This is a genomic window from Streptomyces sp. NPDC101152 (assembly GCF_044768275.1).
Lineage (GTDB): Bacteria > Actinomycetota > Actinomycetes > Streptomycetales > Streptomycetaceae > Streptomyces.
The window spans coordinates 1-57,671 of record NZ_JBIWPO010000015.1; the positions used below are offsets into that span (position 1 = coordinate 1).

General features: G+C 68.9%; 50 protein-coding genes, 3 tRNA genes and 2 pseudogenes (1 of these 55 running past the window's edge). 27 read left to right on the forward strand and 28 right to left on the reverse strand.

What is annotated here, in order from left to right:
• Window positions 1–429, reverse strand: a 429-nt coding sequence (locus ACIRVK_RS20795; protein ID WP_404249071.1) for an SDR family NAD(P)-dependent oxidoreductase, incomplete at its 3' end; no start/stop codon positions are given.
• 114 nt (window positions 430–543) lie between these two features.
• Here ACIRVK_RS20795 and ACIRVK_RS20800 point away from each other — a divergent pair.
• From ACIRVK_RS20800 to ACIRVK_RS20810, 3 genes and pseudogenes are all read left to right on the forward strand, one after another.
• Window positions 544–1,137, forward strand: coding sequence for a TetR family transcriptional regulator (locus ACIRVK_RS20800; RefSeq protein WP_404249356.1), 594 nt, complete (start codon window positions 544–546; stop codon window positions 1,135–1,137).
• A gap of 114 nt (window positions 1,138–1,251) precedes the next feature.
• Window positions 1,252–1,368, forward strand: a pseudogene (locus tag ACIRVK_RS20805) (aldo/keto reductase); the annotation flags it as partial.
• Window positions 1,369–1,453: 85 nt separating this feature from the next.
• A complete protein-coding gene (locus ACIRVK_RS20810) occupies window positions 1,454–2,353 on the forward strand; it encodes a hypothetical protein (protein ID WP_404249073.1) in 900 nt (299 codons plus the stop codon).
• A 206-nt stretch (window positions 2,354–2,559) separates the two neighbouring features.
• Here ACIRVK_RS20810 and ACIRVK_RS20815 read toward each other — a convergent pair.
• A tRNA-Leu gene (locus tag ACIRVK_RS20815) sits at window positions 2,560–2,646 on the reverse strand.
• Between the two features lie 499 nt (window positions 2,647–3,145).
• Here ACIRVK_RS20815 and ACIRVK_RS20820 point away from each other — a divergent pair.
• The 7 genes from ACIRVK_RS20820 (at window position 3,146) to ACIRVK_RS20850 (ending at window position 12,499) form a co-directional block, all read left to right on the forward strand.
• Window positions 3,146–3,991: an FhaA domain-containing protein gene (locus ACIRVK_RS20820; protein WP_404249075.1), complete on the forward strand. Its 846-nt coding sequence runs from the start codon at window positions 3,146–3,148 to the stop codon at window positions 3,989–3,991.
• Between the two features lie 10 nt (window positions 3,992–4,001).
• A complete protein-coding gene (locus ACIRVK_RS20825) occupies window positions 4,002–4,517 on the forward strand; it encodes an FHA domain-containing protein (protein ID WP_133048391.1) in 516 nt (171 codons plus the stop codon).
• Between the two features lie 98 nt (window positions 4,518–4,615).
• A complete protein-coding gene (locus ACIRVK_RS20830) occupies window positions 4,616–6,193 on the forward strand; it encodes a Stp1/IreP family PP2C-type Ser/Thr phosphatase (RefSeq protein ID WP_404249358.1) in 1,578 nt (525 codons plus the stop codon).
• A gap of 27 nt (window positions 6,194–6,220) precedes the next feature.
• On the forward strand, window positions 6,221–7,660 hold the full coding sequence (locus tag ACIRVK_RS20835; protein ID WP_404249077.1) for an FtsW/RodA/SpoVE family cell cycle protein: 1,440 nt from the start codon (window positions 6,221–6,223) through the stop codon (window positions 7,658–7,660).
• Window positions 7,657–9,147 carry a peptidoglycan D,D-transpeptidase FtsI family protein gene (locus tag ACIRVK_RS20840; RefSeq protein WP_404249079.1) on the forward strand — a complete coding sequence of 497 codons (1,491 nt, stop codon included), beginning with the start codon at window positions 7,657–7,659 and terminating at the stop codon, window positions 9,145–9,147. The genes ACIRVK_RS20835 and ACIRVK_RS20840 overlap by 4 nt, the downstream gene beginning before the upstream one ends.
• Window positions 9,148–9,316: 169 nt before the next feature.
• Complete coding sequence (gene pknB, locus ACIRVK_RS20845) at window positions 9,317–11,308, forward strand: Stk1 family PASTA domain-containing Ser/Thr kinase (protein ID WP_404249081.1); 1,992 nt, start codon at window positions 9,317–9,319, stop codon at window positions 11,306–11,308.
• A 576-nt stretch (window positions 11,309–11,884) separates the two neighbouring features.
• Window positions 11,885–12,499, forward strand: a complete 615-nt coding sequence (locus ACIRVK_RS20850; protein ID WP_404249083.1) for a restriction endonuclease — start codon at window positions 11,885–11,887, stop codon at window positions 12,497–12,499.
• A gap of 26 nt (window positions 12,500–12,525) precedes the next feature.
• On the opposite strand, the gene ACIRVK_RS20855 is transcribed toward ACIRVK_RS20850, so the two are convergent.
• From ACIRVK_RS20855 to ACIRVK_RS20880, 6 genes and pseudogenes are all read right to left on the reverse strand, one after another.
• Window positions 12,526–13,293 carry a class E sortase gene (locus tag ACIRVK_RS20855; RefSeq protein WP_404249085.1) on the reverse strand — a complete coding sequence of 256 codons (768 nt, stop codon included), beginning with the start codon at window positions 13,291–13,293 and terminating at the stop codon, window positions 12,526–12,528.
• 6 nt (window positions 13,294–13,299) lie between these two features.
• Window positions 13,300–14,355, reverse strand: coding sequence for a class E sortase (locus ACIRVK_RS20860; protein ID WP_404249087.1), 1,056 nt, complete (start codon window positions 14,353–14,355; stop codon window positions 13,300–13,302).
• Window positions 14,352–14,990 (reverse strand): aminodeoxychorismate/anthranilate synthase component II, encoded by a 639-nt coding sequence (locus ACIRVK_RS20865; RefSeq protein ID WP_404249089.1) that lies wholly within the window; start codon window positions 14,988–14,990, stop codon window positions 14,352–14,354. The genes ACIRVK_RS20860 and ACIRVK_RS20865 overlap by 4 nt, the downstream gene beginning before the upstream one ends.
• Window positions 14,987–15,185 (reverse strand): annotated as a pseudogene (locus tag ACIRVK_RS20870) (hypothetical protein). The gene ACIRVK_RS20865 and the pseudogene ACIRVK_RS20870 overlap by 4 nt, the downstream one beginning before the upstream one ends.
• A 17-nt stretch (window positions 15,186–15,202) precedes the next feature.
• Window positions 15,203–15,889, reverse strand: a complete 687-nt coding sequence (locus ACIRVK_RS20875) for a class E sortase (protein WP_404249091.1) — start codon at window positions 15,887–15,889, stop codon at window positions 15,203–15,205.
• A 24-nt stretch (window positions 15,890–15,913) separates the two neighbouring features.
• Window positions 15,914–16,693 carry a DUF881 domain-containing protein gene (locus tag ACIRVK_RS20880; RefSeq protein WP_404249093.1) on the reverse strand — a complete coding sequence of 260 codons (780 nt, stop codon included), beginning with the start codon at window positions 16,691–16,693 and terminating at the stop codon, window positions 15,914–15,916.
• A gap of 142 nt (window positions 16,694–16,835) precedes the next feature.
• Between ACIRVK_RS20880 and crgA the strand changes: the two genes are divergently transcribed.
• The gene (gene crgA / locus ACIRVK_RS20885) at window positions 16,836–17,090 is read left to right on the forward strand and encodes a cell division protein CrgA (protein WP_404249095.1); all 255 of its coding nucleotides are present in this window, start codon (window positions 16,836–16,838) and stop codon (window positions 17,088–17,090) included.
• 292 nt (window positions 17,091–17,382) lie between these two features.
• On the opposite strand, the gene ACIRVK_RS20890 is transcribed toward crgA, so the two are convergent.
• Window positions 17,383–18,267 (reverse strand): rhomboid family intramembrane serine protease, encoded by an 885-nt coding sequence (locus tag ACIRVK_RS20890; RefSeq protein WP_404249097.1) that lies wholly within the window; start codon window positions 18,265–18,267, stop codon window positions 17,383–17,385.
• A gap of 113 nt (window positions 18,268–18,380) precedes the next feature.
• Window positions 18,381–18,914 (reverse strand): peptidylprolyl isomerase, encoded by a 534-nt coding sequence (locus ACIRVK_RS20895; protein WP_404249098.1) that lies wholly within the window; start codon window positions 18,912–18,914, stop codon window positions 18,381–18,383.
• 305 nt (window positions 18,915–19,219) lie between these two features.
• Here ACIRVK_RS20895 and ACIRVK_RS20900 point away from each other — a divergent pair, with 305 nt between their 5' ends.
• Window positions 19,220–19,921, forward strand: coding sequence for a DUF5324 family protein (locus tag ACIRVK_RS20900; protein ID WP_404249100.1), 702 nt, complete (start codon window positions 19,220–19,222; stop codon window positions 19,919–19,921).
• 570 nt (window positions 19,922–20,491) lie between these two features.
• Here ACIRVK_RS20900 and ACIRVK_RS20905 read toward each other — a convergent pair.
• Window positions 20,492–20,564, reverse strand: a tRNA-Ala gene (locus ACIRVK_RS20905).
• Window positions 20,565–20,746: 182 nt separating this feature from the next.
• On the opposite strand from ACIRVK_RS20905, the gene ACIRVK_RS20910 reads away from it, so the two are divergent.
• Window positions 20,747–21,295 (forward strand): helix-turn-helix domain-containing protein, encoded by a 549-nt coding sequence (locus ACIRVK_RS20910; RefSeq protein WP_404249102.1) that lies wholly within the window; start codon window positions 20,747–20,749, stop codon window positions 21,293–21,295.
• 197 nt (window positions 21,296–21,492) lie between these two features.
• Window positions 21,493–22,971 carry a protein kinase gene (locus ACIRVK_RS20915; protein WP_404249104.1) on the forward strand — a complete coding sequence of 493 codons (1,479 nt, stop codon included), beginning with the start codon at window positions 21,493–21,495 and terminating at the stop codon, window positions 22,969–22,971.
• A 34-nt stretch (window positions 22,972–23,005) separates the two neighbouring features.
• Here the strand turns inward: ACIRVK_RS20915 and ACIRVK_RS20920 are convergent, their stop codons facing one another.
• Window positions 23,006–24,337 carry a hypothetical protein gene (locus ACIRVK_RS20920; protein WP_404249106.1) on the reverse strand — a complete coding sequence of 444 codons (1,332 nt, stop codon included), beginning with the start codon at window positions 24,335–24,337 and terminating at the stop codon, window positions 23,006–23,008.
• Between the two features lie 135 nt (window positions 24,338–24,472).
• The gene (locus ACIRVK_RS20925; protein WP_003999697.1) at window positions 24,473–24,601 is read right to left on the reverse strand and encodes a DLW-39 family protein; all 129 of its coding nucleotides are present in this window, start codon (window positions 24,599–24,601) and stop codon (window positions 24,473–24,475) included.
• Between the two features lie 338 nt (window positions 24,602–24,939).
• Here ACIRVK_RS20925 and ACIRVK_RS20930 point away from each other — a divergent pair, with 338 nt between their 5' ends.
• Entirely contained in the window at window positions 24,940–25,320 is a 381-nt protein-coding gene (locus ACIRVK_RS20930; protein WP_404249108.1) for a DUF6344 domain-containing protein, read from the forward strand.
• A 169-nt stretch (window positions 25,321–25,489) separates the two neighbouring features.
• Complete coding sequence (locus ACIRVK_RS20935; protein WP_404249110.1) at window positions 25,490–26,290, forward strand: glycosyltransferase family 2 protein; 801 nt, start codon at window positions 25,490–25,492, stop codon at window positions 26,288–26,290.
• 521 nt (window positions 26,291–26,811) lie between these two features.
• Here ACIRVK_RS20935 and ACIRVK_RS20940 read toward each other — a convergent pair.
• Window positions 26,812–27,315 (reverse strand): hypothetical protein, encoded by a 504-nt coding sequence (locus tag ACIRVK_RS20940; RefSeq protein WP_404249112.1) that lies wholly within the window; start codon window positions 27,313–27,315, stop codon window positions 26,812–26,814.
• 179 nt (window positions 27,316–27,494) lie between these two features.
• Between ACIRVK_RS20940 and ACIRVK_RS20945 the strand changes: the two genes are divergently transcribed.
• Together ACIRVK_RS20945 and ACIRVK_RS20950 are read left to right on the forward strand one after the other, a co-directional pair.
• Window positions 27,495–27,944, forward strand: coding sequence for a hypothetical protein (locus ACIRVK_RS20945; protein WP_404249114.1), 450 nt, complete (start codon window positions 27,495–27,497; stop codon window positions 27,942–27,944).
• Between the two features lie 382 nt (window positions 27,945–28,326).
• Window positions 28,327–32,328, forward strand: a complete 4,002-nt coding sequence (locus ACIRVK_RS20950; RefSeq protein WP_404249116.1) for a hypothetical protein — start codon at window positions 28,327–28,329, stop codon at window positions 32,326–32,328.
• Window positions 32,329–32,537: 209 nt separating this feature from the next.
• On the opposite strand, the gene ACIRVK_RS20955 is transcribed toward ACIRVK_RS20950, so the two are convergent.
• The 9 genes from ACIRVK_RS20955 to dnaA all read right to left on the reverse strand — a co-directional run bounded on the left by ACIRVK_RS20955 (window position 32,538) and on the right by dnaA (window position 45,373).
• Window positions 32,538–32,614: transfer RNA gene (locus ACIRVK_RS20955), tRNA-Ile, on the reverse strand.
• 89 nt (window positions 32,615–32,703) lie between these two features.
• A complete protein-coding gene (locus ACIRVK_RS20960) occupies window positions 32,704–33,474 on the reverse strand; it encodes a DUF3566 domain-containing protein (protein ID WP_404249118.1) in 771 nt (256 codons plus the stop codon).
• An 18-nt stretch (window positions 33,475–33,492) separates the two neighbouring features.
• Window positions 33,493–36,087: a DNA gyrase subunit A gene (gene gyrA, locus ACIRVK_RS20965; protein WP_404249120.1), complete on the reverse strand. Its 2,595-nt coding sequence runs from the start codon at window positions 36,085–36,087 to the stop codon at window positions 33,493–33,495.
• Window positions 36,088–36,129: 42 nt separating this feature from the next.
• Window positions 36,130–38,214 (reverse strand): DNA topoisomerase (ATP-hydrolyzing) subunit B, encoded by a 2,085-nt coding sequence (gene gyrB / locus ACIRVK_RS20970; RefSeq protein WP_404249122.1) that lies wholly within the window; start codon window positions 38,212–38,214, stop codon window positions 36,130–36,132.
• Window positions 38,215–38,613: 399 nt separating this feature from the next.
• The gene (locus ACIRVK_RS20975; RefSeq protein WP_404249124.1) at window positions 38,614–39,147 is read right to left on the reverse strand and encodes a DUF721 domain-containing protein; all 534 of its coding nucleotides are present in this window, start codon (window positions 39,145–39,147) and stop codon (window positions 38,614–38,616) included.
• On the reverse strand, window positions 39,144–40,301 hold the full coding sequence (gene recF / locus ACIRVK_RS20980; protein WP_404249126.1) for a DNA replication/repair protein RecF: 1,158 nt from the start codon (window positions 40,299–40,301) through the stop codon (window positions 39,144–39,146). The genes ACIRVK_RS20975 and recF overlap by 4 nt, the downstream gene beginning before the upstream one ends.
• 52 nt (window positions 40,302–40,353) lie before the next feature.
• Complete coding sequence (gene gnd, locus ACIRVK_RS20985) at window positions 40,354–41,229, reverse strand: phosphogluconate dehydrogenase (NAD(+)-dependent, decarboxylating) (protein WP_404249128.1); 876 nt, start codon at window positions 41,227–41,229, stop codon at window positions 40,354–40,356.
• A gap of 177 nt (window positions 41,230–41,406) precedes the next feature.
• On the reverse strand, window positions 41,407–42,537 hold the full coding sequence (gene dnaN, locus ACIRVK_RS20990; protein ID WP_404249130.1) for a DNA polymerase III subunit beta: 1,131 nt from the start codon (window positions 42,535–42,537) through the stop codon (window positions 41,407–41,409).
• Between the two features lie 871 nt (window positions 42,538–43,408).
• The gene (gene dnaA / locus ACIRVK_RS20995) at window positions 43,409–45,373 is read right to left on the reverse strand and encodes a chromosomal replication initiator protein DnaA (protein ID WP_404249132.1); all 1,965 of its coding nucleotides are present in this window, start codon (window positions 45,371–45,373) and stop codon (window positions 43,409–43,411) included.
• A 383-nt stretch (window positions 45,374–45,756) separates the two neighbouring features.
• Between dnaA and rpmH the strand changes: the two genes are divergently transcribed.
• The 9 genes from rpmH (at window position 45,757) to ACIRVK_RS21040 (ending at window position 52,689) form a co-directional block, all read left to right on the forward strand.
• The gene (gene rpmH / locus ACIRVK_RS21000) at window positions 45,757–45,894 is read left to right on the forward strand and encodes a 50S ribosomal protein L34 (RefSeq protein WP_003956500.1); all 138 of its coding nucleotides are present in this window, start codon (window positions 45,757–45,759) and stop codon (window positions 45,892–45,894) included.
• Between the two features lie 21 nt (window positions 45,895–45,915).
• The gene (gene rnpA / locus ACIRVK_RS21005; protein WP_404249134.1) at window positions 45,916–46,287 is read left to right on the forward strand and encodes a ribonuclease P protein component; all 372 of its coding nucleotides are present in this window, start codon (window positions 45,916–45,918) and stop codon (window positions 46,285–46,287) included.
• Window positions 46,284–46,637: a membrane protein insertion efficiency factor YidD gene (gene yidD, locus ACIRVK_RS21010; RefSeq protein WP_404249136.1), complete on the forward strand. Its 354-nt coding sequence runs from the start codon at window positions 46,284–46,286 to the stop codon at window positions 46,635–46,637. Before rnpA ends, yidD begins: the two co-directional genes overlap by 4 nt.
• 3 nt (window positions 46,638–46,640) lie before the next feature.
• Window positions 46,641–47,912, forward strand: a complete 1,272-nt coding sequence (gene yidC / locus ACIRVK_RS21015) for a membrane protein insertase YidC (protein WP_404249138.1) — start codon at window positions 46,641–46,643, stop codon at window positions 47,910–47,912.
• 15 nt (window positions 47,913–47,927) lie between these two features.
• A complete protein-coding gene (locus ACIRVK_RS21020) occupies window positions 47,928–48,440 on the forward strand; it encodes a protein jag (RefSeq protein ID WP_404249140.1) in 513 nt (170 codons plus the stop codon).
• Between the two features lie 118 nt (window positions 48,441–48,558).
• Window positions 48,559–49,275, forward strand: coding sequence for a 16S rRNA (guanine(527)-N(7))-methyltransferase RsmG (rsmG, locus tag ACIRVK_RS21025; RefSeq protein WP_404249142.1), 717 nt, complete (start codon window positions 48,559–48,561; stop codon window positions 49,273–49,275).
• 298 nt (window positions 49,276–49,573) lie between these two features.
• Entirely contained in the window at window positions 49,574–50,647 is a 1,074-nt protein-coding gene (locus ACIRVK_RS21030; RefSeq protein WP_404249360.1) for a ParA family protein, read from the forward strand.
• Window positions 50,644–51,747, forward strand: coding sequence for a ParB/RepB/Spo0J family partition protein (locus tag ACIRVK_RS21035; protein ID WP_404249144.1), 1,104 nt, complete (start codon window positions 50,644–50,646; stop codon window positions 51,745–51,747). The genes ACIRVK_RS21030 and ACIRVK_RS21035 overlap by 4 nt, the downstream gene beginning before the upstream one ends.
• 324 nt (window positions 51,748–52,071) lie before the next feature.
• Complete coding sequence (locus ACIRVK_RS21040; protein ID WP_404249146.1) at window positions 52,072–52,689, forward strand: GNAT family N-acetyltransferase; 618 nt, start codon at window positions 52,072–52,074, stop codon at window positions 52,687–52,689.
• Between the two features lie 75 nt (window positions 52,690–52,764).
• Here the strand turns inward: ACIRVK_RS21040 and trxA are convergent, their stop codons facing one another.
• The 5 genes from trxA to ACIRVK_RS21065 all read right to left on the reverse strand — a co-directional run.
• Window positions 52,765–53,094, reverse strand: a complete 330-nt coding sequence (gene trxA, locus ACIRVK_RS21045) for a thioredoxin (RefSeq protein WP_404249148.1) — start codon at window positions 53,092–53,094, stop codon at window positions 52,765–52,767.
• 42 nt (window positions 53,095–53,136) lie between these two features.
• The gene (gene trxB, locus ACIRVK_RS21050; protein ID WP_404249150.1) at window positions 53,137–54,105 is read right to left on the reverse strand and encodes a thioredoxin-disulfide reductase; all 969 of its coding nucleotides are present in this window, start codon (window positions 54,103–54,105) and stop codon (window positions 53,137–53,139) included.
• A 159-nt stretch (window positions 54,106–54,264) separates the two neighbouring features.
• Window positions 54,265–55,200 carry an anti-sigma factor family protein gene (locus ACIRVK_RS21055; protein WP_404249152.1) on the reverse strand — a complete coding sequence of 312 codons (936 nt, stop codon included), beginning with the start codon at window positions 55,198–55,200 and terminating at the stop codon, window positions 54,265–54,267.
• Window positions 55,197–55,922, reverse strand: coding sequence for an RNA polymerase sigma factor SigM (gene sigM, locus ACIRVK_RS21060; protein WP_404249154.1), 726 nt, complete (start codon window positions 55,920–55,922; stop codon window positions 55,197–55,199). Before sigM ends, ACIRVK_RS21055 begins: the two co-directional genes overlap by 4 nt.
• 37 nt (window positions 55,923–55,959) lie before the next feature.
• Window positions 55,960–57,671, reverse strand: the 3' portion of a protein-coding gene (locus ACIRVK_RS21065) for a serine/threonine protein kinase (protein ID WP_404249156.1). It continues 7 nt past the right edge of the window; 1,712 of the gene's 1,719 nt are visible here — the last part of the coding sequence; its start codon lies beyond the right edge, outside the window; the stop codon is at window positions 55,960–55,962.

Here is a 57,671-nt window from a genome sequence, read left to right on the forward strand (position 1 = left end):
ACGCCCCTGCCGCAGCAGGTCCATGAGCAGGCCGGTGAGGGCGAAGTGGCCGAGGTGGTTACCGGCGAACTGTGACTCGTGACCCTGGGGGCTCAGCGTTCGGGGTGGCGTCATGACACCCGCGTTGTTGATCAGGACGTCGACCTGCAGGGCGTCGACGTGCGCGCGGGCGGCGAACGCCTTGACCGAGTCCAGATCGGCGAGGTCGAGATGGCGCGTCTCAAGGCTTGCGTCGGGATCGGCGGCGCGGATGTCGGCGACGGCCCGGCGGCCCTTGGCCTCGTTGCGTACGGCCATGACGACGTGCGCACCGTGCCGCGCCAGGTGGCGGGTGGTGGCCAGGCCGAGGCCGCTGTTGGCTCCGGTGACGACGAAGGTCCGGCCCGTCAGGTCGGGGATGCGGGATGCGGTCCATTTGCTGTCTGGCATGAGACTCAGACTGCCGTTAATGACACAGTGAGTCAAATAGGGCCCGGCGGGACTCATCTGGCTCGGATTAGCATCGACGTCGTGGGAGATACGAAGACGGCCCCGGCGGCCAACATGGCGGAGCGCAAGCGCCAGCTCGTGCGCAGCGAACTGGCGGAGGCCGCGGTCAAGCTGCTGGCCGACCAGGGATTCGAAGAGACGACGGTCGACCAGATCGTGGCCGCCGTGGGAATGTCACGCCGTACGTTCTCGCGCTACTTCGATTCCAAGGAAGACGTGATCGTGCACATGCTGGCGGAAGCCGGCGTGAAGTTGTGCGCGGAGCTGAACGCCCGGCCCGCCGACGAGCCGCCCGCGGTGGCGTTGCGTCGTGCCCTGTCGGTGTTCACCTCGATGAGTGTCGGCAATCCGGCCAAGATGCTGCGCGTGAGCAGGCTGATCCTCGACACCCCGGCCCTTCTGGCCCGCTTCCTGGAGCGGCAGTCCCAGTGGCAGGCCGAGATGACCGGCATCCTCGCCCTGCGTGCCGGACTGGACCCGGACGTCGACCTGCGCCCTGCCGTCGCTGCCGGCGTCGCCCTGACGGCCTTCCAAGCCGCCCTGCGCCGCTGGGTGGACAGCGACGGCAGCGAAAGCCTGGACGAGGTCGTCGATCAGGCTCTCGCCCTGGTCGGACCGGTGATCGAACTCGGAGTCGATGCGGGCTGACCGACTCCCGAACTGCATACCGGCCCGCCACACGGCGCCTGGTCAACCCACAGAAAAAACCCGGCTGTGGGCTGGATCCGCGACCCTCTCGCCCCGGCTGTGCCTGATCACCCAGGCAAGATCCTCTACGTCAGGTCCTCGAACTTCCCCGGCTACAAGATCGCCCAGGCCAACGAGATCGCCGCCCGGCGCGACGGCACCATCGGCCTCGTCAGCGAGCAGTGCGTTTTCTGAGCGCCGTCCCCGCCGAAGAAGCCGCCCGCCTGCTGCGAGGCGGCGGGTGACAGCGCCACGCAGCTCGACCAGCGATCGCCACGTGCGTCTGCTGGCAATGCGTGCCAAGCGCAGATTCATCGACGACGCTGACGTCGAGGAAGCGATCGAGGAAGTCGACGACAGCCAACTTGTCCCCCTGCTGGAGGAGTTCGTCCACCTCCCACGCGGCCGGCACCGCACCCTGCGCCTCAGAAGCCTCCTGGTGGGCCTCCACCTCTGCACCCAGGACACCGGCGGCAAGATCGTCTTGGAACGGGTCACGGACATCCTGTACTTCCGCCTCAGCCCGCAGCTGCGCGCCCGTCTCGACATTCCCGAGTACGAAGACCACCACCAGGGATTCGAGGCGGCCTACGCCGTCGTCCGGCGAATCTTCCACGCCATGAAGGACGCGATGAACCCCTCCCCGCTGCCACCCAACGGGCACCTCTCACGCACGGAGGCGAACGCACTGACGGGCGCAGCCGACGTCGGCGAGCTGGCGGAGCGGGAGCGGCGGCTGGCCCTGTTCACCGAATTCGTCCTGGACGCCTCCGTACGCCCCCTCCACGAGTTGCTGGCAGAACTGGCAGAGGTCTCCCTGGGCATCGACGCCACCCCCGTCCGCACCTTCTCCCGCGGCCGCCGTGCGAACGGGCCGAGCTCGCCACCGACCCGGACGCCGGCTGGTACGTACGCGAAGGCGACCACCGCGACCCCGAGGCTCCGGTGTCCGACTCCAACCCCCTCGCCGAGGGCATCGAGGCCGCAGGCTCACGCCGCATCCGCGGCATCGCAGCGCAAACGATCCTGCTCGCCTTCCAGCTCGCCCACGCGAACCGTCGCAAGATCAAGAAGTGGCTGGACACGCTGCCACTCGGCGGCGAGCGCCCCCGCCGACGCACCCACCACCGCCGTCCGACAAGAGAGCCGAGGAGCTGGACCCCGACCGGTCACCTGACACCAGCGGCATAGATCAATCCGACCCCGGCGCCACAACGCACCAAAGACGGGCCCCACCCGTGAGATAGCTCACGAGCTGGGGCCTTGGCATGTCCTGACAAAGCTGTGCGATGCCTCACAGTCACCAGACGACACCCGGCAACGAGAAACGGGCCCCTGCCGTGACTTCCGTCACTGGCAGAGACCCGTTTCGTCGGTTTCTCCTGGTGCGCGAGGGGGGAGTTGAACCCCCACGCCCTTGCGGGCACTGGAACCTGAATCCAGCGCGTCTGCCTATTCCGCCACCCGCGCATTGGGTGTGTCCTCGGGCTCCTTCCCCCTGCGGGGCGGCGCCTTCCGACACGCAGAACATTAGCACGCTGGCCGGGGTGGGTTCACATCCCTTATCCCGGGGCAGCCGCCGACCAGGGAGGTCTTCCGATCCGTCCGGCGACCGGCCGACGGTCGGAGCGCTTCCCTCCGTATCAAGCAGTGCCGGTTCTCGTATCAACCTCGTACCGGTACGGCCCGTCTCCCCAGGAGCCGGGCCGGGTCCACAGTCAGGTGCGGGACACTTGTCACCGGCCGCCTCTACGATCCATGCCAGAAGGAGTTCGCGAGAGGAGTTCGAAGGGGAGCCTCGGAGGGAACCTCCGCAGGGACCTCGACGGGTGTCGACACCCGTCGACGGGGCCGACAGGGGGAACCAGCCGATTCACCGGCGCGTGGATACGATCAGTAAGCAGTACCAGGCAGGGCAGTACCCGCGACGCGGGGAACAGGACGGCAGCAACACCGGAGGAGGTGCCCCATGGGAGTCCTGAAGAAGTTCGAGCAGCGTCTCGAAGGTCTGGTCAACGGCACCTTCGCCAAAGTGTTCAAGTCCGAGGTCCAGCCCGTGGAGATCGCCGGCGCGCTCCAGCGCGAGTGCGACAACAACGCGCAGATCTGGAACCGCGACCGCACCGTCGTACCCAACGACTTCATCGTGGAACTGAGCACACCGGACTTCGAGCGGCTCAGCCCCTACTCCGGCCAGCTCGGCGACGAGCTCGCCGGCATGGTGCGCGACTACGCCAAGCAGCAGCGCTACACCTTCATGGGCCCCATCAAGGTCCACCTGGAGAAGGCGGACGACCTCGACACCGGTCTGTACCGGGTGCGCAGCCGGACGCTCGCCTCCTCCACCAGCCAGCAGGCTCCCGGCGGCCCCGCTCCGGCGGCCCCGGCCGCGGGCCGCCCCGGCGGTTACGGCTACCCGCCGGCCGCCGCCCCCGCGGGCGCTCCACCGATGCCGGCCGCTCCGCCGCCCGGCGGCCGGGGAGGCAGCGCTCCCTATCTCCAGCGGCCCGCCGCGGCCCCGGCGGCCGGCGGCGGCACCCGCTACTGGATCGAGATCAACGGCACCCGCCATCAGATCTCCCGCCCGACGCTGGTGCTGGGCCGCAGCACCGAAGCCGACGTGCGGATCGACGACCCCGGCGTCTCCCGCCGGCACTGTGAGATCCGGACCGGAACGCCCTCGACGATCCAGGATCTCGGGTCCACCAACGGCATCGTGGTGGACGGGCAGCACACCACCCGCGCTACGCTCCGCGACGGCTCGCGGATCGTCGTGGGCAGCACCACCATCATTTACCGGCAAGCCGAAGGGTGAAGCGGGGGCAATGTCAGAGCTGACCCTCACGGTCATGCGGCTGGGTTTCCTGGCCGTACTGTGGCTGTTCGTGATCGTGGCCGTGCAGGTCATCCGCAGCGACCTGTTCGGTACGCGCGTCACCCAGCGCGGGTCCAGGCGAGAGGCCGGGCGGCAACAGCAGCAAGCCGCCCGCCAGCAGGCGGCCCCTCCGCAGCAGCGCCAGCAGTCCGGCGGCCGCCAGCGCCGCAACGCGCCCACCAAGCTCGTGGTGAGTGAGGGCACCCTCACCGGCACCACGGTCGCCCTCCAGGGCCAGACCATCACCCTGGGCCGGGCACACGACAGCACGATCGTGCTGGACGACGACTACGCCTCCAGCCGTCATGCCAGGATCTACCCCGACCGAGACGGCAACTGGATCGTCGAGGACCTGGGCTCCACCAACGGCACGTACCTCGACCGGAGCCGGCTGACGACCCCCACGCCGATTCCGCTGGGCGCGCCGATCCGCATCGGCAAGACAGTCATCGAGCTGCGGAAGTAGTGCTACATCATGATTAGGCGCGAGCGGAGCGAGCACGCAGCGGCGGCCCCCACCACGGGCCCCGGCGCGCTCCCGACCGGAGGGTGGGCACCGTGCGGATGTATCCGGAGCCGACGGGCGAGGTGCGCATGAGTCTGTCACTGCGCTTCGCCGCCGGATCGCACAAGGGCATGATCCGCGAGGGCAACGAGGACTCCGGATACGCCGGCCCGCGCCTGCTCGCGATCGCCGACGGCATGGGCGGCGCCGCCGCCGGCGAGGTCGCCTCCTCCGAGGCCATCTCCACCATCGTCGCCCTCGACGACGACGTGCCCGGTTCCGACATCCTCACCTCCCTCGGCGCCGCCGTGCAGCGCGCCAACGACCAACTGCGCGCCATGGTCGAGGAGGACCCGCAGCTCGAGGGCATGGGCACGACGCTCACCGCCCTCCTGTGGACCGGCCAGCGCCTCGGCCTCGTCCATGTCGGCGACTCGCGCGCGTACCTGCTGCGCGACGGCGTCCTGACCCAGATCACGCAGGACCACACCTGGGTGCAGCGCCTGGTCGATGAGGGCCGCATCACCGAGGAAGAGGCCACCACCCACCCCCAACGTTCCCTGCTCATGCGGGCGTTGGGCAGCGGCGAACACGTCGAGCCGGACCTGTCGATCCGTGAGGTCCGCGCCGGTGACCGCTACCTGATCTGCTCCGACGGCCTGTCCGGCGTGGTCTCCCACCAGACCCTCGAGGACACCCTCGCCAGCTACCAGGGCCCCCAGGAGACCGTCCAGGAGCTCATCCAGCTCGCCCTGCGCGGCGGCGGCCCCGACAACATCACCGTCATCATCGCCGACGTCCTCGACCTCGACACCGGGGACACCCTCGCCGGACAGCTCTCCGACACCCCCGTCGTGGTCGGCGCGGTCGCCGAGAACCAGAACCACCACCCCCACCACGACCCCGGCCTCATGCAGACGCCCGCGGGGCGCGCCTCCCACCTCGGCCGCCAGGTGCCCGGACAGGGCGGGGGCGGCGAGTTCGGCCCGCCCGGCTCCGGCGACACCACCGGCTACATCCCGGCCGGCAGCTTCGGCGACTACACCGACGACGACTTCGTCAAACCACGCAAGAGCCGCCGTTGGCTCAAGAGATCCTTCTACTCGGTGCTCGCCCTCGCCGTCGTCGGCGGCGGCCTCTACGGCGGCTACCGCTGGACCCAGACCCAGTACTACGTCGGCACCAGCGGCGAGCACGTCGCCCTGTACCGGGGCATCAGCCAGGACCTGGCCTGGGTCTCCCTCTCCAAGGTGGAGAAGGACCACCCCGAGATCGAACTCAAGTACCTGCCGCCGTACCAGCAGAAGCAGGTCAAGAACACGATCGCGGAGAGCGGTCTGACAGACGCCCAGAAGAAGGTCGACGAGCTCGCCGTGCAGGCCTCGGCGTGCAAGAAGCAGGCCGAGCGGCAGGCGGCGCAGAGCAAGCCCGGCTCCAAGACCGGTCAGGGACAGGCCGGTGGCACCACGGGAACCACCAGCACCTCGCACACGTCCAAGGCCACGTCGTCACCGAGCTCGTCCGCGAAGCCGAAGTCCCCGTCCCCGAACCCGTCCGCGACCACCGCCACTCCCAGCCCCGGCCCCAGCCTCTCGGAGGAAGAGCAGAAGGTCGTCTCGATGTGCGGTAAGCAGTAGGCAAGCCGTGAGAGGCCCCGTCACACGATGAGCAGTACTACCAACACCCCGACGCACCATACGTCCACGATCGGCGCCATCGGCGCGCCGAGCAGACGGAACACCGAGCTGGTGATGCTGGTGTTCGCCGTCGTCATCCCCGTGTTCGCCTATGCCAACGTGGGCCTGGCCATCGACGGCAAGGTGCCGGCCGGCCTGCTCGGTTACGGTCTGGGCCTCGGTCTGCTCGCCGGCGTCGCCCATCTCGTCGTGCGGAAGTTCGCCCCGTACGCGGACCCCCTGCTGCTGCCCCTGGCCACGCTGCTCAACGGACTCGGACTCGTCGTGATCTGGCGCCTGGACCAGTCGAAGCTGCTGCAGCAGATCAAGCAGGCCGGCGCCGCGGCCCCCCGTCAGCTGCTGTACACCGCACTGGGCATCGCGCTGTTCATCACGGTGCTGATCTTCCTCAAGGACCACCGCGTCCTGCAGCGCTACACCTACATCTCCATGGTCGGCGCGCTGGTCCTGCTGCTGCTGCCGCTGGTGCCGGGTCTCGGTGCGAACATCTACGGTGCGAAGATCTGGATCTCGGTCGCCGGATTCTCCATCCAGCCCGGTGAGTTCGCGAAGATCGTCCTTGCGATCTTCTTCGCCGGCTACCTCATGGTGAAGCGGGACGCCCTCGCGCTCGCCAGCCGCCGCTTCATGGGCCTCTACCTGCCGCGCGGCCGCGACCTCGGCCCGATCCTCGTCGTCTGGGCGATGTCGATCCTCATCCTCGTCTTCGAGACCGACCTCGGCACCTCGCTGCTGTTCTTCGGGATGTTCGTCATCATGCTGTACGTCGCCACCGAGCGGACCAGCTGGATCGTCTTCGGTCTGCTGATGTCGGCAATCGGCGCGGTGGGCGTGGCCAGCTTCGAACCACACGTCCAGCAGCGCGTCCACGCCTGGCTGAGCCCGCTGAACGAGTACAAGCTCAGCCAGCAGGGCGTGGCAGGCCACTCCGAGCAGTCGATGCAGGCTCTGTGGGCCTTCGGCTCCGGCGGCACCCTCGGCACCGGCCTCGGCCAGGGCCATTCCGACCTCATCCGGTTCGCCGCCAACTCCGACTTCATCTTCGCCACGTTCGGCGAGGAACTCGGCCTCACGGGCGTCATGGCGATCCTGCTGATCTACGGCCTGATCGCGGAACGCGGCGTGCGCACCGCGCTGGCCGCCCGCGACCCGTTCGGCAAGCTGCTCGCCGTGGGCCTGTCCGGCGGCTTCGCCTTCCAGGTCTTCGTCGTCGCCGGCGGCGTCATGGGGCTCATCCCGCTGACCGGTATGACGATGCCGTTCCTGGCGTACGGAGGTTCCTCCGTCATCGCCAACTGGGCCCTCATCGGCATCCTGATCAGAATCAGCGACACGGCGCGCCGCCCGGCGCCCGCGCCCGCCAGCAACCCCGACGCCGAGATGACCCAGGTGGTCCGCCCGTCATGAACAAGCCCCTGCGCCGGATCGCACTCTTCTGCGGCCTTCTCGTCCTGGCCCTGCTCATCCGCGACAACTGGCTCCAGTACGTCAAGGCGGACAGCCTGCGGACGGACACGAACAACCGCCGCGTCACCATCGCCCGTTACTCCACCCCGCGCGGCGACATCATCGTCGACGGCAACCCGATCACCGGGTCCACCACGACGAGCAAGAACGGTCTCAACGACCTGAAGTACAAGCGCACCTACAAGGACGGCCCCATGTGGGCGCCGGTCACCGGCTTCGCCTCGCAGGCCTTCGGCGCCACCCAGCTGGAGTCCATCGAGGACGGCATCCTCACCGGCACCGACGACCGGCTCTTCTTCCGCAACACCCTCGACATGATCACGGGCAAGCAGAGGCAGGGCGGGAACGTCGTCACGACCCTCAACGCGGCCGCGCAGAAGGCCGCTTACGACGGTCTCAAGGCCCAGGGCGGCAAGGGCGCGGTCGCCGCGCTCGACCCGTCCACCGGCAAGATCCTGGCGCTGGCCTCGTACCCCTCGTACGACCCCTCGACCTTCGCCGGCAACTCCACGTCGACGGACACCAAGGCCTGGAACTCGCTGCTGAAGGCGAACAACCCGAACGACCCGATGCTCAACCGGGCGCTGCGCGAGGTCTATCCGCCCGGCTCCACCTTCAAGGTGGTCACGGCCGCGGCCGCGTTGGAGAACGGGCTGTACACGTCCGCCGACCAGAGCACCGACTCGCCGCTGCCGTACGTCATGCCGGGCACCACCACCGAGCTGAAGAACGAGGGCAACATCCCCTGCAAGAACGCGACCATGCGGGTCGCGCTCAAGGTCTCCTGCAACTCCGTCTTCGGCAAGATCGGCGCCGACCTCGGCAACGACAAGATGCTGGCCGAGGCGAAGAAGTTCGGCTTCGACGCCCAGCAGTTCGTGCCCACGCGCTCCGCCGCCTCGGTCTTCTCCAGCGGCATGAACAAGTCGCAGACCGCGCTGTCCTCCATCGGCCAGTTCAACACCGCCGCGACCCCGCTGCAGATGGCGATGGTCGCCTCCGCGGTCGCCAACAACGGCAAGCTGATGAAGCCGTACATGGTCGACAAGCTCCAGTCCTCCAACCTCGACACCATCTCGCAGACCGACCCGCAGGAACTGAGCCAGCCCCTGTCGGCGAAGAACGCGCAGATCCTGCAGTCGATGATGGAGACGGTGGTCAAGGAGGGCACCGGAACCAACGCGCAGATCGGAGGGGGCATCACCGTGGGCGGCAAGACCGGTACCGCCCAGAACGGCGTCGCGAACAGCAGGAACCCGTACGCCTGGTTCCTCTCCTACGCCAAGCTCCCCGACGGCAGCTCGCCGGTGGCCGTGGCCGTGGTGATCCAGGACGACCAGGCCAACCGCGGCGACATCTCCGGCGGTGGCCTGGCCGCCCCGATCGCCAAGAGCGTGATGGAGGCAGTCATCAACTCCAAGAAGTGACCCCGCTCACGTCCCCTTCACATCGGTGCACGTTGCGATACCGGTCCTGTATCGGGTGACGCACTTGGCCAGGTCACACAAAGCTAGCCGGGTACGGTAGGCCCGGAGTGCAGCCTCCGACCGCACACACGTGCCGGTCGGGACCGACGGAGAGGGCTGGTAGGAAGCTATGGAAGAGCCGCGTCGCCTCGGCGGCCGGTACGAGCTGGGCCAGGTGCTCGGCCGTGGTGGCATGGCGGAGGTCTACCTCGCGCACGACACCCGGCTCGGCCGCACCGTGGCGGTGAAGACGCTGCGCGCGGACCTCGCGCGTGACCCGTCCTTCCAGGCCCGGTTCCGCCGGGAGGCCCAGTCGGCCGCCTCGCTCAACCATCCCGCGATCGTCGCGGTCTACGACACGGGCGAGGACTACATCGACGGGGTCTCGATCCCGTACATCGTCATGGAGTACGTCGACGGCTCCACGCTCCGTGAGCTGCTTCACTCCGGCCGCAAGCTCCTGCCCGAGCGCGCGATGGAGATGACCATCGGCATCCTCCAGGGCCTGGAGTACGCCCACCGCAGCGGCATCGTCCACCGCGACATCAAGCCGGCCAACGTCATGCTCACGCGCAACGGCCAGGTCAAGGTGATGGACTTCGGCATCGCCCGCGCCATGGGCGACTCCGGCATGACGATGACGCAGACGGCCGCCGTCATCGGCACGGCGCAGTACCTCTCGCCGGAGCAGGCGAAGGGCGAGCAGGTCGACGCCCGCTCGGACCTGTATTCGACGGGTTGCCTGCTGTACGAGCTGTTGACGGTACGGCCGCCCTTCGTGGGCGACTCCCCGGTCGCCGTCGCCTACCAGCACGTACGGGAAGAGGCGCAGCCCCCGTCCGTCTTCGACCCCGAGATCACGCCCGAGATGGACGCCATCGTCCTGAAGGCGCTGGTCAAGGACCCGAACTACCGCTACCAGTCCGCCGACGAGATGCGGATGGACATCGAGGCCTGTCTCGACGGCCAGCCGGTCGCGGCGACGGCGGCGATGGGCTCCGTCGGCTACGGCGGCTACCCCGACGACCAGCCGACCACGGCCCTGCGCTCCACGGACCCCGGCGCCACGTCGATGCTGCCGCCGATGAGCCCGGACGACGGCGGCTACGGCTACGACGACCGCCCCGACCGGCGCCGCCAGCAGAAAAAGAACCACACCTCGACGATCCTGCTGGTCGTGGCCGGCATCCTGGTCCTGGTGGGCGCCATCCTGATCGGGCAGTGGGCGTTCAGCGGCAAGAACTCCGGCAACGACCAGGTGGCGGTGCCCAGTCTCGTCGGCCAGTCCCAGTCCGACGCCCGCAAGCAGTTGACCAACAGCGACCTCACGGTCGGGACGATCAAGCAGCAGCCCTGCGAGAACCAGGCCAAGGGCAACGTGTGCTCCACGGATCCGGCGGCGGGCACCAAGCTCAAGAAGAACAGCAGCGTCAACCTGGTGGTGTCGACCGGGGCACCGAAGGTGGCGGTGCCGAGCGTCCTCGGCAAGAGCCTCGACGAAGCTCAGCAGATTCTGCAGGGTGACCAGTACAAGTTCGTCGTGAAGACGAAGACGCAGGACTCCGCAGAAAACCCGAACACCGTCCTGGCCCAGGACCCGACGCTGGGTACGGAGGTGGAGAAGGGATCCACCATCACCCTCACCATCGCCAAGGCCCCGGCGACGGTCGCGGTGCCGAACGTAGCCGGGCAGAGCTGTGACGACGCCAAGAACCAGCTCCAGCAGAGCGGCCTGACCGGCACCTGCGTCAACACACCCACGAACGACGACAACCAGAACGGCAAGGTCATCTCGACCAACCCGTCGATCGGCACCCAGGTCAAGAAGAACTCCACGGTGCAGATCAACGTCGGTCAGAAGCAGAACAACCAGGTCCAGGTGCCGAACGGCATCCGGGGGCAGAGGCTCAAGGACGTCAAGAACGCCCTGCAGCAGGTGGGCCTCCAGGTCGGCAACATCAACGGCTCCCAGGACGACAACGCCATCGTCATCAACTCGGACCCGGCCCCGGGCAGCACGGTCAACCAGGGCTCCGCGGTCAACCTGCAGACCATCGGCGGCGGCGGCAACAACGGTGGGAACAACGGCGGCACCAACATCTTCGGCGGCCAAGGCGGCTGACCGGTGCCCTCGGACATGCAAGGGCCCCTGCCCGGGAAACGTCCCGGGCAGGGGCCCTTCGCGGGTCTCGTTGGTGGTCGTCGACTAGGACGATCCCCGGCACTTGATCAGGAGTGCCGGGGACTCCGCGTTGTCCGTGCACCACTGTCGGTCTCGCATGGCCGGGCCTCCCTCGATCGTGTCTTCATATGTGACGAACTCGTTGATCGGCTGAGGCGGGATGTCAGAAATCTGCCCCGGCCGTACGGCCACACCACGAACAAAGGGCAGAACATGATCAACGAATCGGCGCTGCTGGATCGAAGTCCCTGCGCGACGGCGTGCTGGAGCGCACGGACGTACTCGACAGAGTCAAGGCGCTGTCACTACTGCCGGATGGGATGCATGTGACGACGGCGATGGTGGCCGCCTACTTCCAGGTGGCAGGTTCAGAACTGAGCTCCTTTAAGGAGCTCAGTGGGATCCAGTCGCGCACTGCGTCGCTCGCAGTCTTCTCCCGCCGCGCCGTCCTCAACGTTGCCATGTTTGCTCCGGGACAGCGAAGTCGCACGTCAGGTGCGTGTGCATCTTCTGGACATGGAGTACCTGGCGTGTACTCAGCCTGTGGACAACTCCATCCACAGCGATGTCGTATCCCTCGACGACCGCATCGACCAGCGCATCGAGCGGAGTCTCCGAAGGCACAGCGTTCGCTTGCAGAGGCAGGAAGGGCCACGTGACTGGCCCAACACCGAGGTCATGGCCTCCATCGACGCCATGTCCGGCCGCGAGTTCGAGCAACACGTCGCAGAGCTGCTCCGCCTCGACGGCTGCACCGACGTCGTCGTACGAGGCGGCTGTGGAGACCGAGGCGTCGACATCACCGGGCGTACAGCCGACAGGCGGCGCGTCGCCGTCCAGTGCAAGAGATTCGCGCCCTGCTTCTCCATCACCAGCTCTGACGTCCAGAAGTTCGTCGGTGCGGCCAAAGTTCTGCACGTCTCGGAAGTGGCCCTCTTCGTGGCGACATGCCCTTTCACCCGTGAAGCGCTGAAAGTCGCCACCGCCGGCGGAGTGACCGCCGTACACCGCGGCCTGCTGGAGGAGTGGAGCACCGGGAAACCGCTTCAGATTCTCCTATGGCGGCGCCTGAACATGGAAAGGCCCGAAGCCGCAAGCGGAAGTTGCGGCTTCGGGCCTCCGTCATGCTAGCGACAGACCTTCCGCAAGGAGGTCTGTCAGCTCAACTCCTTCGGCGGTGTCCGCTTGCTGTCGACCTTGTCGACGCGGACCAGTTCGCCCCACACCACGTACCGGTACCGCGAGGTGTAGACCGGTGTGCACGTCGTCAGGGTGATGTAGTGGCCGGCCTTCGTCCTGCCGGACTCCTTGGGGATCTGGGAGATGACCTTGACGTCGTACTTCGAGGTCTCGTCGAGGATGTCGTAGACCTTGTAGACGTACCACTTGTCCCGCGTCTCGAAGACGATCGGGTCGCCGACCTTCAGCTTGTCGATGTTGTGGAACTTGGCGCCGTGGCCGTCGCGGTGGGCGGCGAGGGCGAAGTTGCCCTCCTTGCCCGTCATCGGGAGCGTCGCCTTCACCGGGTCGGTGTAGTAGCCGGCCACGCCGTCGTTGAGGACGTCGGTCGACGTGCCCTTCTCCACCAGGACCTGGCCGTTCTGCATGGCGGGGACGTGCAGGAAGCCGATGCCGTTCCCGGTGTCCAGCGCGCCGGGCCCGGTGTCCTCCTGGTGGGCCCAGGTGTCGCGGACCTCCGCGGCCTCCTTGTTCGCCGTGCGGTCGGCGACGACGTTCGTCCACCACAGGGAGTAGACGACGAACAGGCCGAGCACCAGGCCCGCGGTGATGAGGAGTTCACCGAGGACACTGACCGCCATCGCGATAGGGCCGGGGCGCCGTCGGCGGGCCGGCGGTCCCGCGAACGCGTCCGTGTCCTGTTGTCTGCGGTCTCTTCTGTCGCCGGTGGTCGCTGCCACGTTCATCCGCCCCTACTTGACGAGCGCGTCCGGCTTGCCCTTGCTGCGGAGCCGGTCCTCGACCATCTTGCCCCAGACGATCAGCCGGTACTTGCTGGTGAACTCCGGCGTGCAGGTGGTGAGGGTGATGTAGCGGCCGGGCTGGGTGAAGCCGGACCCCTTCGGGATGGGGTCGATCACGCTCGTGTTGCTGGGGGACGTCACCGGCAGCATCGAGGTCACCTTGTAGACGTAGTAGTCGTCCTGCGTCTCGACGACGACCTCGTCGCCGGGCTTGAGCTTGTTGATGTACCGGAACGGCTCGCCGTGCGTGTTGCGGTGGCCGGCCAGGGCGAAGTTGCCGGTCTTCGCGGACGGCATGGCCGTCTTCAGACTGCCCTCGCTGTAGTGGCCGACCATGCCCTTGTCGAGCACCTTCTTGTTGCTGACGCCCTCGGCGATCGGCACCACCACGTCCAGCTTGGGGATGTGGAGGATCGCGAAGCCCTGACCCGGCTCGAACTCGCCGGGCGCGCGCTTACCGTTCGCCCAGTCGTTCTGCAGGGTGCTGGTCTCCTGGTCGGCCTGGGCGTGCGCCCGGACGTTCGTCCACCACAGCTGGTAGGAGACGAACAGCAGCATCAGCACGCCGGTCGTGATGAACAGCTCACCGATCGCGCGGCTGGCGATCACGGCCGCACCGGGCTTGCGGGCCCGGGCCTGACGGCGCGCCTCGACCCGGGACAGCGGCGCCCGGGCCCCTGAGGACCCGTCGGTCTCAGGAGACTCAACAGTCTCAGAGGTCGCGGCGGTCGCCCCATGGCGCCCGTGACGGCCCTTGGCGGCCTTTCTGCGGGCCGCTCGGCCGCCCAGAGTGACAGGGGTGGCCTGCGCGGCCGTTGAGGCGTCAGAGGGCGATATGAAGTCGCCGGGCGGCGGATCCGGTATCCGCAGTGCCACGGTCTCCTCGTCGATCGGAGGTTCGTACGCCTGCCGCCCCACCGTCCAGTCCTCGAACGCACCGGACGCCTCGTGGGGCTCCTGCCCGTACGAGGTGCCGGACTCGCGCTCGGGGCGCAGCGCGGTCACGCCGTGGCCCTGCCCACCACCGGGGCGAGCCCCGCCGACCTCGCGACCGCGCCCTGGTCGCCGCACTCCACCAGCCAGTTCGCCAGCATCCGGTGCCCGTGCTCGGTGAGCACCGACTCCGGGTGGAACTGCACACCCTCGACCGGCAGTTCACGGTGCCTCAGGCCCATGATGATTCCGTCGTGCGTTCGAGCGGTGATTTCCAGCTCGGCCGGGACGGTCGACGGCATCGCCGCCAGCGAGTGGTAGCGCGTCGCGGGGAACGGCGTCGGCAGTCCCGCGAAGACACCCTTGCCCTCGTGCTCGACCAGCGAGGTCTTCCCGTGCAGCAGCTCGGGGGCGCGGTCCACCACACCGCCGTACGCCACCTGCATGGACTGCATGCCGAGGCAGACACCGAAGACCGGGACACCGGTCGTGGCGCAGTGGCGCACCATGTCGACGCAGACGCCGGCCTCCTCGGGCGTGCCCGGGCCGGGGGACAGCAGGACGCCGTCGAAGCCGTCCTGGGCGTGCGCGGTCGACACCTCGTCGTTGCGCAGCACCTCGCACTCGGCGCCCAGCTGGTACAGGTACTGGACCAGGTTGAAGACGAAGCTGTCGTAGTTGTCCACGACCAGAATGCGCGCGCTCACTGGTTGTTCACCGTCACATCGTTGAAGGGAAGCAGCGGTTCGGCCCACGGGAAGACGTACTGGAACAGGACGTAGACCACCAGCAGGACCAGGGCGAGTGAGATCAGCGCCTTCACCCACACGTTGCCCGGCAGATGCCGCCAGATCCAGCCGTACATGCCGTCCCTTCCGTTCCACCCACGGCACCAGTCGCACGCCGTACCGTCACCAGACTAACGGCGCAGCGCCGCCGGCTTGCCTGCGTCCACAGGCTGTGTGGAGTCCAGGTGCCCCCACACGATCAGCCGGTGACTGTGCCCCCACTCCGGATCGCACGTGGTCAGCGTGAGGTAGCGGCCCGCACGCGTGTACCCCGACTTACGTGGCACAGGGTCGATCACCTCAACGTCCGTGGGAACGGTTTTGTAGGGGCCTTTGTCGATCCGATACGTGAACCAGGTGGTCCCGTCGGTCAGCACGACCGCGTCCCCTGGCCGTAGCTCGGGGAAGTCCACGAACGGGTCACCGTACGTGCGCCGGTGACCGGCGACCGCGAAGTTGCCCACCTGCCCGAGCTGCGCGGTGCCCGCGTAGTGCCCCAGGCCCTTCTTCAGGGTGCTCACGGCGGTGTCCTCGAGCACGGGCTTGTTCCACGTGAAACCAAGCCGCGGGATGTACATGATCGCGAAGGGACTGCCCGGTCGGTAGGGCGCCGGTTCCCGCACCGCGGCCGCGGTGCCGGCCGTCGTGGCGGGGTGCGCCGTCCGCCGGGACCACTGGTGGTGCAGCACGTCGATCTGGCGGCTCATCGCCCCGTCCGCCCGCACGCCCGTCCAGAACAGCACATACACGACGAACAGGACGATCAAGGTACCGACGGTGATGCACAGTTCACTGAAGGTCCTGACGACGACGCGCACCGGCCGCTCCTGAAACGGATCGGTTCACTTCACGGGCTGTGCGTAGTGCAGATCCACTGTGCCGGAATAGCCGGGAAGAGTCACCGTCCCGTCCTGGGTGACTTTCCAGCCGAGGCCGTACACGTTGACGTACACCATGTAGTTCTGGATCGCCTTCGAGGCGGACATCGCCTGGTTCAGCTTGTCCGGGTCCCCGACGGCGGTGATCTTGTACGGCGGTGAGTAGACCCGACCCTGGAGGATCAGCGTGTTGCCCACGCAACGCACGGCGCTGGTGGAGATCAGCCGCTGGTCCATGACCTTGATGCCCTTGGCGCCGCCCTGCCACAGGGCGTTCACCACGGCCTGCAGGTCCTGCTGGTGGATGACCAGGTAGTCGGGCTGCGGCTCGGGGTAGCCGGGAAGCTTGGCGGTGGCGTTCGGCGGGGCGTCGTTGAGCGTGACGGTGATCGCCGTGCCCTTGAGCGGCCGGGTGCCCGCGTCCTGCTCCAGACCGGTGAGCTTCCGGCCCTGCGCCGCGCTGCTGCCGTCGTCCTGTTCCGCGAGGGACTCGACGTCACCGCGCAGGGCGGCGTTGGAGGCGTCCAGTTCCTTGTTCTTGCGGCTGCGCTCCTGGATGAGGTCCGAAAGCTTCAGCAAGGACGTGTCCGTACGGATGTTGGTGCCCTTGGCCGTGTTGAAACTGGTGAAGAAAATGAGCCCCGCGAGGGCGAAGACGGCCACGGTGAGCACCCGCACGGGCCGGAAACGAGGCCCTCCGGCAGGACTGGATCCCGCCTGGGGGGAGTCGGCAGAATTGCTCAACGTACCCTTATCTCCTTCGGCACCGCGGAAGCACTACGCTAACGGACGCCCGGGGGAGCGCTAAGAGTCCCCTTGTACGCTGCCCCGGAGCCAGCCCCCGTTCCCTGCGCGGCCACGCAGCGCATCGACAGGAGAGACCCTCGTGCCGAAGTCACGTATCCGCAAGAAGGCCGACTACACGCCGCCCCCGGCGAAGCAGGCGACCGCCATCAAGCTGAACAGCCGTGCCTGGGTGGCGCCCGTGATGCTGGCCATGTTCGTCATCGGCCTCGCCTGGATCGTCGTCTTCTACGTGACGGACGGTTCGCTGCCCATCAACGCGCTGGACAACTGGAACATCGTGGTGGGCTTCGGCTTCATCGCCGCCGGATTCGGCGTCTCCACCCAGTGGAAGTAGCGGTCCGAGGAGATCGACGGGCGGGCTACGGGCCGGTGAACGCAGCTCTGCCCAGGGCTATCCGCTGAGTTATCCACAGGCCTGGAGGAAAATCCACAGAACCCCTGGGGATAAAGAACGACGATCTGTGGATAACCCGTCGGGCGTTGACGCCGGTACGACCATCCCACCACTCTTCGCAAGCCTGTTCGCCCCCTGCCTGACCTGCGCAAACACGGTCAGTGACAGGGGGCACAGCTGTTCCCCGACGTCATGCACAAGTTTCGCCACCCGCTGTGGACAACCGGGCACATCAGGTGAGCTGAGCTGTCCTGAGCAGCGACACCACCACGACGACGACCAGGACGAGCGCGCAGGTGCCGTACTGGACCAGGGCGCGGTGCTCGCGAGGGGCGTGGACCATGCCGTAGCCCGTGAAGACCCCGGCGACCAGGCCGCCGATGTGGGCCTGCCAGGAGATGCCGCCCCAGCCGAAGGTGATGACCAGGTTGATCACCAGCAGCGCGATGATCGGCCGCATGTCGTAGTTGAGTCGGCGCATCAGGACGGCGGTGGCACCGAAGAGACCGAAGATCGCCCCGGAGGCACCGAGCGTGGCGGTGGTCGGGGACGCCAGCAGGTAGGCGAGGGCGCTGCCCGCGAGCCCCGCCGTGAAGTAGACCGCCAGGTAGCGGGCGCGGCCGAGGGCGGCTTCCAGGGGGCCGCCGAGCCACCACAGGCTCAGCATGTTGAAGCCGATGTGCCAGATCTGCTCGTGCGTGAACATCGAGGTCACCATGCGGTACCACTCGCCGCCGGCGACGCCCTGCGTGGGTGTGTAGGGGGCCGGCGGCCAGGCGCCTAGGAGCACCAGGTCGTTCAGCAGCGAGGGCCGCACGTGCACGGCGATGAACACCGCGACGTTGATCCCGAGGAGGAGCTTGGTGACCAGCCGCGGGTCGGCCGTGACGCTGCCGCCCGCGATCGTCCGGGGACGGGCGGCGGCCGGCGGGTGCCCGGTGCCGGAGTCGCCGCGGGCGCATTCGGGGCACTGGAAGCCCACGGAGGCGTTGACCATGCACTCCGGGCAGATGGGCCGCTCGCAGCGGGTGCAGCGGATGCCGGTCTCGCGGTCGGGGTGGCGGTAGCAGCCGGGCAGGCTCCGCGCGTCCTGCGAGCTGCCTGCCGCGTGGTCCATGACATCCCCTAGGTCGTCGTACGGGTGCGGTGCGCACAAGCACCGCCCCGCCCATCTTTACGGATGAGCGGGGCGTTTGGTTCCTGCCGTGCGGGGATCGGACCCTTTCGGGATCAGCCCTCGCGGGTCTCGATGACGACCGACTCGATGACGACGTCGTTGACCGGTCGGTCGGTGCGCGGGTTGGTCTGCGCGGTGGCGATGGCGTCCACGACCTTCTGGCTGGCCGCGTCGGTGACCTCGCCGAAGATGGTGTGCTTGCGGTTCAGCCACGTCGTGGGGGCGACGGTGATGAAGAACTGCGAGCCGTTGGTGCCCGGACCCGCGTTGGCCATGGCCAGCAGGTAGGGCTTGTTGAAGGAGAGATCCGGGTGGAACTCGTCCTCGAACTGGTAGCCGGGACCGCCGGTGCCGTTGCCCAGCGGGTCACCGCCCTGGATCATGAAACCGCTGATCACCCGGTGGAAGACCGTGCCGTCGTAGAGCTTGTCCGTGGACTTGGCGCCGGTGGCGGGGTTGACCCACTCACGCTCGCCCTGGGCGAGCTCGACGAAGTTCCGGACCGTCTTGGGGGCGTGGTTCGGCAGGAGCCGGACTTCGATGTCGCCGTTGTTGGTCTTCAGGGTGGCGTAAAGCTGCTCAGCCACGATCTGCCTTCCGTTGTCTTTCCGTGACTCCCCGATCCTCGCACGGTACGCGCCCCACGTCGCCCGGCGCCCGCTTCTCCGCGCGGATCGTGGGTAACCGGTGCGGAAAACCGGTCGTGTACCCCCGGGTACCGAAGCGCTTGGCGGCGATCCGTGGCATTGTCGACGAGAAGCTCTCGTTGCCCCTTATTCATCCTCACATGACCCGGATGCCCGCCCTCTGATGCCTGGGTGTTCATTGCCAGGCATGATCCGTAAAAGGGTGGAAAGTCGAAATACCGTACGCCACCGAGGAGGAGGAACCCGTGACCCGCATCGACAGCGTGCGCGCCGCGACCGGTTCGGCGAAGGACAGCGTGCTGCACGCCGCGGAAGTGGTGGCGCCCTACGCCGACACGGCCAAGGACAGGGCCGCGCACTACGCACACGAGGCACGCGTACGGCTCGCGCCGAAGGTGTCCCTGGCGGCCGACCAGGCCCGCGTCCAGTACGACGCCCATGTCGCGCCGCGCCTGGAGCAGGCTCTGACGCTGGTGCCGCCGAAGGTCGACCAGGCCGCCCATGAGGCCGCCGTCCGTACCCGTAAGGCGGCCCAGCAGGCCGCCGACTACTCCCGGCCCAGGATCGAGCAGGCGGTCGCCGCGGCCGGGCCCGTCGCGGACGAGGCCGCCGCGCGCGGTGCGGCCGCGCTGGCCGCGCTGCGCGGCCAGGTCTCGGCGAAGGAGATCCAGAAGCTGGTCCGCAGGCAGCAGCGACGGGCCCGGGCCGGCCGGGCCGCGAAGGTGCTGCTGGTGGTCGGTGCCGTCGCGGGCGGCGCCTTCGCCGCCTGGAAGTGGTGGGACAAGCAGGCCAACCCGGACTGGCTGGTCGAGCCGCCCGCCGCGACCGAGGTGCCCGAGTCGGGTCGGCTGACGTCGGTGGACGGCAGCGCCCAGTCGGTGCTCGACCCCGAGGTCCAGGCCAAGGAAGCCGAGGAGGAGGCCGTCCAGCGCGACGAGGGCCGGTGACGTCTGGGCACCCAACTGCGCTGTGGGGCGGGAGACTTGACGGTCTCCCGCCCCATGGTCATGCCGACGGCACATGATGCCTTTTGCAACGGCCAGGACGTGTGGACCGTGCGCGGACTGTCTTTACGGAGCGCGTCCTGCCGGTTACGTGTTCGCTTTCGCGCCAGCTCAGACGTGGGCCGGCGGTCCGTCCGCGCCGATCTGCCGCCGTGCGGACCGTCCCGGGCGGTCTTTCTCGGCCTCGCCCCAGTCTCGTCTTTGCGCAAACTTTTGCAATGTTCTCGGGGCAGGGACGACGCGGTGACCCGCCTCACGGGCGGGTGTGTGACGGGGACCACCGTCGACGGGGCGACCGAAAGGCCTTTGGCGCCGCGGCGGCCCGGGCACCGGGGGATGCGGCCGGACAGTCGACGCGAGTGCCGACAACGCTGTCGGGCGGCCAGGTGGCGGACACCTGCCCACCCGAGGACGGCTCCGAGGCGTCCACCGGTGCTCCCGTGAGTGACGCCGCGGCTGGCGGAACGAGAAACCCCTCCGACCACGTTTGTCCAGGTCAGAGGGGTTCGGATGTGGAGCCTAGGGGAGTCGAACCCCTGACATCTGCCATGCAAAGACAGCGCTCTACCAACTGAGCTAAGGCCCCGGAATTGATGCGTCCGTCCGGAAGAACCGCGTACCGACGGGCGCCGGACACCAGAGTACCGGGTCCTACCGGGGATCTCGCAAAAAGATTGGGGGTCCCCGCAGGCGACCACGCTCCGTAAGATGCTCGGCGTGGTTCGCTACAGCGAACCACCGTACTTGGGGAAGCGATGGGGAGACGCAATGGACGCCGCACAGCAGGAAGCCACCGCAAGAGCGCGGGAACTGCAGCGGAACTGGTACGGGGAGCCACTGGGGGCGCTCTTCCGTAAGCTCATAGAAGATCTCGGCCTCAACCAGGCCCGTCTCGCGGGGGTTCTGGGCCTGTCCGCTCCGATGCTGTCGCAGCTGATGAGCGGTCAGCGGGCGAAGATCGGCAACCCGGCTGTCGTACAGCGGGTGCAGCTGCTGCAGGACCTGGCGGGGCAGGTCGCGGACGGCAGTGTCAGCGCGGCGGAGGCCACCGACCGCATGGAGGAGATCAAGAAGTCGCAGGGGGGCTCCGTGCTCAGCAACACCACGACCACGACCAGCAGTTCGGGCGCGCCGACCGTCAAGCGGGTGGTCCGCGAGATCCAGTCGCTGCTGCGGTCGGTGGCCGCCGCGGGCGACATCATCGAGGCCGCGGACACCCTCGCCCCGAGCCACCCGGAACTGGCAGAGTTCCTCCGGGTCTACGGCGCCGGCCGCACCTCCGACGCGGTCGCGCACTACCAGTCCCACCAGAGCTGAGCCGACGGCCCGGTTCGCCGAAGGGGGTTCGGCGAACCGGGCCACGGCAGAGGCCGAGGTGAGGTGCCGGGGGCACACGGGGTCGTATCGCTCATCACCGACCGAGGAACGGCGCGAGAAGGCGCGAGGGGGAGTCGTATCGCTCGTCGAGGGGGAAGCAAGGGGGGTAGCCGAAGGGGGAGGAGCGACGCACAGCCATGGGTGAGGTCTTCGCCGGCCGGTACGAACTGGTCGACCCGATCGGGCGCGGAGGGGTGGGTGCCGTCTGGCGTGCCTGGGACCACCGCCGCCGCCGGTACGTGGCCGCCAAGGTGCTCCAGCAGCGCGACGCGCACTCGCTGCTGCGCTTCGTGCGCGAACAGGCCCTGCGGATCGATCACCCGCATGTGCTCGCGCCCGCCAGCTGGGCCGCCGACGACGACAAGGTCCTGTTCACCATGGACCTGGTCGCCGGCGGCTCGCTGGCCCATCTGGTCGGCGACTACGGTCCCCTGCCCCCGGCATTCGTCTGCACGCTGCTCGACCAACTGCTGTCGGGGCTGGCCGCGGTGCACGCCGAGGACGTCGTGCACCGGGACATCAAGCCGGCCAACGTGCTGCTCGAGGCCACCGGTACCGGTCTGCCGCGCCTGAGGCTGTCCGACTTCGGCATCGCCATGCGGCTGGGTGAGCCGCGGCTGACGGAGACCAACCTCGTGGTGGGAACGCCCGGTTATCTCGCGCCCGAGCAGATGATGGGCGCGGAACCCGACTTCCCGGCGGACCTGTTCGCGGTGGGCCTGGTCGCGTTGTATCTGCTGGAGGGTGCCAAGCCGGACAGCAAGGCGCTCGTCCAGTACTTCGCCGAGCACGGGACGCCGAGCGCGCCCAAGGGCATTCCCGAGCCGCTGTGGCAGGTCGTGGCGACGCTGCTGCAGCCCGACCCGCTGGCGCGGTTCCGCACCGCCACGGGGGCCCGCAAGGCGCTCGCCGCGGCCCGGGAACTGCTGCCCGAGCCCGGCCCCGACGACGAGCTCATCGAGGTCTTCGACCAACTCGGTCCCTTGCCGCCGGGGTTCGCGGCCGACGGGCCCCTCAAACCGGCTCCGGGAGTCGATCCGGGGGCGGCCGCCTCCCCCGGCGACGGAGCGCCCGACGGCGTGTCCTCGGGCGACGTACCGCCGCCGAGCGGCGCGAGCACAGACGCCGTGTCCTCCGCGAGGGTCACGCCACCGGCCGACCCCCGCCAGGACACCGGCGCCCGATCCGAGCCGTCCGCCGCCCCGGCCCGGCCGACGAGCATGTCGGACACCGGCAGCTTCCACCTGCCGCCGCCCCAGGCCACGGTCTCCTCGCCACACATACAGGCCTCACAGGGCGCCCCGCACCACCCCGCCGAGGTCTCCCCCCACGACCCCACGCAGGTCCTGTCCTCCCCCCGTGCCGTGCCTCCCGCCGGGTACCAGCGCGGCGAAGCCTCTACTGCTTCGTACACCGCTCAGGACCGCCAGGTTCCATCTCCCGCACAGCACATCGCCCCCGAGGCGGCCCACGGCACCGCGCAGGGCACCGCACGGCGAGGCCACCGGGCCGCTCGCCGCCCCGGCGGCGGCCCGCCCGCCAAGGTGGCGCTCCCCCTCCTGTTCCTCGCCCTGGTCTGTTACGCCGTGGGCTTCTGGGCCCTGACCCGTATCTGAACCACCCAGCGCCTGCCGGGGACCTGACTCGTCCTCACCAACCCCGAACCCGCCGCCGCCCCGCCGCCGTCCACACGCCGAGCACCACCAAAACCACCGTGCCCGCGCCGATGCCGCCCGCGGCGACCACCTTCATGGCGGTTCCCCCTCCGGCCCCGCCCTCCGCGGCGGTCTGCCGGTCCTTGGCCGTGACGCCGAAGACGTCGTGCGGGACGGGCTGTCCGGCGTATCCGGGGCCGTCCTGCGCGGCGCCCGCGACCCGTACCCGCAGCGTCAGCCCGAACGGCCCCCGGCCGAAGTCGTCGGCCACCGCGGCGGAGAGATGGACCGCGATGTAGTACCAGCCGGCGAACCGCATGCCGTTGACGCGGTCGGTGGCCGCGTACCGGTTGGCGTAGGCGACGGCCGGCACGGGGGCCAGCTCGGCCGTCTTCTGGCTGCCGTCGTAGCCGATGCTCACGTCCTCGACGTCGGCGCGCACGGGGTTGTAGAGGGCCAGTTCCAGGGCACCGACCGTGTAGCCACCGGCTGTGACCGTGCCGTCGGAGCTGCCCAGTTCGGCCACGGCGGACGGCTGCTGGCCCCAGTCGACCGGGACCTTGTAGAAGAGCGTCTGGCCGGGCGAGATACCGGCACGCCAGACGCCCTGGTCGACGGAGGCCGCCCGGGCGAACCCGGCGCCCCCCTCACGGACCTTGGCCTCCCCGGTGAGCGGGGTGGGTGTGGCGGAGTCCCAGGTGCTGGGCGCGCTCGTCGGACCGCTCTTCGCGAGGCGGGGTTCGGTCATGGTGGTCAGTTCCAGGTCCCAGGCGCCGGAGGCGGAACCGGCCGCGTCGACGCGCTCGACGACCACGTAGTACGGGCCACCGCCCTCGCAGACGGGCGTTGGCGGCGACGTCGTCCGCGCGCCCCAGGCCGTGATGGGGTGCGGGCTGCCGGCGGCGCCGAAGATGGCGCTCTGGAAGGAGCAGGAACTGCCGTCGGCGTTCTGCACCGAGACGTGGATGCCGTCGGTGAGCGAGACCTTGCCGCCCGCGCGCGGCACGGCGGTGACGGAGACGTACGCGTTCGAGGACGCGTCGGGTTCGATGCGGTAGTAGAGCTTCGCGCCCTTGGAAAGGGAGCTGCGGTAGCTCCTGCCGGGCTCGAGGAGTCCGGCGTCGGTGGTTCCCTTCGCTCCCTTGATGGTTTCGGCGCCCGTCGCGAACCCGTAGGAGGTGGGAGCGGCCGGTCCCGCCGCGGCTGCCGGTGCCGCCGCCAACGCCGCCGACACGCTCAGCACCGCTCCGACGGCCGCCGTACGCGCGCGTGCCTCCCGCCGGACGCCCTCTGGTCTCGCGCGCCGCCACCCCGTACGCTGCCCCATCACGCGCCACCCCTCGTCGTTTCCCGGACCGTGGGACCGTCGCCCATCCTGCCCCGCGAGGTGGCGCGTCATCCGCGCAACGCAAAACCCCGACCGTGACACGGCCGGGGTTTGTTCAGAACCGGATGTCGGTGCTCACGAACCCGTGGGCACGGAGTCAGTCGCCTCCGTCCACAGATCCTGCTCGGCGCGATCCGCCTGGATCTGGCGGTACACGAGGAGCCCGCCGATGGCGGCCAGTGCGACCAGGAGAAGCTTCTTCACCGCGCGACCTCGTCTTTCCTTGACGTAGGGGACCTCTGGCGCCCGACTATACACACCGGCCGATACCGATCGGTGACCTGTGCCGGGCCCCCAACTCCCCACTCGGATACCGCAGTAGAACCGGAGTTCACCACTCCAGCCTGAGGGTGATCACATCCCCACGGACGGTGACTTCGACCCTCTTCGGGGATTCTCCTCCACTTTTCAGGCTGTTTGCACCCATCCGAGTGGTGTTCATCTGAACATCGACGGGCCAGGGGCGTCGGTCCACCACTTCGCGAGCCTCATACACATCATGAGGAAAGTACGCAAATCGCCCAACCCGAAAGTGAGGGGCCATGGCCCAGAACAAGGTCATGAAGCTGTGGACCGCCATCGTCACCGCCTTCCTCGCGCTGCTCGCGGCATTCGGACTCGTCGCCACGACCGCCACCCCGGCCGTAGCGCAGACCGAGGCGACCGGCAACCGCGAGAACGCGGGCGCGCACCACGTGACGATGCCGACACCGTCCCGGTACTGGTCCTGGTCCCACGCCCGGGCCCTGCCCCCCACGATGAAGCAGCGCATCCACGCCGAGGCCCACGGCAAGTCCCCCAGCTGCCGCCACCGCCCCCTCGCCGACGCGGACGTCGCCGGCGAGACCGACCTGGCGACGGTCCTGCACGACCCCGCCGCCGCGACCGTCGGGCACGGGGACGCCTCCCCTCTCCAACTCTGAGCCACGGCCCCGTTCCGCACCCCGACGTACCTGACGTAACGGCGAACTTGCGTACACAACCGCCTGCGCGGAAGACCCCCGGCCGCATCCGGCCGAGGGTCTTCACGTCGTGCCGCGGCGTTCGCCGACACCGTCATCGACACCGTTTCGCGCCCCGTAGCCTGGGCGCATGCCCCAGGCGCACGAAGTGAGCGCGGACTCCCCGCACGCCACCGCGAGCCGGCGCATCGTCGTCGTCTCCGCCGTCCACGGCCCCTCGGCCCGGTTCTTAGGTGAGGCGTACAGGTCTCTGTGCGCGCAGGAGCTCCCGGAGGGCTGGGAGTGGCACTGGGTGATCCAGGAGGACGGCAGGACGGACGACGTCCGCCCGCACGTGCCCGACGACACGCGCGTGACCTTCCGACAGGGGCGGCCCGGCGGTCCCGGTGTCGCCCGGACCATCGCCATGGCCGATGCCGACTGCGCGTACGTGAAGGTGCTGGACGCCGACGACCAGCTCACGGCGGGTGCGCTGGCCCGCGACCTTGCGTCGCTCGAGGCCGACCCGTCGCTCGGCTGGGCGACGTCCCGCGCCCTGGACCTGCTCCCGGACGGCTCGACGGTCGGCTTCCCCGGTGATCCCGCCGAGGGGCCCGTCGAACGCGGCGAGTTAATCGACTTCTGGCGGTCCAACGACTTCCGCGCCCCGGTCCACCCCGCAACGCTCTTCGTCCGTCGCGAGCTGCTGCTGGCACTCGGCGGCTGGATGGCCCTGCCCGCGTCCGAGGACACGGGACTGCTGCTGGCGCTGAACAGTGTGAGCCGAGGCTGGTTCTCCCGGGAGGTGGGGCTGCTCTACCGGAAGTGGGGTGGGCAGGTGACCGGGCAGGCGGCGCACGTGGACGCGTCCGAGCGGGCGGCCCGCATGGCGGTCGTGGAAGCGAGGGCGCTCGCGCTCGCCTCTCTGCCCTGGGCTTACCCCGGGGTCTGACTGGCCGACCCGCACCGCCCGGGGACGGGCCCCGAGGCCTGACACGCCAGGAGGACCGGCTCGCTCGACCGGACCTTCCGGTAGGCCCGGACTCGCCGACCAGACCTGCCAGGAGCCTTGCCTCACCTGGCCGGACCTGCACGACGGCCAGCAGGCTCGCCCACCTGCGCGGAGTCCGGCACGCGCGGTAGCGCCCGCAGGGCAGCCCGCCCCGCCCGACCGAACCCGCACGGCGGTCCACTCCGCCCGGCCGCACCCGCAGGGCTGTTGCCCCCCACCGAACTTCCAGGGCGGCTGCCCCGCCCCCTCGGACCGCACGGCGGTCTACTCCGCCCCACCGCGCCCCCAGGACAGCAGCCCCGCCCGACCGAACCCGCACGCCGATCTGCCCCGCTTTGTCGGCACCAGCCCTGCCGCCTGGCGCGCCCGGCGGCACCCACAGGGGTTCTGCCTCGCCGGCCGCACCCGCAGGGTGGCTGCCCTGCCTGCGGAACGATCCGCAGTCCCACCGGCGCCCGCGCCTATCCTCCCGTCGGCCCGGCGTCCTGGGTGCCCTCCGCGCGGCCCGCCGAGCCCAGCCACTGGGCGAGCCTGCGCACGGTCGTCTCGTCGAGCCGTTCGACGAGGGCCTCGACGGCAGCCCAGTCGTCCGGTGCGAGGTCGTACAGGCCCGCCTTGCCCAGGCCGGCCATGAGGACCTGCTGTCGACGGTCGTTCATGCGCTCCGTGAGCCTGCTCGGCTCCTCGGGGCTGCCAGAGGGCGCTCGGGGCGCCGTCGTCATGGTCGCCGCCGCGGTGGAGACGTCGTAGCGCTGCCAGGCGCCGTCCTTCGGCCCCCAGAGGCTGACCGCCAGATCGTCGCCACGCGCGCGTACCGTGTGCGCCATCTCGCCGAGCGCGTACTGCACGGGCGAGCGGTGGGGGGATTCCGCACACACCTGCCAGGAGGCCGAGGAGGGCCGGTAGTACAGCGCGACCCAGCGCAAAGCCCCGGACGGCTGTGGACTCTCGGGACGTGTCGCCACTGGAATCACCCCTTCGGAGACTGCACTGCAGGGCGACCATAACTGACGACCCGTCAGATAACCAGATCGGACTTCTCCGAGCATCACCGTCCTGTTCTCTTCGCGTCCCTGCCCCTTCACATCTGTTCTCTTCACGGTGGACGTGACACCCTGCCCGCGCTCGCGACAAGGAGGCGGAGATGAGCGGACTGGAAGCGCAGACGTTGCGTGACATCCACGGCACACGGGCGAGGAGCGCTTACGAGCGTGCCGTGGCCGCGTGCCGCCATGTCGGGCTTGACGATTCCGACGCCGAACCCGTCCCCAGGAGCCCCGGCGGACGGGCCGCCCACGCCCTCCAACTGTCCGCCCGCTCGATCGACGCACTCGCCGGCGGCGTTCCCGACCCCGCGGCGGACGCCCGCTGTGCGCGTAACGCCGCCGCCACGGCCGCGTTGGCGGCTCAGGTGGCACAGGCGCAGGACGGTGACGACTCGCTCGCCGCACTACAGGCCGCACTCGCCGCGTCCCGTGCCTCCGCGATCGCGGCCGGTGGAGTGGCGGCGGGGCGGGACGCATCCCTCAATGCCGCTGCCGACGAAGCCGAAGAGCTCGCCGTGGCCGCCGCGCGCGAAGCGGGCTGGATGTAGGGCGACTGCCGCCGGTGGCGTTGTTTCACGTGAAACATCGGCCGCATCCACGGATCCCGCGTCGTTCGGCGCCGGTCCCTCCCCTCGTGGGGACCGGCGCCGAACGCACGGATCTCTCGAACTCGGCCGACGAAGACCGCGTCGCTGTCCCGCACCCCCGACGGAAGTCGGCCGAGATCTTATGGCGACACGAACTGTCTCCCCGAACGCCGAGCCGATGGCCTGCGTGGACGAAGCGTGACGGGTTCGCTACTACGTCAGGATCCTGCCATTCCAGATCGGCGCCGAGGAGATTCCCGTCCCGTTCCGGATCCTTAAATCGCAGGTCAGCCGTATAAAGTGAGTTTTCCGGTCCGGATGGTCAAGCGCGCGGGAGGTAGGGGTGGAGGCCTTGAGTTCTGACTCAGGGGCACGCACAGCCTTCGCGGAGCGGCTCGCGCTGCTGTACAAGGAGGCCGGAAACCCTCCCCTCGCACGGGTGGCGGAGGCGGTCGTCCAGCTGCAACGAGTGGACGAACGGGGACGGCCCGTACGGGTCTCCGCGCAGCGGATCAGTGACTGGCGACGGGCCAAGAACGTCCCGGCCCAGTTCCCCGCGCTCGCGGCGGTGCTGCACATCCTGATCCCCCAGGCCCGGCGCGCCCGCCCCACCCCGGTGTCCGCCGGCCTGTACGACATGACTCAATGGCAGCGCCTGTGGGAGCGCGCCGTGGCCGATCCGGCCGGCGAACGGCCCGCCACGGCGGCAGTCATGGAGGAAGGCTCACAAGTCGAGCCGCCCGCCGTCGCCGTGGTGTGTCCGTACCGGGGCCTGGCTTCCTACCGCGAGCAGGACGCCCGCTGGTTCTTCGGCCGGGAACGGAGCACGGACGCTCTGGTCGACCAGCTCCGCTCCGTGGAACGGACGGGCGGTCTGGTCATGCTGGTCGGGGCTTCCGGCGCCGGCAAGTCGTCCCTGTTGAACGCCGGCCTGGTGCCCACCCTGCAGAACGGGGTGCTGAGCGACGAGGGCATCGGCACCAAGGCCGTCGTACAGCTCGTGCCGGGAGCCGATCCGCTGGGGGAGCTGAACGGGCGGATACCCGAGCTGGCGGACGTCCTGTCCGCTGCGGAGCCGGGTACCGAGGAGTTCGCCAGGGCCGTACGGGAGGCCGTCACCGTCTGGGCCCGCCGGGAGACAGGTGCCGACGGCCGCCCGGTCGTCATCGTCGACCAGTTCGAAGAGGCCTTCACCCTCTGCCCGGACGAGGGCGACCGGCACACCTTCATCCAGGCCCTGCACGCGGCGTCGACGCCCGAGAGCCCCGGCGCCCCCGCTCCCGTCCTCACCGTCCTCGGTATCCGCGCCGACTTCTACGAGCAGTGCCTCTCCCACCCCGAGCTGGCCGACGCGCTGCAGCACCGGCACATGGTGCTCGGCCCGCTGACCACCGCCGAGTTGCGTGAGGCGGTGACGGGTCCGGCCAAGGCCGTGGGTCTGGAGCTGGAACCGGGACTCGCGGAGCTGATCATCCGCGAGGTGAGTGCAGACGGGCCACGCGGTGCCCATGACGCCGGGGTGCTGCCCCTGCTGTCGCACGCCCTGCTCGCCACCTGGCAGCGACGCAAGGCGGGACGGCTGACGCTGGCCGGCTACCGGGCGGCGGGCGGCATCCAGGGCGCCGTGGCGGCGACCGCCGAGCGTGCCTGGTCCGGCCTCGACCCGGCGGCACGGGCAGCCGCCCGACTCCTCCTGCTGCGGCTGGTGCGGGTGGGCGAGGACACCCACGCCACCCGCCGACGCGGAACGCGACGCCAGCTGGCGCAGGAGTCGACCGACCCGGGCAAGACGGAGGAGTCGCTGGAGGCACTGGTCCGCGCCCGGCTGGTGACGCTGGACGCCGACACCGTGGAGATCACCCACGAGGCGCTACTGCACGCCTGGCCACGACTGCGCGACTGGATCGACGAGGACCGGGGCGGCAACCTCCTGCGCCAGCAGCTGGAGGAGGACGGCCGGGCCTGGGAGGCCTCCGCCCGGGACTCCTCACTGCTGTACCGGGGCTCCCGCCTTGAGCAGGCCCGCAGCTGGGCCAGGTCGGCGGGCGACACCTTCCTGACCCGGAGCGCGGTGGAGTTCCTCGCCGCCTCGGTGCGGCTGCGCAAGCGCACCCTGCTGATCAGCCGTGCCGCTGTCTCGGCCCTGGTGGTGCTCGCCGTCGTGGCGGTCGGCTCCGCCGTCGTCGCCCGGCAGCAGCGGGACGACGCCGTGTTCCAGCAGGTGCTCGCCGAGGCCGACCGTGTCCAGTCCACGGACCCCTCGCTGTCCGCCCAGCTCGACCTGGTGGCCCACCGGCTCCGCGGGAACGACGAGGGCACGAGCAACCGCCTCATCTCGATCGTCAACGCGCCGTTGGCCACACCGCTGCTCGGCCACACCGGCGCCGTCTACCTCACCACGTTCAGCCCGAACGGACGGCTGCTGGCCACCGCCAGCTACGACCGGACCGTACGGCTGTGGGACGTCAGCGACCGGGCGCGCCCCAAGCAGCTGGGCAAGCCGTTGACCGGACACACGAGCTGGGTGAGCAGCGCGGTCTTCAGCCCGGACGGGCGCACGCTGGCCAGCGCCGGGGACGACGGCACCGTACGGCTGTGGGACGTCACCGACCCGCGTCACGCGCGGTCGCTGGGCGAGCCCCTGACCGGTCACGACGGCACGATCTTCCTGGCCGCCTTCAGCCCCGACGGGCACACGCTGGCCACCGCCGACGAGGATCACACCGTACGGCTGTGGGACCTCAGCGACCCGCACCACCCGGCGCCGCTCACGGCCCTGAGGGGCCACACCGACTCCGTGCGCTCGATCGCGTTCAGCCCCGACGGGCGGACGTTGGCGTCCGGGGGCGACGACGACACGGTGCGGTTGTGGAACGTCGGCAACCCGCGGCAGCCACGCTCTCTCGGCGAGCCGATGACCGGCCACACCAAGACAGTGCACTCCGTCGCGTTCAGCCCCGACGGCAGGACCCTGGCCAGCGGCAGTTCGGACGACACCGTGCGGCTGTGGAACGTCGCCGACCGCGAGCACCCGAGCTCCCTCGGCGAGCCCCTGATCGGCCACACCGGCCCTGTGTGGTCGGTGGCCTTCAGCCCGGACGGGTCCCTGGTCGCGGCCGGCAGCGCGGACAGCACGGCGAGCCTGTGGAACGTCAGCAACCCGGCGTACCCCTCGCAGGTCGGCGAGCCGCTGGCGGGCAGCAGCGGCGAGATGTACGCGGTCGGTTTCAGCCCCGACGGCCGCACCCTGGCCACCGGCAGCGGCGACAGCAAGGTGCGGCTGTGGTCGATACCGACCTCCGACATGACCGGCCGGATCGGGGCGTTCAGCCCGGACGGCAGGGTCCTCGCCACCTCGGCGGACGACGCCATGATCCGGCTGTGGAACGTGACCGACCCGGCGCGGCCCGTGGCACTGGGCAGGCCCTTCACCACCAAGGACCACTCCCCGCGCTCGATGGTGTTCTCTCCCGACGGCCACACCCTCGTCGTCCTGACGGGAACGACGAACTCGGTCCAGCTGTGGAACATCACGGACCCCGCCCACCCCGCCGCCTACGGGCCGCCCATCCCGTTGCTCACCCGGTACGCGGGCGCCGACGCACTGGCCCTCAGCCCCGACGGGCGCACGCTGGCCGTCGACTACGACGACCGCACGATCCAGCTCCTGGACCTCACCGACCCGGCCCGTCCCCACCGCCTCGGGCAGCCGCTCACCGGCCACACCGGCTACGTCAACGCCCTCGCCTACAGCCCGGACGGCAGGACCCTGGCATCCGGCAGCGCCGACGGCACCGTACGCCTGTGGAACGTCACCGACCCCCGGCGGCCACGCCTTCTCGGCGCACCGCTCACCGGACACCTGGGCCCCGTCAACACGCTCGCCTACAGCCCGGAGGGCAAGACCCTGGCGTCCGGCAGCGACGACGACACGGTCCGCCTGTGGAACGTCACCGACCCCTCCGCGGCGAAAGGCCTGGGCTCCCCGCTCACCGGCCACACCGAGGCGGTCGTGTCGCTGACGTTCAGCCGGGACGGCCGCACCCTGGCCAGCGGCGGCAACGACAACACGGTGCGCCTGTGGAACGTGGGCGACCCGTCCCGGGCCACCCCCATCGGCCAGTCGATGAGCCCCAACGCCAAGACGGGCAACTTCCTCTCCTTCAGCCCCAGAAGTCATCTGCTGGGCGTCTCCAGCGGCGCCGACACGGTGCGGTTGTGGAACCTCGACGTCGACGCGGCCGTCCGCCACATCTGCTCCACCACCCAAGGGGTCCTGACACCGGAGAAGTGGCACGAGTACCTGCCCCGGCTCTCCTACGATCCCCCGTGCGCGAGCGACTGATCGCGGAATCCGGTGATCCGGATCACAACTCTCGGTTCGCCCCGAACAGTTGGCTCCCACTCGACAACCGACCTTGTTACCCTTGGCCATAGCCCGACCGCTGGTGCATCCCCCGTCGCCAGCGGTCGGGCCTTTTCGTCCCGCACGCCGGTTGGGGTCAAAAGGCGATGCAAAAGGCCCCCGGACCTGAGGACCGGGGGCCTTTTCGCTGGTGGGGCTAACAGGATTTGAACCTGTGGCCTCATCCTTATCAGGGATGCGCTCTAACCAACTGAGCTATAGCCCCGCCGCGCTCTGCGGTGTGTGTCCCGCGCGCTGACTCCTGAAGATTAGCGCACGACGTGGGCAGTCCCAAAATCGATAGTCGGACGGTGCTTACTCGTCCTCGGCCAGCGTCAGCTCGACGCCTCCGACGAAGCCGGCGGAGAGGTTGTAGATGAACGCGCCGAGGGTCGCGAGCGCCGTCGCGAGGACCACGTCGATGACCGCGATGATCGACGTGAACATCAGGACGTGCGGCAGCGACAGGAAGGACTGCAGGTCGAAGCCGTTCGACTCGTTGGAGCCGGTCGCCTCCGAGATGGTTCCGCCGACCGACGAGAAGACGCCCATCGCGTCCATGACCATCCACAGCACGGCCGACGCGACGATCGTGCAGATGCCGAGCGCGATGGAGAGCAGGAAGCTCACCTTCATCACCGACCACGGATCGGCCTTCGCCACGCGCAGCCGGGCCTTGCGGATGCGTGGGGTGGTGCGCACCCCGGTCCGGGGCCGGCGCACGCCGCCCGGCGAGGCCTGGGGGCCTGTCTGGGCGGGGTTCTGGTAGGCCTGCGGCGGGTGGTAGGGCCCGGCGGGCTGCTGCGGCTGCCGCTCGCCGGGGAGCGGGGAGGCCGACTGCTGCGGTGGCGTCGGCGGGGCCTGCGCCCCGGCCGGCGGCTGTGTCTGCGAGCCCCGGGTGTCCGTCACAGTTCCCCCCTGTGATTCACGCGCCTCGGAGGAAGGCGGGGCGGTCGGCTCCGCCTCCACCTTGCGCAGTTGAGTCGTGTGCGGATCTGTCGCACGCGCGGCGGAGCCACGGCCGCCGCCGTCCGTTTCCGTACCCGTGGGGGTACCGGCCGATCCGGCGCCCGTGGCTCCGCTCACGATGACTCTCTCCTCGTGCTACTCGGCCGAGGGCGCCTCACCCTCGTCCGTGCCGGTGGTCCCGGCACCCTCGGCGGTCTCGTCCACGGCCACGTCGCCGTCGACTTCCTCCGCCTCGCGTCCCGCCTCGGCGTTCCGTGCGATACCGACCACGGCATCGCGCTTGCCCAGGTTGATCAGTTGGACGCCCATGGTGTCACGGCCCGTCTCCCTGACCTCGTTGACTCGCGTACGAATCACACCGCCCGACAGTGTGATGGCGAGGATCTCATCGGTCTCCTCGACCACCAGCGCGCCGACGAGCGAGCCGCGGTCCTCGACGATCTTGGCGGCCTTGATACCAAGGCCGCCGCGACCCTGGACGCGGTACTCGTCGACGGCGGTCCGCTTCGCGTACCCACCGTCTGTGGCAGTGAACACGAACGTACCGGGTCGAACAACATTCATCGAGAGCAGTTGGTCTCCCTCACGGAAACTCATGCCCTTGACACCCGAGGTGGCCCGGCCCATGGGCCGCAGTGCGTCGTCCGTGGCCGTGAACCTGATCGACTGTGCCTTCTTGCTGATCAGAAGCAGATCGTCCTCAGCCGAGACGAGCTCGGCTCCGATCAGTTCGTCGTCGGAACCGTCCTCGGTCTCCCGGAGGTTGATCGCGATGACACCACCGGAACGCGGCGAATCGTAATCCTTCAGAGGCGTCTTCTTGACCAGACCGCCCTTGGTGGCCAGCACCAGGTAGGGCGCCGCCTCGTAGTCGCGGATAGCGAGGATCTCGGCGATCGCCTCGTCCGGCTGGAAGGCGAGCAGGTTCGCGACGTGCTGGCCGCGCGCGTCACGGCCGGCGTCGGGAAGCTCGTACGCCTTCGCCCGGTAGACCCGGCCCTTGTTGGTGAAGAACAGCAGCCAGTGGTGCGTGGTGGAGACGAAGAAGTGGTCGACGATGTCGTCTTCCTTCAGCTTCGTGCCGCGCACGCCCTTGCCGCCGCGCTTCTGGGCCCGGTAGTCGTCCGTCTTGGTCCGCTTGACGTAGCCGCTGCGGGAGACGGTGACGACGATGTCCTCCTCGGCGATGAGGTCCTCGATGGACATGTCACCGTCGTAGGGCACCAGCATGGTCTTGCGGTCGTCGCCGAACTTCTCGACGATCGCGGCGAGTTCCTCGCTGACGATGCCGCGCTGGCGGACCGGCGAGGCCAGGATCTCGTTGTACTCGTTGATCTTCGCCTGGAGTTCGTCGTGCTCCTGGACGATCTTCTGCCGCTCCAGGGCCGCGAGGCGGCGCAGCTGCATCTCGAGGATGGCGTTCGCCTGGATGTCGTCGATCTCCAGGAGGTCCATCAGGCCCGTGCGCGCGATCTCGACGGTCTCACTGCGCCGGATCAGCGCGATGACCTCGTCGATCGCGTCCAGCGCCTTGAGCAGACCGCGCAGGATGTGCGCCCGCTCCTCGGCCTTGCGCAGCCTGAAGCGCGTACGGCGGACGATGACCTCGATCTGGTGCGCCACCCAGTGCCGGATGAACGCGTCCAGCGACAGCGTGCGCGGCACCCCGTCGACCAGCGCCAGCATGTTGGCGCCGAAGTTCGTCTGCAGATCCGTGTGCTTGTACAGGTTGTTCAGGACGACCTTGGCGACCGCGTCCCGCTTGAGCACGATGACCAGCCGCTGACCGGTGCGCGAGGACGTCTCGTCACGGACGTCGGCGATGCCGCCGATCTTGCCGTCCTTCACCAGGTCGGCGATCTTCTGCGCGAGGTTGTCCGGGTTGGTCTGGTACGGCAGCTCCGTGACCACCAGGCACTGGCGGTTCTGGATCTCCTCGACCTCGACGACCGCGCGCATGGTGATCGAGCCGCGGCCGGTGCGGTAGGCCTCCTCGATGCCCTTGCGGCCGACGACGAGCGCCCCGGTCGGGAAGTCGGGGCCCTTGATCCGCTCGATCAGCGCGTCCAGCAGCTCCTCGTGCGAGGCCTCCGGATTCTCCAGATACCACTGGGCGCCGGCCGCGACCTCGCGCAGGTTGTGCGGCGGGATGTTGGTCGCCATGCCGACCGCGATACCCGCGGAGCCGTTGATCAGCAGGTTCGGGAAGCGGGCGGGCAGGACGGTCGGCTCCTGGGAGCGGCCGTCGTAGTTGTCCATGAAGTCGACGGTTTCCTCGTCGATGTCACGGACCATCTCCATCGACAGCGGCGCCATCTTGCACTCGGTGTAGCGCATGGCCGCCGCCGGGTCGTTGCCCGGAGAGCCGAAGTTGCCGTTGGAGTCCACCAGCGGCATCCGCATCGACCACGGCTGCGCGAGGCGGACCAGCGCGTCGTAGATCGAGGAGTCGCCGTGCGGGTGGTAGCTGCCCATGACGTCGCCGACGACACGGGCGCACTTGTAGAAACCGCGCTCGGGGCGGTAGCCGCCGTCGTACATGGCGTACAGCACGCGGCGATGGACGGGCTTGAGACCGTCCCGGACGTCGGGCAGCGCACGGGACACGATGACGGACATCGCGTAGTCCAGGTACGAGCGCTGCATCTCCGTCTCGAGCCCGACGGGCTCGATGCGCATCGCGATGTCGCCGCCCTCTTCAGGGGTGACGGGAGTGTTCTCGTCGGCCATTGCTGGTGAAGATCCTTCCTGGTGCGGTCAGCTGAGACCGACTCAGATGTCGAGGAAGCGGACGTCCTTGGCGTTGCGCTGGATGAACTGCCGGCGCGCCTCGACGTCCTCGCCCATCAGCACCGAGAACAGGTCGTCGGCCTGGGCGGCGTCGTCGAGGGTGACCTGGCCGAGGACGCGGTGCTCCTGGTCCATGGTGGTCACGCGCAGTTCCTCTGCGTTCATCTCACCGAGGCCCTTGAAGCGCTGGATCGTGTCCTCCTTGATGCGCTTGCCGCGCTGCCGGCCCAGCTCCACCAGGGCGTCGCGCTCACGGTCGGAGTAGGCGTACTCGACCTCGTCCCGGCCCCACTTGAGCTTGTAGAGCGGAGGACGGGACAGGAACACGTGCCCGGCCTCGACCAGCGGCCGCATGAAGCGGAACAGGAAGGTCAGCAGCAGGGTGCTGATGTGCTGGCCGTCGACGTCGGCGTCCGCCATCAGGATGATCTTGTGATAGCGCAGCTTCTCGATGTCGAAGTCCTCGTGCACGCCCGTGCCGAAGGCAGAGATCAGCGCCTGGATCTCCTGGTTCTGCAGGATCTTGTCGATCCTGGCCTTCTCGACGTTGAGGATCTTGCCGCGGATCGGGAGGATCGCCTGGTACTGCGGGTTGCGGCCGGACTTGGCCGAGCCGCCGGCGGAGTCACCCTCGACGATGAAGATCTCGCACTTGGTCGGGTCGTTCGACTGGCAGTCGGAGAGCTTGCCGGGCAGCGACGCCGACTCCAGCAGGCCCTTGCGCCGGGTGAGGTCCCGGGCCTTGCGGGCCGCCACGCGCGCGGTGGCCGCCTGGATGCCCTTGCGGATGATGTCCGCGGCCTCGACCGGGTTGCGGTCCAGCCAGTCGTTGAGGTGCTCGTAGACCGCGCGCTGCACGAAGGTCTTCGCCTCCGTGTTGCCCAGCTTGGTCTTCGTCTGGCCCTCGAACTGCGGCTCGCTCAGCTTCACCGAGATGATCGCGGTCAGACCCTCGCGGATGTCGTCACCGGTGAGGTTGTCGTCCTTGTCCCGCAGCAGCTTCTTGTCGCGCGCGTACTTGTTGATCAGCGAGGTCAGGGCCGCGCGGAAGCCCTCCTCGTGGGTGCCGCCCTCGTGCGTGTGGATGATGTTGGCGAAGGAGTACACGCCCTCGCTGTAACCGCTGTTCCACTGCATCGCGACCTCGAGGGACAGGCTCTTGTCCTTGTCCTCGGCCTCGAGGTCGATGACGGTGTTGTGCACCACGTCTCCCTTGCGGGAGTTGAGGTACTTCACGAAGTCGACAATGCCGCCCTCGTAGTGGTACGTGACGGTCTTGACCTCGGCCTTCTCGTCCGCACCGGCCTCGTCCGCACCGGAGGTCGCCTTCGCCGACTCTCGCTCGTCGGTGAGTTTGATCGTCAAACCCTTGTTGAGGAACGCCATCTCCTGGAAGCGCCGCGAGAGCGTCTCGAAGGAGTACTCGGTGGTCTCGAAGATGTCCGGGTCCGCCCAGAAGGTGACCGAGGTACCGGTCTCCTCGATGGCCTCGTGCTTGGCCAGCGGGGCCGTCGGGACGCCCATCTTGTAGTCCTGCGTCCAGCGGTGCCCGTCGGTCCTCACCTCGACGGCGACCTTCGACGACAACGCGTTGACGACGGACACACCCACGCCGTGCAGACCGCCGGAGACCGCGTAGCCGCCACCGCCGAACTTGCCGCCCGCGTGCAGCACGGTCAGCACGACCTCGAGGGCCGGCTTGCCCTCCGAGGCGACGATGCCCACCGGGATGCCACGGCCGTTGTCGACGACGCGCACGCCGCCGTCGGGAAGGATCGTGACGTCGATGGTGTCCGCGTGGCCGGCCAGCGCCTCGTCGACGGAGTTGTCGACGACCTCGTACACGAGGTGGTGCAGTCCTCGCTCACCGGTCGAGCCGATGTACATACCGGGTCGCTTGCGGACCGCGTCCAGACCCTCGAGGACGGTGATGGCGCTGGCGTCGTACGAGGCGGTGACCTCGCCGTTCGAGGAGGCCGCCGCGCCGTTCACGCCGGCGTCGGTGGACGGGATGTTCTCGTTGGGGTTGCCGGAATCGGCCACGAAGCGCCCTTTCTGGCACAGCACGAGCCGGGCTCCTGGGGGTGCCCCCTCGGGAGGAGGGTTGCCGGAGCGGCTGCGGCATGTTGCGTTGGTAAGCCTGGATCAGCGTTGCTCAGCGTTGCTCAGCTTTTCCCGGACGGTCCCCACGAGTGGGGCGGGATTGCCTCCAGTCTACCGGTAGCGCCGACAGTGATGGGGGTTTGCCGGTACCTGAGTCCTCATGTGGCGCCCTCAACCGGTCTCGTCCGACTCCCCATATGCGGAGCGGGGCTCCAAGAGGCTCAAGCAGGCACTCAGCGCTTTCAGCTGTCAACCCCTGGCTACTTGGGAGTCAGGTCGCTGTTCGCAACCGCGTCCGGTGGTACGACGACGGGGCCGCCGGCGGTACGAAGCGACCGCCGACGGCCTGTGATGTGAGGTCTGTCACCCGTACGTGTCCCCGGGGCCCCTGCTGCCCGGAGCGCGCAGCGGACCGTAGCGACGGGCGGGGCCGCCCGGGCCGTTCACCTTGATCATCTTCACCGCGCCGTGCCCCAGATCCTGGTTGAGGCGGGCCACCAGGGTCGGCGCGAGCAGGCGCAGGTTCGTCGCCCAGGCCGTGGAGTCGCAGCGCACGACGAGCACGCGTTCGTCCTCGTCGTACCTCTCCGGCTCGCAGTGCTTGGCCACGTCCTCGCCGACGATCTCCGGCCAGCGGCCCATCACCCCGCCCACCGCGGCCGGCGTCTCCCAGCCGCGCTCGGTGATCAGCCGGTTGATGGCGGAACCCAGCGCCATGGGGTCGCGTCCATCGGCGCGCGCGCCGGAGCGCAGGCCGCCGCGCCGCGCCTGCTTCTTCTGCTGCGCCGCGTCCCCCCGTGCGCGTGCCGCTTCCTTCGCCGCCCTGAGCGCCACGCGCGCGAGGTCGACGCCGGAGGGCTCGGCGGGCGTCTGGGGGGTGGGCTTCTGGACCGTCATACGCGTTCCACCGTCCCGTCCGACACGGAGAACCGCGTCCCCGCCAGTACGTGCGGTACGTCGTCGTCGACCGCCGCCGTCACCAGCACCTGCTCGCCGGGCGCGACCAGTTCCGCCAGACGCTCCCGGCGGCGCGTGTCCAGCTCGGCGAAGACGTCGTCGAGGACCAGCACCGGCTCGTTTCCCTCGGCGCGCAGCAGGTCGTAGGAGGCCAGGCGCAGGGCCAGCGCGTAGGACCAGGACTCACCGTGGGAGGCGTATCCCTTGGCGGGCAACTGGCCGAGCTTGAGCAGCAGATCGTCCCGATGCGGTCCCACAAGGGTGACGCCCCGCTCGATCTCCTGCTTGCGCGCCTCGGCGAGCGCCGCCATCAGCTGCTCGTAGAGGTCCGCACGCGTGTGTGCCTCACCGGGCGCCGACGGCTTGTAGTCGAGGGCGACCGGGCCGCCGCCCGGGGCCAGTTGCTCGTACGCCTTGTCGGCGAGCGGCTGGATCGCGGCGATCAGGTCGAGGCGCTGGGCGAGCAACTCGGCGCCCACGCGCGCGAGATGCTGGTCCCAGACGTCCAGTGTGGACAAATCCGCCCCCAGGCTCGAATCCGCTCGCCCGGGAGGTGCCCCCCCACGGCCGCCGTGCCGCCGCGCGAGGGCGGCCGACTTCAGCAGGGTGTTGCGCTGCTTGAGCACGCGTTCGTAGTCGGAGCGGACGCCGGCCATGCGCGGGGAGCGGGCGGTGATCAGCTCGTCGAGGAAGCGGCGCCGCTCGCCGGGGTCGCCCTTGACCAGGGCGAGGTCCTCGGGCGCGAACAGCACGGTCCGTACGATGCCGAGCACGTCACGGGGCCTGACCTGCGAGGACCTGTTGATGCGGGCGCGGTTCGCCTTGCCGGGGTTCAGCTCCAGCTCGACCAGCTGCTGCCGCTCGCCCTGCCTGACCTGCGCCCGGATCACCGCGCGGTCGGCGCCCATGCGCACCAGGGGGGCGTCGGAGGCGACCCGGTGGCTGCCCAGGGTGGCGAGGTAGCCGACCGCCTCGACGAGGTTGGTCTTGCCCTGGCCGTTGGGGCCGACGAAGGCGGTGACGCCCGGGTCGAGCGGGACGTCGACCCGGACGTACGAGCGGAAGTCGGCCAGCGACAGGTGCGTGACGTGCATGGTCGGTCGCCGACCTCCCCCAGGTTGTGGACCGCTCGTGCGGCCCTGTGGATTACTTCTTCTCGACCGCGTGGCCGCCGAACTGGTTCCGCAGCGCCGCGATCATCTTCATCTGCGGAGAGTCCTCCTGGCGCGACGCGAACCGCGCGAAGAGGGAGGCCGTGATCGCCGGGAGCGGCACGGCGTGGTCGATGGCGGCTTCCACAGTCCAGCGTCCCTCGCCGGAGTCCTGTGCAAAACCCTTCAGCCTGTCCAGGTGCTCGTCCGCGTCGAGGGCGTTGACCGCCAGGTCCAGCAGCCAGGAACGGATGACCGTGCCCTCCTGCCAGGAGCGGAAGACCTCGCGCACGTCCGTGACGGAGTCGACCTTCTCCAGCAGCTCCCAGCCCTCGGCGTAGGCCTGCATCATCGCGTACTCGATGCCGTTGTGGACCATCTTCGCGAAGTGGCCCGCGCCGACCTTGCCGGCGTGCACCGCGCCGAACGTCCCCTCGGGCTTGAGGGCGTCGAAGACCGGCTGCGCCTTGGCGACGTTCTCCGCGTCGCCGCCGTACATCAGCGCATATCCGTTCTCCAGGCCCCAGACGCCGCCAGAGACGCCGCAGTCGACGAAGCCGATGCCCTTGGCCTCGAGCTCCTCGGCGTGCTTCTCGTCGTCCGTCCAGCGGGAGTTGCCGCCGTCCACGACGACGTCGCCCGGCTCGAGGAGTTCGGCCAGCTCGTCGACGGTCGACTGGGTGGGGGCACCGGCCGGGACCATCACCCAGACCACGCGAGGCGCCGCGAGGCTCTCCACAAGCTCTTTCAGGCTGTGGACATCCGCGAGGTCCGGGTTGCGGTCGTATCCGACGACGGTGTGGCCCGCGCGGCGGATCCGCTCGCGCATGTTGCCGCCCATCTTGCCGAGGCCGACGAGACCGAGCTCCATCAGTGGTTCCTTAGATTGCTGTGTGGCGTGTGGGGCACGTTCGTACCCGTGTCCGACCCTAAACCCGGACGCTCACGCACAGCTGTGGGCATACACGCTCATATGTACGCCCCGGCCTGCGGGTTCTCCACCGGCCGCGAGATCTTCTCCACGGCCTGTGGACAACTGACGCTCAGGTCAGCCGCTCAGCCGGACCGGCATGATGAGGTACTTGTAGGCCTCGTCCGCCTCCGCGTCCGCGGCCGGCTTGCCGCTGAGCAGCGCGGGCTTCGTGGACGTCGTGAAGGACAGCTGGGCGACGGGGGAGTCGATGGCGCTCAGGCCGTCCAGCAGGAACGTCGGGTTGAAGGCGATCGAGATGTCGTCGCCCTCGAGTTGGGCGTCGACCCTCTCCACAGCCTGTGCGTCGTCGCTGGAACCGGCCTCCAGGATGAGCACGCCCTGCTCGAAGCTCAGCCGCACGGGGGTGTTGCGCTCGGCGACCAGGGCCACGCGCTTGACCGCCTCGACGAAGGGCGCGGTCTCGATCACGGCGATCGAGTTGAACTCCGTCGGGAACAGCGTGCGGTACTTCGGGAGGTCGCCCTCCAGCAGGCGGGTCGTCGTACGGCGGCCCGCGCCCTCGAAACCGATCAGCCCCTCCCCGGCGCCGGAACCGGACAGCGCCAGGATCACGCTGTCGCCGCTCGTGAGCGCCTTGGCGGTGTCCAGGAGCGTCTTGGCGGGCACCAGCGCGACCGCGGAGGCGTCCGGGTTCTCCGGCTTCCACAGGAACTCACGGACCGCGAAGCGGTAGCGGTCGGTGGAGGCCAGCGTCACCGTGTCGCCCTCGATCTCGATGCGCACACCGGTGAGGACGGGCAATGTGTCGTCACGGCCGGCGGCGATGGCCACCTGGGCGGCGGCGGAGGCGAAGACCTCACCGGGCACCGTGCCCGTGGCGTTCGGCATCTGCGGCAGGGACGGGTACTCCTCCACCGGCAGGGTGTGGAGGGTGAACCGCGAGGAACCGCAGACCACCGTCGCCCGTACACCGTCTGTGGAAATCTCCACCGGGCGGTTGGGGAGAGCCCGGCAGATGTCGGCGAGCAGTCGGCCCGAGACGAGGACCGTGCCCTCCTCCTCGACCTCCGCCTCCACCGACACCCGCGCGGAGACCTCGTAGTCGAAGCTGGACAGGCTCAGCGCCCCGTCCTCGGCCTTCAGCAGGAGGCCGGCGAGGACAGGCGCCGGCGGACGGGCCGGGAGGCTGCGCGCCGCCCAGGCAACTGCCTCCGCGAGTACGTCGCGTTCCACCCGGATCTTCACTGTTGCCGCCTCCTGCTGTTGCCGGCGCTTCTACGGCCTGCCTGGCTTCGTCGTCTGTCTCGGTGTCCTCGGCTCCGGTGAGGGGAAGGACACCGGGGACCAGTCTGACGCACGGCACTGACAGTAGGTGCCTGTCGGGGTCAAGTCGTGACGAGGGGCAGCCGGGACCCGGACAGCGAGTTGTGCACAGGACCCACTTCGAAACGGATTCCCAGCTCTCTCTAGTTGGGAGTAGTAGTAGGGCCTGTGGAAACCGTGGATAACCCTGTTTTCCCAGCTCAGAGGCGATATTTTGTCCACGGACCCTGTGGGCGGAGGCGGTGGACAACTCCGGGGTTCTGTGGAGAACGGAAAGTTCTGCACACCCCGTGCACAGGCTGGGGCGACTTCTCCCCAGCGGCGTCCCCAGGTTTACCCACCTTTCCCACAGCCCAACCCGGCACCTTCGTGTGACGCCTTTCACTCGACGCGGTGAGAACGCACGTCGCGTTGCCGAACAGTGGACAGGCATGTGGAGAAGCTGGGGATCGCTGGGGACAACCGGCCGCGGCCTGTGGGTTGCCGGTGGACAACTCGATGCACAGCCTGTGGATCTCCTGGCTGTCCACAGTCTGTGGAGATCCTTCGTCCACCAATCCACAGCCACCTGACCTGGGCCGATCGTCTGACGGCCGGGAGCCTGTGGACCGTGATCTGGACAACCTCGTCCTCCCCAGGATGTGGACGGAAGAAAGTCGGCGAATCTGTGGAGGGAGGCCGTAACCCGGCAGGTAATCGAACAGCGCGTGCCCGCAGGACGACGCCGGGACGAAGAAAGGCGCCCCCGGGAACTGGTCCCGGGGACGCCCTCGGCCGTCGTACGGCGGCTCGGTCAGCCGTTCTTGATGCGGTTCGTCAGCTCCGTCACCTGGTTGTAGATGGAGCGCCGCTCGGCCATCAGATTGCGGATCTTGCGGTCGGCGTGCATGACGGTCGTGTGGTCGCGGTTGCCGAACTGCGCGCCGATCTTCGGCAGCGAGAGGTCGGTGAGCTCACGGCACAGGTACATGGCGATCTGGCGTGCGGTGACCAGGGCCCGGCCGCGCGAGGTGCCGCACAGGTCGTCCACCGTCAGCCCGAAGTACTGCGCGGTCTCGGCCATGATGGCGCTCGCCGTGATCTCGGGCGCCGAGTCCTCGCCGCCGGGAATCAGGTCCTTGAGGACGATCTCCGTCAGGCCCAGGTCCACCGGCTGCCGGTTGAGCGAGGCGAACGCCGTCACCCGGATCAGCGCGCCCTCCAGCTCGCGGATGTTGCGCGAGATGCGGGAGGCGATGAACTCCAGCACCTCCGGCGGGGCGTTCAGCTGCTCCTGCACGGCCTTCTTGCGCAGGATCGCGATGCGCGTCTCCAGCTCGGGCGGCTGGACGTCGGTGATCAGACCCCACTCGAAACGGTTTCGCAGCCGGTCCTCCAGCGTGACCAGCTGCTTGGGCGGCCGGTCCGAGGACAGCACGATCTGCTTGTTGGCGTTGTGAAGGGTGTTGAAGGTGTGGAAGAACTCCTCCTGCGTCGACTCCTTGTCCGCGAGGAACTGGATGTCGTCGACCAGGAGGATGTCCATCTCGCGGTACCGCTTGCGGAAGCTGTCGCCCTTGCCGTCGCGGATGGAGTTGATGAACTCGTTGGTGAACTCCTCCGAGCTCACGTACCGCACGCGCGTGCCCGGGTAGAGGCTGCGCGCGTAGTGCCCGATCGCGTGCAGCAGGTGCGTCTTTCCGAGCCCCGACTCCCCGTAGATGAACAGGGGGTTGTACGCCTTCGCCGGCGCCTCGGCGACGGCGACCGCGGCCGCGTGGGCGAAGCGGTTGGACGCGCCGATGACGAACGTGTCGAAGAGGTACTTCGGGTTCAGGCGCGCGGTCGGTTCGCCGGGGCCGGTGGCCGGCGCGGGCTTAGCGGCCAGCGGACCGGGGGCGCCGGTGGTGGGCAGGGCGGAGCCGACCGGGCCGCCGCGGTGGACGTGGCCGGAGCCGGCCGGCGGTTCGGGCCGCTCGCGGCGGGCGTCGCGGTCGTAGTCGGGCCGCGGCTGGTCGTAGTCCGAGCGCGGCTGGTCGTACTCGCGCCGCTGGTTGTCGTACGACGGCCGGTCCATCGACTGGGGGCGGTAGTCCTGGGACGGCGGGGCGTACGAGTCCTGCTGGGAGCCGTAGGAGTCCTGGGACGGGGAGGCGTAGGGATCGCGCTCGGGGAAGCCGAGGCGCTGCTGCTGCCAGCCGTACTCGTCCTGCGTGGGACGCGGCCAGGCGCCCGGTTCGGGGCGCTGGTACTCGGAGGGGTAGGCCGGGCGCGGGGTGGGGATCTGGTCCGCGCGCGGCGGCGGCAGCTGGTCGCCCGGGCCGCCGGGGAGCTGTTCGGCGCGGCCGTGGCGGCGCTCGTCGGCGCGGTGGCGGCCGTAGCCCTCGTACTGGCCGTCGTACGGAGCTTCGTACGCGCCGGAGGAGGGGAGCTCGGGCTCCTCGTAGCGCTGCTGGGTGCGGGCCGGCGGTGCCGGCGGCGCGGGGGGGGCGGGGGGGGCGCCCGCGGAGTCGTCGACGGTGATCGCGATACGGATCGGGCGGCCGCACTCGCGGCTCAGCGACTCGCTGACGATCGGGGCGAGGCGGCCTTCGAGCACACCTTTCGCAAACTCGTTCGGCACGGCGAGCAGGGCGGTGTCCGCGACCAGCGCGAGCGGCTGGCAGCGCCGGATCCAGTGCTCGTCCTTGGTCTCCACACCCTGCCCTCGGCCCTCGCCGAGAAGTTGCTCAAGTACTCGTGGCCACACTGCGGCAAGATCGGCAGGTACGTCAGCCACAGGGCACGCTCTCTCACGAGTCCCACGAACGTGTGGTTGTGGGACGGGTCGGGATTCAGATGGGGTGGAGCCAAGAACAAGGGGACAAGGGAACGAATCGGAGTTCAGCCACGGTAGTCAGGGCAACGGCTGCGGTTCAAGTTGTTGTCCCCAGGCTGTGGATAGTGTCTCTCGGTGACCGCTGGTTTGACCGGATGGCGTAGCCCCGCGTACCGTGACCAGGTCGAGTTGTCGATGGCTGCTGCCGCCTGCCTCCGATGGGCACAGATCGCGTCAGGTGATCGGGAAGCGGTGCACTCGGGCGTTACTGCGAGCTACTCGTGGGCGCACGGTGACAGCCAGGACGGCACCCGCCACCACCGATTGATTTCTGGAGCCCCCGAGTGAGCAAGCGCACCTTCCAGCCGAACAACCGTCGTCGCGCGAAGACCCACGGCTTCCGGCTGCGTATGCGCACCCGTGCCGGCCGCGCGATTCTCGCGTCCCGCCGTAGCAAGGGTCGCGCCCGCCTGTCCGCCTGATCCCGGTCAGGTCATGCCGTCGTGCTGCCCACCGAGAACCGGCTGAGGCGGCGCGAGGACTTCGCGACCGCGGTACGTCGAGGGCGCCGGGCCGGCCGCCCGTCCCTCGTCGTCCATCTTCGTAGCGGTGCCACGGACCCGCACGCGCCTGGGGAGAGCGCTCCCTCGACGCGTGCGGGTTTCGTCGTCAGCAAAGCCGTGGGCGGCGCGGTCGTACGCAACAAGGTGAAGCGCAGACTGCGTCACCTGATGCGCGATCGAGTCGCCCTGTTGCCCCCCGGTAGCCTGGTAGTCGTACGAGCGCTGCCCGGTGCGGGTGACGCCGACCATGCACAACTGGCCCAAGACCTGGATGCCGCCATCGAGCGGTTGCTGGGAGGGGGCGCGCGATGAAGTACCCGCTGCTGGCACTGATCAAGCTGTACCAGTGGACGATCAGTCCGCTGCTCGGTCCGGTCTGCAAGTACTACCCGTCGTGTTCCCACTACGGCTACACGGCCATCGACCGGCACGGTGCGATCAAGGGCACGGCGCTCACCGCCTGGCGCATCCTGCGGTGCAATCCGTGGTCGCTGGGCGGCGTGGACCATGTCCCTCCGCGCAAGCGTCCGCGGTGGCACGAAATGCTGCGTGACGCCTGGCGTGCACGCAGGGGCGGATCCTCCGCCGCCGAACCGGCCACCGAGGAGCATCTTCCTTCGAGCCCGGCCGCAGAGACTCCGTCCCATGCCCAAGGAGCATGATTAGTGGACACGATTGCCAGCCTCTTCAGCTTCATCACGACACCCGTCTCATGGGTCATCGTCCAGTTCCACAAGATGTACGGCGCCATCTTCGGCGCCGACACCGGGTGGGCCTGGGGCCTGTCCATCGTGTCCCTGGTGGTCTTGATCCGGATCTGTCTGATCCCGCTGTTCGTCAAGCAGATCAAGTCGACGCGCGCGATGCAGACGCTCCAGCCGGAGATGAAGAAGATCCAGGAGCGCTACAAGAACGACAAGCAGCGCCAGTCCGAAGAGATGATGAAGCTGTACAAGGAGACGGGCACCAACCCGCTCTCCTCGTGCCTTCCCATCCTGGCGCAGTCCCCGTTCTTCTTCGCCCTGTACCACGTACTCAACGGCATCGCCTCGGGCAAGACCATCGGCGTCATCAACGACTCGCTGCTGGCCAGCGCGCGTAAGGCGCACATCTTCGGAGCCCCGCTCGCCGCGAAGTTCAAGGACGGTTCCGCGACCGTCCACGCGCTGGGCGCCACGGTCACCGATGTGCGGGTGGTCACCGCGCTCATGATCGTCCTGATGTCGGCGTCGCAGTTCTACACGCAGCGTCAGCTGATGACGAAGAACGTCGACACGACGGTGAAGACGCCGTTCATGCAGCAGCAGAAGATGCTGATGTACGTCTTCCCCCTGATGTTCGCCGTCTTCGGCATCAACTTCCCCGTCGGTGTCCTCGTCTACTGGCTGACCACCAACGTGTGGACCATGGGTCAGCAGATGTACGTCATCCACAACAACCCGACCCCGGGTTCCAAGGCCCAGGCCGCATATCTGGAGCGACTGTCCAAGCACGTCACCCAGCACGGCAAGATCCGTCGCCGCAGCGAGAAGACCATCGTCAAGGCGATCGTCGCCAAGGGACGCGACCGCAACGAGTTCGAGCGCAAGTTCATCAACGGTCTGAACAAGGCGGGCCTCGCCGCCCAGGCCGACGGCAGCGTGGTGAAGAGCGACAGCGCCGTCGCGACCCAGACCGAGGACGGTACGCCGACGACCGGCACCGCCGCTCCCAAGCGCCAGCAGCCCAAGCGTCAGACCAAGGCTCAGCGGCAGGGCGGTGCGAAGCCGGCCGGTGAGACCACCTCGCTGAGCAAGTCCGACGAGTCCGAGCCCGAGGACGCACGGCCCGCAGCCGCCAAGAAGCCCGCTCCGCAACCCGGCAGCGGTGGCCGCAGTAGGGCCCAGTCCGGGCAGCGCAAGGGCCCGCAGCGCCCCAAGTCCCCGTCCAAGAAGTAAGAAGGAGCCCATCCCGTGACGGAAGGCACCACCTCCGCCGCTGCCGAGGGTGCAGACACCCTGACCCGCCTGGAGCAGGAGGGCGAGATCGCGGCGGACTACCTCGAGGGTCTGCTGGACATCGCCGATCTCGACGGCGACATCGACATGGACGTCGAGGCCGACCGCGCCGCTGTCTCGATCGTCAGCGACACGGGGAGCCGAGACCTGCAGAAGCTCGTCGGCCGGGACGGCGAGGTGCTGGAGGCACTCCAGGAGCTCACGCGTCTGGCGGTCCACCGGGAGACCGGCGACCGCAGCAGGCTGATGCTGGACATCGCGGGCTACCGCGCGAAGAAGCGGGCCGAGCTGTCCGAGCTGGGTGCCAAGGCCGCTGCCGACGTGAAGAACACCGGCGAGCCGGTGAAGCTCAAGCCGATGACGCCGTTCGAGCGCAAGGTCGTCCACGACGCGGTCAAGGCCGCGGGCCTGCGCAGCGAGTCCGAGGGCGAGGAGCCGCAGCGCTTCGTCGTCGTGCTGCCCGCCTGATCGGTCCCCACGTTCCTCCCGGCCCCGTCTGTAGCGCAGACGGGGCCGGACTTTGTCAGCCTGGTAGTTCTGGTGGTCGGCGCCCGGTGCGCCGATGCGGTACGGAAGGACGGTCCCCGTGACGGAGGCAGCGGAGCTCCCCCCTGCGCCTGAGCAGGCACACGAGGTGTTCGGCGATCGCTTCGCGGACGCGGTGCGGTACGCGGAGCTGCTCGCCGAGGCGGGTGTGCAGCGGGGGCTGATCGGCCCACGGGAAGTGCCCCGTCTGTGGGAGCGGCATCTGCTGAACTGTGCGGTGCTCTCGGAGGTCGTTCCCGAGGGCGTCACGGTGTGCGACGTCGGCTCGGGAGCCGGTCTGCCGGGCATTCCCCTGGCCCTCGTCAGGGACGACCTGAAGATCACGCTGCTGGAGCCGCTCCTGCGACGCACGAACTTCCTCACCGAGGTCGTCGAACTCCTGGGCCTGGAGCACGTGACCGTCGTCCGTGGCCGGGCCGAGGAGGTGATGGGCAAGCTACCGCCCGTCCATGTTGTGACGGCGCGAGCGGTGGCCCCGCTGGACCGGCTGGCCACCTGGGGCATTCCGCTACTGCGTCCCTACGGGGAGATGCTCGTCCTCAAGGGCGCCACCGTCGAGGAGGAGCTGAAGAGCGCGGCGACCGCGCTGAGCAAGCTCGGTGCGGTCGAGACCTCGATCCTGCATGTCGGCCAGGATGTCGTGGACCCACTGTCCACCGTCGTGCGAGTCGAGGTCGGGGAGAGTCCCGGTGGTGTCCGCTTCGCGGCGAAGCGAGCCAAGGCTGCCCGGACCGGTCGAGCACGCCGACGTCGCTGATCCGTCCTGAGGACGAGACGTACTCCACACAAGCTGCCAAACCTATGCATGCCGGAGTGTCGCGACAGTTCGATCACGGCCGCTGTGCATCGTGTTTCACGTGAAACGTCGCTCACTGCTGCACGGCATCATCAGCCGGGGCCGCGCCGCGGCCGAACCCCGCGAGCGTAAGCCCCTCGGTTCCCTTGGAGAGGGGCTGTCCGACGGCACCCCACCCCCCTTGCGGGGCACGGAGTTGTCCACAGAGGTGGATTTCTCCACAGAACAACAGGCCTCACTGGTTCACGACCCCGAAGACATGGGAGGCTCTGTTCATTGCGAGCCTGAAGTCGAGGAGAGTGAATCCTTGCGGTCCGACGCCAACATCGCGGGACCGATGACCGATCCGGTCCCCGGTCCCCGAACCGAGTCGATGGGGGAGGATGTTTCACGTGAAACACCACCCCCGATGGACGACACTCCGATCGGTCGTGCTGCCCAACTGGCGGTGGAGGCACTGAGCCGCGCCGGCGAGGGCCTGCCACGGCCCGAGCAGACCCGCGTCATCGTGGTCGCCAACCAGAAGGGCGGCGTGGGCAAAACAACGACGACGGTCAACCTCGCCGCTTCGCTGGCCGTGCACGGCGGTCGTGTCCTCGTGATCGACCTCGACCCCCAGGGCAACGCGTCCACAGCCCTGGGTATCGATCATCATGCCGAAGTGCCGTCCATTTACGACGTGCTGATCGACAGCAGGCCGCTGGCCGAAGTCGTCCAGCCCGTCCCGGATGTCGAGGGGCTCTTTTGCGCTCCCGCCACGATCGATCTCGCCGGTGCGGAGATCGAGCTGGTGTCCCTGGTGGCGCGCGAGAGCCGACTGCAGCGGGCGATCCAGGCCTACGAGCACCCGTTGGACTACATCCTCATCGACTGCCCGCCCTCACTCGGCCTGCTGACGGTCAACGCGTTGGTCGCCGGTGCGGAGGTCCTCATCCCGATCCAGTGCGAGTACTACGCACTGGAGGGCCTGGGCCAATTGCTGCGCAACGTCGATCTGGTGCGGGGGCACCTCAACCCCGCCCTGCATGTTTCGACGATCCTGCTCACCATGTACGACGGGCGAACGCGGCTCGCGTCGCAGGTCGCGGAAGAGGTGCGCACCCACTTCGGTGACGAGGTGCTGCGGACGAGCATTCCCCGCTCGGTCCGTATCTCCGAGGCACCGAGCTATGGACAGACCGTGCTGACCTACGATCCGGGGTCCAGTGGAGCTCTGTCCTATCTTGAGGCGGCACGAGAAATCGCTCTGAAGGGTGTCGGCGTCAGCTATGACCCGACGCAGGCCCATATCGGCGCCCAGAGCAACCCGAGCATGGTGGAGGGGATTCAGTGAGCGAGCGACGGAGGGGTTTGGGACGTGGTCTCGGCGCACTGATCCCCGCTGCCCCGACGGAGAAGACGCCGGCCCCGACCGTGGTGGCAGGCGGAGCCTCCGCCTCCGCGACGGCTGTTCCGGTGCTGACGAGCGACCGCGGAGTGGCCGCGGCCAAGGTGGCCACACTGCCGCCTGTTTCCCATGAGACCGAGGAGCCGTCGCTGTACGGGAGCGCGGAGACGCCCGCACCTCCCCTGGGCGCTCACTTCGCGGAACTCCCTCTCGACTCCATCACGCCGAACCCGCGGCAGCCCCGTGAGGTCTTCGACGAGGACGCACTGCAGGAACTCGTCACCTCCATCCAGGAGGTCGGCCTCCTCCAGCCGGTCGTCGTACGGCAGTTGGGCCCCGCGCGCTACGAGCTCATCATGGGTGAGCGGCGCTGGCGGGCCTGCCGTGAGGCCGGCCTGGAGGCGATCCCGGCGATCGTGCGGGCCACCGAGGACGAGAAGCTCCTCCTGGACGCACTCCTGGAGAACCTGCACCGCGCGCAGCTGAACCCGCTGGAAGAGGCCGCCGCCTACGACCAGCTCCTCAAGGACTTCAACTGCACCCACGACCAGCTGGCGGACCGCATCGGCCGTTCCCGGCCGCAGGTTTCCAATACCCTGCGTCTGCTGAAGCTCTCGCCGGCGGTGCAGCGCCGGGTGGCCGCCGGAGTTCTCTCAGCCGGCCATGCGCGGGCCCTGCTCTCCGTCGAGGACTCCGAGGAGCAGGACCGGCTGGCCCATCGGATCGTGGCCGAGGGGCTGTCGGTCCGAGCCGTCGAGGAGATCGTGACGCTCATGGGCTCGCGGCCTCAGACGGCACAGCGTTCCAAGGGGCCGCGGGCCGGCACCCGGGTCTCCCCGGCCCTGAGCGATCTCGCTACCCGTCTCTCGGACCGTTTCGAGACGCGGGTGAAGGTCGACCTGGGCCAGAAGAAGGGCAAGATCACGGTCGAGTTCGCCTCCATGGAGGACCTCGAGCGGATCCTCGGCTCCCTCGCTCCGGGTGAGGGACCTGTCCTGCAGAAGAGCCTGCTCGACGGCGGCGACTCCGACGAGACGGAAGCCTAGGAAGCCGCGGTCGGCGGGGCGGTACTCGCTCTGCCGATGAGCGGGCCGCGTCCGGTGCGCAGCCGGACACGGCCCGCTCTTTTGCTTTCAGTCGGTATCGATGGAATCGCTTCGTCGATACGATGCGTTCGGGTATGGCGCATCCACCTGGCAGCACCTCTGAGAGGGGGCAGGGGCCATGCGAACGATGAGCCGCACCGGACTGGTGAGGGCCGGCCTCGGACTGGGCGCGGTCGGCGGCTTCGTCGGCAGCCTGCTGAGGGAACGGAGCGCTCTGACAGCCGCTCGCGACGTTGCGGGCGAAGGAAGCGAGGAACAGCCTTCATGGGACGTCGGCTTGTACCGCTCACGTTGGACAACCTTGAGGACCTTCCCAACCGCTGTCGCTCGTGTGTCTTCTGGGAACTGGACCCCGTCAGCGGTGAGGCCGCGGTAAAGGCAGGCACGGCCGCGCTGGAGAAGGAGTCCTGGATCTCAGCCGTTCTCCTGGACTGGGGATCGTGCGGCCGGGTCGTCTACGTCGACGACGTGCCGGTGGGCTTCGTCCTCTACGCCCCTCCCGCCTACGTCCCCCGCTCCACCGCGTTCCCCACGAGCCCGGTGTCGCCGGACGCCGTTCAGCTGATGACCGGTTTCATCATGCCCGGCTATCAGGGGCAAGGGCTCGGCCGTGTGATGGTGCAGACGGTCGCCAAGGATCTTCTCAGGCGGGGCTTCAAGGCGATCGAGGCCTTCGGCGATGCCCGCTGGAAGGAACCGGCCTGTGTGCTTCCGGCCGACCATCTGCTGGCGGTGGGATTCAAGACAGTACGACAGCACCCCGTCCATCCACGGATGAGGCTGGAGCTGCGGACCACGCTCTCCTGGAAGGAAGACGTGGAGATGGCACTGGACCGGCTGCTGGGGGCCGTGCAGAAGGAGCCTGCCCTTCGCCCGCTGTAGTGCGGAGAGGGAACCCGTACTCATACGAAAGGGCCGCCCCTGGCGGGTCGGCCCTTTCGTGTTTCACGTGAAACGTCACTCGGCGATGAAGTCCTCGAGGTCGCGAACGATCGCAGCCTTCGGCTTCGCACCGACGATGGTCTTGGCGACCTCGCCGTTCTGGTAGACGTTCAGCGTCGGGATGGACATGACGCCGTACTTGGCAGCCGTACCCGGGTTCTCATCGATGTTGAGCTTGACGACTTCGATCTTGTCGCCATACTCGTTGGCGATTGCCTCGAGCGAAGGAGCGATCTGGCGGCACGGACCGCACCAGGCAGCCCAGAAGTCCACCAGGACGGGCTTGTCGCTCTTGAGAACGTCCTGCTCGAAAGAGTCGTCGGTCACGTGCTTCAGGTCGGCCACGGCGGAGGCTCCTTTAACTGTTGTGCGGTGGGGTTGGGGGGGTCAGACAGAGGTCTTCTCGGGCTCGGCCTGCTCCTCGTCCGCGAGAGCGGCGAGGTAGCGCTCGGCGTCGAGAGCGGAGGAACAGCCGGTGCCGGCTGCGGTGATCGCCTGGCGGTAGGTGTGGTCGACCACGTCACCCGCGGCGAACACACCGGTGACGTTGGTGCGGGTCGAGGGGGCGGCGACCTCCAGGTAGCCCTCCTCGTCCAGGTCGAGCTGACCCTTGAAGAGTTCGGTGCGCGGGTCGTGGCCGATCGCGATGAACAGGCCGGTCACCGCCAGGTCGCTCAGCTCGCCCGTCTTCAGGTTGCGCAGCTTCAGACCCGTCAGCTTCTGGTCGCCCTGGATCTCAGCGACCTCGCTGTCCCACACGAACTTGATCTTCGGGTCGGCGAAGGCGCGCTCCTGCATCGCCTTGGAGGCCCGCAGGGTGTCCCGGCGGTGGACGATCGTCACGGACTTGGCGAACCGGGACAGGAAGGTGGCCTCCTCCATCGCGGTGTCACCGCCGCCGATCACGGCGATGTCCTGGTCCTTGAAGAAGAAGCCGTCGCAGGTGGCGCACCAGGAGACACCACGGCCGGAGAGCGCGTCCTCGTTCGGCAGGCCGAGCTTGCGGTGCTGCGACCCGGTGGCGACGATGACGGCCTTTGCCTTGTGCACGGTGCCCGCGGTGTCCGTGACGGTCTTGACCTCGCCGGTCAGGTCGACGGAGACGACGTCGTCCGGGACGAGCTCGGCGCCGAAGCGCTCGGCCTGGGCGCGCATGTTGTCCATGAGCTCCGGGCCCATGATGCCGTCCTGGAACCCGGGGAAGTTCTCCACCTCGGTGGTGTTCATGAGCGCACCACCAGCGGTGACGGCGCCCTCGAAGACCAGCGGCTTCAGCGACGCGCGCGCGGTGTACAGCGCCGCCGTGTAGCCGGCGGGCCCGGAGCCGATGATGATCACGTTACGGACGTCGCTCACGGCTTGTTTCCTCGTCTCTGGACTGCGTCGTCGGGCCGGGGGGAGTCCTTTCGGACTCTCACCCCACCCAACGGATCCTAAGGGGCGCGCATTCCCGCTGTGTCCGGGCACACGGAGGACGGCGCCGTCGAACGGCATGACGAAGAGGAGGACTGAGCGTCAGCCTTGCTGCCGGGTATACGACCGGGTCAGCAGAACCTTCGCCGTGGCGGACGACGGGTGGGTCACACAGGTCGCATCCACGATGTACGCGTTCACCTTGGTGCTGTCCGACAGGTCGGGGAGGACCACGAGAAGGGCGTGGGTGCCCTTGTAGGTGCCCTCTTTGGTCGCCAGTGCGGAGTCATTGCGTCCGATGCCGTTCAGGATGCACGGAGGAACCGACGGCGTGCGATCGATCTTCGGCGACATGATGCCGGGGTTTCCCTGGACACCGACGCTGCTCTGTGGGGCACTGGAGCCCTGTCCCGAGTTCTGCTCCTTCGCGAGGAGGTCGGAGACCTGCCGACCGAGTTTCGTCTCGGAGAAGGTGTCCGCCGTCGTGGTGTGCGGGCCACTCGCCTCGGGACGGGAGGGCTTTCCGTCGCCCAGAGTGGCGACCAACACAGTACCGAGTCCCAGTGCGGCAACCGCGAAGACACTGCCGAGGATGGCGGCCCTGCGGCGCCCGGTTCGTTTCCGGTCCTTGCGGCCCGGTCCGGTGGTCGATACCCGTGCACGGCCGGAAGGACGCTGCGGCGGTGCGGATGTTTCACGTGAAACATGGGTGCCGTCGTCCGCGTCCGTCAGGGATCGTGAGGCGGTGACGAGCGAGGGGGCGCCCTCGGTCTCGTGCACCGTGGCGTTCAGGAGTGCCTCGGCGGCCAGGGCGGCGTCGATACGCCCGGCGATGTCGGCAGGCATCCCGGGCGGCCCGGGGAACGTGCCGAGCAGCCCCCGGATCTCCTCCAGCGAGGCGTGGACGTCCGCGCAGAGCTCGCACTCGGTCAGATGCTGCCGTATGTCGGCGGTGCGGGCTGGGGGAAGGAGACCTTCGGTGAGGTCGGAGATCTCGGCGACGTCCGGGTGCCCGGCCATGTCCGTCGTGGATGTCACGCTCGCCCACCTCCGCCCTTCACAGCAGCTGAATCGCTTGGCCCGGTATCACGTGGACCGGCAGTCGGCGATCCCGCTGCCGGTGGGACGGATGTCCCCTGAGGTCGGTTCCGCCCCTCGCCCTGTTCCTTTCCGCTACCGGCGCTTTCCGGCCGCAGATGGGTGAGGAGCGGGAGGAGTCTGGCTCTGCCTCGGGCACAGCGGCTCTTGACCGTGCCGGTCGGAACGTCAAGTACCTGGGCGGCTTCGGCGACCGGGTAGCCCTGCATGTCCACGAGCACGAGGGCGGCTCGCTGGTCGGGTGGGAGGGTGCCGAGCGCTTCGAGCAGCTGCCGGTGCAGATCGTTGCGTTCCGCCGGCGCCGACGCTTCTTCGTGCGGCTCCAGCAGTTGCTCCAGCCGTTCGGTGTCGTCGACCGGAGTTGTCTTGCGAGAGGCCGCTTTGCGGGCACGGTCGAGGCAGGCGTTCACCATGATCCGGTGCAGCCAGGTCGTGACGGCCGACTGACCCCGGAAGGTGTGGGCGGCGCGATAAGCGGAGACCAGCGCGTCCTGAACGGCGTCAGCGGCCTCCTCGCGGTCGCCCAGCGTCCGCAGGGCCACGGCCCAGAGACGATCGCGATGCCGCCGCACAAGCTCACCGAAGGCGTCCGGGTCGCCCCCTACGTGGCGGGCGAGGAGATCCTGATCGCTTGTGTCGCCGTATGCGTTGTCATCTGCCATCGGACCCCCTCCCCTGAGATGTGGTTGTGGTGCCTCGTCAGCCGGTGAACTTCACGTCCGTGATCGCCTGCTTGTAGCCGGCTCCGCTGTAGTTGTCCCCCGGAGCCTTCGGCACGTCCGTGATCCAGAGCAGAACGTACTGGGTCTTCAGCTCCCGTGAGGCCCTCACCGCGAGAGAGGTGCCGCTCGTGGTCGCCTCTCCGATCTCCTTCATTGCGTCGATGGACGTCGAAGGGGACAGGGAGTCGGTGGCGTACAGGTGGACCGTGGTGTGGTCGCCCCCGTAGCGGAGCCCTATCGTCGCCGCCGAGATCGTCTGGGCGGAACCCAGGTCGTACACGATCCCCACACCCGGCTTGTACGGCGCGAGTTTGGGGCCGGCGTTGTAGCTCTTGGTCCGCCAGTACGTGGAGCTGTCGGAATCGTAGGTGTTCTTGACGTCCCCGGGCGCCTGGAGGGAACCCCCGACGGCGTACTCCTGGGCGTCCTGGATCTTCAGCGGCTTGACCGGCTTGATGTTGCCGCTGTTCTTGTCGTTGCCGTCGGTCGTCTGGGTCTTGTTGGTGTCGTCGGTCCTGTTGCCGCTGTCCATGAGGACTTCCGCGAGCTGCCAACTGCCCAGCCCCAACGCGGCGATGAGGAGGGCCGAGACGGCCCATTTCAGGGCCCTGCCGGTGCGGCTCTGCAGCGGTGCCGGAGGCGCCGGGACGGGCTGCGTGACGCCGGGGTGCGGCGCTGGACGTCCGTATGTGCCCTGCTGGTACGTCGTGCGCTGGTACTCGGGCGGCGTGGTGAACGCCGGCTCCGGTGGGCGGATGCGCGGCATCTCGCCGATCGCCTTCACCAGTTCCTCCGGCGTCGTGCAAGGGGACTCGTGGCGAGAGGCCGTCGCTCCGTCGTTGGCGAGCGCCCGCATGCTGAGCTCGGACAGGCCACGATGGACGCCGGCCCGCACCTGGTCGGGCGCGATCAGGCCGACGTCCTTGGGCAGCCCTGACAGCCCGTAGGCATCGCTCTCGTAGGGCCAACGCTGTGTCAGCGCCGCGTACAACAGGGCGCCGATGGCCTCCGTGTCGGTGCGCTGCGGGGTGTCGGAGCTGATGCCGCGCAGCGCCGCGTTCACGGCGAGGCCGCGGATGCGCCACTGGCCGCTCGACGTCCGCAGCACGGCGTTGGGGTTGAGGCGCAGATGGGCGAGGCCTTCGCGGTGCGCGGCTGCCATGGCCGCCGCGATCTGACTGACCATCTGGTAGGCCTCGTAGACCTCCAGCGGACCGGGTGCGAGGAGTGTGGTCAGCTCGACGGCGTCGGGGAGCCATTCGTGGACGACGTAGACGAGGTCGTTCTCCTCCACCGCGTCCAGCACCTGAACGAAACGCGGGTCTCCGAGCAGGGCCGAGGACCTGGCGGCGGCCAGCACGGAACGGGCCCGCGCATGGTCCGCGGGCAGGATGTGGACGCCGACGGCACGGCGGAGCTTCTCGTCCACAGCGCGCCAACTGCTGAATCCGTCCAGACGGGTGACGCATTCCTCGAGCCGGTACCGTCTGGCGAGCTTGTGACCGCTGTGCAGCTCGGGCGGTGAGGCCTTCCCGGAACCGTCGGTCCCGCCACTCCCCTGTGCCTCGTCGATCTCCGTGTCCCGCTCCCGGTTCTGGGCCACCCCGTCGGCCGTGGACTGGTCCGCCTCGGCGGTCAGCGGCTTGTCGCCGCTGTTGTCTGCCACGTCGACGGCAGCCGTGCTCCGTT

Excerpts from the sequence above, each read along its gene's own strand:
- ACIRVK_RS20800 (WP_404249356.1), top strand. The coding sequence starts at position 544 with ATGGCGGAGCGCAAGCGCCAGCTCGTGCGCAGCGAACTGGCGGAGGCC.
- ACIRVK_RS20820 (WP_404249075.1), top strand. The coding sequence starts at position 3,146 with ATGGGAGTCCTGAAGAAGTTCGAGCAGCGTCTCGAAGGTCTGGTCAAC.
- ACIRVK_RS20825 (WP_133048391.1), top strand. The coding sequence starts at position 4,002 with ATGTCAGAGCTGACCCTCACGGTCATGCGGCTGGGTTTCCTGGCCGTA.
- ACIRVK_RS20830 (WP_404249358.1), top strand. The coding sequence starts at position 4,616 with ATGTATCCGGAGCCGACGGGCGAGGTGCGCATGAGTCTGTCACTGCGC.
- ACIRVK_RS20835 (WP_404249077.1), top strand. The coding sequence starts at position 6,221 with ATGAGCAGTACTACCAACACCCCGACGCACCATACGTCCACGATCGGC.
- ACIRVK_RS20840 (WP_404249079.1), top strand. The coding sequence starts at position 7,657 with ATGAACAAGCCCCTGCGCCGGATCGCACTCTTCTGCGGCCTTCTCGTC.
- pknB (WP_404249081.1), top strand. The coding sequence starts at position 9,317 with ATGGAAGAGCCGCGTCGCCTCGGCGGCCGGTACGAGCTGGGCCAGGTG.
- ACIRVK_RS20850 (WP_404249083.1), top strand. The coding sequence starts at position 11,885 with ATGGAGTACCTGGCGTGTACTCAGCCTGTGGACAACTCCATCCACAGC.
- ACIRVK_RS20855 (WP_404249085.1), bottom strand. The coding sequence starts at position 13,293 with ATGAACGTGGCAGCGACCACCGGCGACAGAAGAGACCGCAGACAACAG.
- ACIRVK_RS20890 (WP_404249097.1), bottom strand. The coding sequence starts at position 18,267 with ATGGACCACGCGGCAGGCAGCTCGCAGGACGCGCGGAGCCTGCCCGGC.
- ACIRVK_RS20910 (WP_404249102.1), top strand. The coding sequence starts at position 20,747 with ATGGACGCCGCACAGCAGGAAGCCACCGCAAGAGCGCGGGAACTGCAG.
- ACIRVK_RS20915 (WP_404249104.1), top strand. The coding sequence starts at position 21,493 with ATGGGTGAGGTCTTCGCCGGCCGGTACGAACTGGTCGACCCGATCGGG.
- ACIRVK_RS20920 (WP_404249106.1), bottom strand. The coding sequence starts at position 24,337 with ATGGGGCAGCGTACGGGGTGGCGGCGCGCGAGACCAGAGGGCGTCCGG.
- ACIRVK_RS20930 (WP_404249108.1), top strand. The coding sequence starts at position 24,940 with ATGGCCCAGAACAAGGTCATGAAGCTGTGGACCGCCATCGTCACCGCC.
- ACIRVK_RS20935 (WP_404249110.1), top strand. The coding sequence starts at position 25,490 with ATGCCCCAGGCGCACGAAGTGAGCGCGGACTCCCCGCACGCCACCGCG.
- ACIRVK_RS20945 (WP_404249114.1), top strand. The coding sequence starts at position 27,495 with ATGAGCGGACTGGAAGCGCAGACGTTGCGTGACATCCACGGCACACGG.
- gyrA (WP_404249120.1), bottom strand. The coding sequence starts at position 36,087 with ATGGCCGACGAGAACACTCCCGTCACCCCTGAAGAGGGCGGCGACATC.
- ACIRVK_RS20975 (WP_404249124.1), bottom strand. The coding sequence starts at position 39,147 with ATGACGGTCCAGAAGCCCACCCCCCAGACGCCCGCCGAGCCCTCCGGC.
- recF (WP_404249126.1), bottom strand. The coding sequence starts at position 40,301 with ATGCACGTCACGCACCTGTCGCTGGCCGACTTCCGCTCGTACGTCCGG.
- gnd (WP_404249128.1), bottom strand. The coding sequence starts at position 41,229 with ATGGAGCTCGGTCTCGTCGGCCTCGGCAAGATGGGCGGCAACATGCGC.
- yidD (WP_404249136.1), top strand. The coding sequence starts at position 46,284 with ATGAAGTACCCGCTGCTGGCACTGATCAAGCTGTACCAGTGGACGATC.
- ACIRVK_RS21030 (WP_404249360.1), top strand. The coding sequence starts at position 49,574 with ATGGGAGGCTCTGTTCATTGCGAGCCTGAAGTCGAGGAGAGTGAATCC.
- ACIRVK_RS21040 (WP_404249146.1), top strand. The coding sequence starts at position 52,072 with ATGGGACGTCGGCTTGTACCGCTCACGTTGGACAACCTTGAGGACCTT.
- sigM (WP_404249154.1), bottom strand. The coding sequence starts at position 55,922 with ATGGCAGATGACAACGCATACGGCGACACAAGCGATCAGGATCTCCTC.